The sequence below is a fragment of the Colwellia sp. E2M01 genome, from assembly GCF_018860585.1.
GTDB lineage: Bacteria > Pseudomonadota > Gammaproteobacteria > Enterobacterales > Alteromonadaceae > Colwellia.
This window is the reverse complement of the sequence record NZ_JAHKPR010000071.1, coordinates 1-51,478: the sequence shown is the minus strand read 5'-3', so window position 1 is coordinate 51,478 and position 51,478 is coordinate 1. Positions and strand designations below refer to the sequence as shown.

Sequence of the window (51,478 nt, the reverse complement as noted above, 5' to 3'; positions counted from 1 at the left end):
ATCAACTTGGTATTATTTAATAAGTTTAATGTGACAGGTTTAATGGGATATGAAAACAACATTTACCGCTGATTGGGTTAACTGGATTAATACCAATGTTGAAAACGGACAAGATAAGGATGGTTTATTCAAAATATTGTTAGACGAAGGTTATTCTTTTGATGCCATAGTAAAACAAATGAACTACAAGCCTTCGACTACGTTAGACAAGCTCGTAAACCCATTTGAAGTTGCCAAACAACAAAGAAAAATTCAACAAGTTAGAATCAATCAACACTCAAATAATGGCTTAAAATCAAGCCAACATGCGCCTATTTTTCTGCCAAATGCTAAACGGTTTGTGAGTGATGATTTAGAGCTTTATACCCTTGATAACTTTTTAAACGAAACTGAATGCAACAAGATTATAAAGCTTATTCGGTCAAAGCTACGCCCTTCTGAACTCACCTCAGCTGAAACGGATAAAGCTTACCGAACCAGTAGAACCTGTGACTTAGGCAAGCTCAACGATAAATTTATGGAAACCATAGACCAACGTATTTGCGACATGATTGGTATTGATGAATCCTATTCAGAAGTAGTACAAGGACAATTGTACGATGTAGGACAACAATTTAAAGCACACACCGACTTTTTTGAAGCCCATGAAATTGAACAGTTTGGCGCGCAAATGGGGCAACGTACTTATACCTTTATGATATACCTAAATGATGTTGAAGAAGGTGGTGAAACTGCATTTGTAAATGTTGGTGAGTCGATAAAACCGAAAACGGGTATGGCTGTAATATGGAATAGTTTATATAGCGATGGAAAAACAAACTCTGACAGTATGCATCACGGTATGCCGGTAATTAAAGGTTACAAAGCGGTGATAACTAAATGGTTTAGAACTTATAGTCGCCTGACACCAGCACCAAGTATGATGAGTAAAAGCAAAAATGAATACGTACATAATTTTACTGAAATAGGTTTTAAAAAAAGTAAGTTACCTGAGCCATTATTTGCCAAAATCAGACTGTTTTATCAAGACAACAAGCATACTATTGTTGATGAGCACGTTCCGGGTGATTTTATTTACAATGAAGCGAGTATTAATAAAAAAAATACTAATAAAAATAAGAAAAGTAGCGCCCTAGTGGAGTTAACCGATTCACTGCGTGAAGAAGTACACAATGCAATGAAACCTCTACTCGAGCAATGGACAGGACAAAAACTAGCGCCAACCTATGTATACGGTATAAGAGTGTATTTTGATGGTGCTGTACTTAAAATGCACAGAGATCGCATTGAAACACATATTATCAGTGTGATCCTCAATGTTGATCAAGAGGTTAAACAAGATTGGCCATTAACCATCGAAGATAACTATTACCGTAAACATCACATTATGTTAAAACCCGGTGAAATGATATTTTACGAAGGTGCAAGGTTATCTCATGGTAGACCGACACCATTTAGTGGTTCAAGTTACGCTAATATATTCTGCCACTTTCAACCAGAAAATTAACTCCGCTATAGGTTATTGACCCGTAATAAATAACCTTACCCCACTGTTATAGTTAACTAGCCTTAACTCGGAATAAGCAATATGCCTATTAGGTACATAAAAGCGCCTTGTTAGTCGCTAAACTATCATATATTGCTAAGCATACTATTTTATTAAAATTAAGATTCTTATCGTACTCATTATCCTGAGTTTAGTTTAGTAAACAAAAATTTACTTTTTAATATTGCTAGTCGGTCACCTGAATAAAACTGCTTCAAAAAGCTCAAATTATCTCCCTAAATAAAATATATTTTAACCAAAAAAACATTTATAGATATTTAACATCAAGATTGCAGTTAACTTTAAAAATAAAAATAAAAGAAGATAATAATTAAGAATTACAACAATGAGGTTAATTATTCAGACTTAGTAATACCACTCCAAATATCATCATTAATTGTTTTTTTCTTTTTACGCTTTTTCTTACCTGTGCCTTCAGGTTTTGCCATTGGTTTATTTTCAGCTAATTCTACAGCTAATATTGAATCACTGGCTATTTCGGCAACTTCAAAACCAACCACCTGTTCACGTTCAAGGCGGATTTTGTTCTTTTTCTCGATAACACCAAAGTGATGATAATCTTCATGATCAATAAGTGATATAGCTAAGCCTACTTCGCCAGCACGGCCACTGCGACCAATGCGGTGCATATAATCTAACGGGCTTCTTGGTAAATTAAAGTTAATCACAACGGGTAGCTTTTCAATATCTAAACCACGAGCGGCAATATCAGTAGCAATTAAAATATCAATATCGCCATTTTTAAAGCCATCAAGTACACGACTACGCTCACCCTGCCCTTTATCACCATGAAATACTGCCGCAGTAATACCACGTTTAGCCAGTTTATCAGCCAAGTGTTCACAGTGATGTTTAGCATTAACAAAAATAAGTGCTTGTCGCCATTTATGCTGTTGAATTAAATGCGCAACTACCGCAGTTTTATCACCTTTATTTACCGTAAATACGCGTTGAACTAGCGTACTGGCATCAGCACTTTGCACTTGTATTTCAACGGGGTTGTTAAGCAACTCTTGCGTTAAGGTTTGTACTTGCTCAGGAAAGGTTGCTGAGAATAATAAGGTTTGCTTACTTTTAGGTGTTAATGCTAATAAAGCAGTTAGCTCTTCAGTAAAACCTAAACTTAACATTCGGTCGGCTTCATCAAGTACTAAGGTTTTAACCTTATCTAGTTTAATCGCGTTACTTGACATTAAGTCGAGCAATCGACCTGGTGTTGCCACTAAAATATCGGTACCACCTCGCAAAGCAAGCATTTGTTTATTAACAGAAACACCACCAAATACCGCTTGAATTTTTATATCACCATTAAAATGCACCGCGTACGATTTAATGTTATCAGCAACCTGCTTCGCTAACTCTCTAGTTGGTACTAAAATAAGCCGAGTAACAAAATTACCTTTGCCATTACTATTGGCACTATTATTTGTATTCGTACCTTTAGCGCTGCTCGCTAATGTTTTCTCACTACGTAACTGTTGTAATAAGGGTAAAGCAAAAGTAGCTGTTTTGCCTGAGCCAGTATTAGCGCCAGCAATTAAATCTCGCCCTGTTAACACACTGGGAATAGCTTGTGCTTGAATCAGCGTAGGTTGCTTATATTCAAGCTCAGCTAATCGCGCCAATAAAGGGGTGATTAAACCAAGCTCTGTAAAAGTTGTAGCAGGTGGCGTATTTTTTTCAGGAGAATGTATATCAGCGGTCATTAAGGTATTGGCTCAAACTAAAGTAACTAAGATCATGAATAACTAAATTCATTTTTATCTATTTTAACGTATTTATAGCTAGCTAAGGGAAATAAATTTATACGCCCATGTAAAGCGTTTATTTAGCTCTGTTCAAAATTCAATCTAAGTCGTCACTTCAAGAGAATTTAAGAGAGATTTAATAAAGCTTTAAGCGCATTTCGTCACTAATTTATATGTCTGCGTTATTACAATTTAGACAATACTGTAATGATTCGATGAATTGTCTGCCATAAACTGTTAAGCTTGAATGTCCTTTAAAAAGCTAAGCATTAATGAGTAAATATAGATTTTAAAGGACTAATTTGTACATTTATCAGTCTATTGGAATTATTTGTAATAAAAGCTTATGGCCAACAATACTTTTACCCCTGAATTACTCGAAAAACACTTTACCAGCAATGAATGGAAAAAAGGCGCTAGGATCTTCAATGCCAAAGGCATTAAAACCTGTGCTCTTGACGGTGATACAATTCGAGGCGTGGTATATAGTGAGCGCTCTCGTGCAAAAAGTTATTTAACCCGTTTAGTTATTGATAATAAAACCAATAACCTTTCATGTTACTGCGATTGCTATGTTGGCCGCGATTGTAAACATGGTGCAGCTTTAGCGCAATTTTATATTAATGAACACTTTGATCATAAAAGTATTGCCACTGCCGATAAAGTGATTGATAAATGGTTAAGTAATTTTCAGGCGCAGCCAAGTAGATACCCGACTAATAGCCAACAAAAGTCGTTACTATATTTCTTAAAACCTAATAGCTATAACGAAGACGACTTTTATACTTTATTAATCAAGTCAACACGTCCTAAAAAAAGTGGAGGCTGGAGTAGCACGCTTGGCGGTGAGTACTCTACCAATGCACTAATTAATAGTGCCTATGCCAATAATGACGATGTAGCCGTACTTACCGAACTTATTCGTACGAATCAATTTGGCGATACCGTTAAGTATTACGATTTATTTGAGCGCATTATTAACACCAATCGTTGTTTTTGGCATGCCAATTACAATTTAGATGAGCCATTGAAGCTAGGTGAGCCATTAAAAGCTCAATGGCAATGGATAGCGCTTGATAATCAATTACATACCTTAAAGCTTGTGTTTGACAAACCATCTGACAGTATTCAAATAATTAAAGCCCAACCGCTTTGTTACTACGATGAAGATAATAATAGCTTTGGTAGAATTGATACCAATACGCAATGTGATTTTGAAGCAGACTTACTTAACGCCCCTATTTTTGAAGAAGATAAACTGCCTTGGGTATTGAATAAGTTATCAATGTCGCTAGGTGATGCCGTACAACGTTTACCTAAACCTAAAACGCAATTTTCGCAAGAATTAACAAAGCCTGATGTGTATTTGCATTTTTCTACGCCATCAAAAAGCAATCCTAAAACGGGTTATGTTCACGTTGGCTTTTCTTATCAAGGGAATTTAGTTAACCCTCATAATGAAAATGCAACGATAATCATCTCGACATCAACAGGCAACACTGTCATTGATGAAGAAACCAATGAAGAAGTGGAAGAATTACAAGAGATAAAACTCTATCGTGATTTAGCGTTTGAACAATCAGTTATCAATAAACTATCGGCATTAAACTTTATTGCCCAACCTAAAGCGCAACAGTTTACTTTTACCAATCAAAATTATAAGAGTAAAAATAAAGCACCTAAGTTTTCAATGTTAATGGAAGCACCTTATTACTGGCATCCATTTTTACACCAAGAGTTGCCTAAGTTACAAGCACTTGGCTGGTATATAAGCTTTGCTGATAATTTTTATTATAAAGCATTACCAACCGACAGCGTATTTGACGCCGAAGTGATTGAAACTGATGATCATGACTTTTTCTCGCTTGGTTTAAACTTAACCATCGACGGTAAAAAAATGCCCGCGTTTCCAATACTGCTCAGCGCTATTGAACAACTACCACGATCGGTATTAGTTGACCGTGAAAAAGAAAAGCTAATTTCGCCTGACGCTCCTATTTATGTGGACTTAGATAAAGGCGATTTTGTGGCATTACGCTACCAAAGCGTACAACCGATATTAAAACAATTTATTGAACTCTTTATGCCGAATGCCCTTAACAATGACGGCACCATGGAGTTATCTCGCTTTCAAGGTCACCAAACCTTATCAATGCTTGATGATCAAGGTTTGATTGCCACGGGGACAAGTAAATTACGCGCCTTAGCGGAAAAATTAAAAGACTTTCAACAAGTAGACACCGTTGCGGTACCTGATGGTTTAAACGCCACATTAAGAACTTACCAACAACAAGGCTTAAACTGGCTACAGTTTTTACGTGAATACCAGTTAAACGGTATCTTGGCAGATGACATGGGCTTAGGTAAAACCATTCAAGCGTTGGCGCATTTACTTATTGAAAAACAAGCAGGCCGATTAACCAAGCCAGTATTAATTGTTGCCCCAACCAGTGTTATTTTTAACTGGGCCAATGAGATTGAAAAGTTCACGCCTGAGCTTTCTTATCAAGTATTACACGGTACTAAACGCCATCAAAATTTTGACTGTCTCGACAATAGTGAAACACAAACAGCGCCTAAAGTTAACATCATCATTACCAGCTATGCGTTAATTACTAAAGATTTAGATTTATATCGCGAACAAAAATTTTATTACTTAATTCTCGACGAAGCCCATTATATAAAAAATACTAAAACAAAATTATACCAAGCCTTTTTGTTACTTAAATCCCATCATAAGTTATGTTTAACCGGTACACCGATGGAAAACCATTTAGGTGAATTTTGGGCACAATTTAACTTTTTATTACCTGGCTTTTTAGGTGGGCAGCGTCAATTTACTAAATTGTTTAGAAACCCTATTGAGAAGCATGGTGAATTAGAGCGTAAACAATTATTAAACCAACGTATTAAACCGTTTATTTTGCGTAGAACCAAAGACAAAATAGCAACTGAACTACCGCCTAAAACAGAAATAATTCAAACCTTACGTATTGAAGGCCAACAAGCAGAACTTTATGAGTCTGTGCGTTTAGCGATGGACGGTCGTTTAAAAGACATTATTGCCGACAAAGGTTTAAAACGTAGTCAAATAGAAGTATTAGACGCGCTATTAAAACTAAGACAAGTGTGTAATCACCCTAAGTTATTATCACTTGAGGGCGCTAAAAAAGTTAACCAGTCAGCTAAACTTGATTACTTAATGGAAACACTGCCAGAGCAAATTGAAGAAGGTCGTAAAATACTTATCTTTTCACAATTTACTAGTATGCTTTCTTTAATTGAAGAGGAATTAGTTGCTGCAGAGATTAATTTTGTAAAATTAACTGGCTCTACTACAAATCGACAAGAAATTGTTGATCAGTTTCAAAATGGTGACGTTCCGGTATTTTTAATCAGCTTACGTGCTGGTGGCGTTGGCTTAAACTTAACGGCAGCAGACACGGTTATTCATTTTGATCCTTGGTGGAACCCTGCAGTTGAAAACCAAGCAACTGACCGAGCGTATCGTATTGGCCAAGACAAACCAGTATTTGTCTATAAATATATTATTGAAAACTCAATTGAAGAAAAAATACAGAAAATACAGCAAAACAAAGCCGAGCTAGCAAAAGCATTATTGTCTGAAGAAGTCAGTGATAATAAGTTAAGTTTAACCGATGATATTTTAGATTCGTTATTGGCCCCATTAGGTTAGCCTTAAAGCAATAGTAAAATTAAATAAAAAATCCAATTACGTCTTTACAGACATAATTGGATTTTTACTTATCTAATTATGCTCTAGCTTTTAGCTATGCAAACTAATAATTATGTGCATGCTTTATCTAACGTAACTTAGCAATAACTTAATGAAGTTGGTATAATATAGGGTATTCGTATACCTGCTCATTTCAACGACTTTAGTAATACAATAAAACTGTTTTTAACCTCCTTTCGTTACTTCATCCAACCTAAAATAGGCTACTTGTGTTTTCTGAACTTCTATCTACTTTTAACTTTGCTTTTTCTGTCACTGGTCCTATTTTTACTATGGTGGTATTAGGTGGCATTCTTAGGTATTACCGATTAATTGGTGATGTATTTATTTCACAAGCGTCCATTATTGTCTTTAAAGTATCCTTACCTGTTTTGCTTGGTATGAGTATGGTAAAAACTGACATCGCGACGGTATTTGATCCTGTTATTATCGCCAGCGCTGGGTTAGCAACCTTACTAGTGTTTATCTTATTAACGTTAAGCGCCTCGTTTTTTGTTAAAAATCCGCGTGATAAAGGTGTTTATGTTCAAGGAGCATTTCGTGGTAATTTAGCTATTGTCGGCTTAGCTTTTTGTGCAAATCTGTATGGTACTGAGGGAATTGCTAAGGCTTCTATTTTAATGTCTATTCTTGTGTTGATGTATAATGTGTTATCTATTTATACCCTCACCTCCAGCCTTACCGATAAAAAAGTCAACATCAGGTCTATGCTAATTAGCATAGTTAAAAATCCGCTCATTATTGGTATTGTACTGGGCATTAGTATTAATTTACTGCATATTCCTATTCATCCGGTATTAATGAAAACGGGAGATTATTTAGCTCAGTTAACCTTACCTGTTGCGCTACTTTGTATTGGTGCAAGTTTATCGTTTAACGATATGAAAAGTACTAAAATGGTTGCCTCTGCTTCAGTTATAGCAAAGCTTGTTGTGACCCCTATTATTATCACTGCCATTGGTTATGCTTGTGGCTATTCAAAAATGGAGCTTGGTATTTTATTTTTAATGGCCAGTACACCTACTGCGGCGGCGAGCTTTGTTATGGTGAAAGCGATGAAGGGTAATGAGGTTTTAGCAGCTAATATTATTGTAATGGGTACTGTGGGGTCGTTATTTACGGTAAGTATAGGCTTGGCTTTTCTTAAATCATTTAATTTAATTTAATTAATTGAGTTTAATTGAAGCTTTATTAATTATAACAGATCTCCGTTATAACTGTTCTCCGTTATAACTGTTCTCCGTTACATTAAGCTCAAAAAGGTAACCCAATATACTAAACAATATATGAGTTACCTTTTCAGTCATTTATCTGTGAACTTTTAACCACTTAAGGTTACACAAGCTCTTTAAAAGTAACTGTGTAGCTACCAATACCCGCGTAGCTGATTTCAGTTTTTTTATCAAAATCTACTTCAACAATACCTTTGTAAGAGCCTGTAGTAAATGCTTCGCCTTTTTTGAAAGTAGTACCTCGTTTACTCATAAAGTTAACAGCCCAGTAAACTGGTAATTGCGGTAATGGATTAGGGTGAACACCATCAAGGTTTTGCTCAGTTACTTCACCATTTGCTTCAGTTTGTTTGAACGAAAGTTGAATTCTACTTGCTGCGAAAGCTAAGTCTCTATCAATTTCAGGGCCAATGTATAAGCCTTGATTAAGTAAACAGTCAGCTAAGCGCTCTTCAAAACCAGCAGTACAGTCTTCAGTAAAACGACTTTGCATTAGCTCTAATGCCATATGACAACTGCCAATTGCATCGTTGATTTCAGCTTCAGAGTAATCTTCAGCACGTGCAGGTAAATCTTTATTTAATACAAATGCAATTTCAGGCTCAACGCGCGCTACACCATTATCTTTCATTAATGAACATTGCTCGCCTGATTGAAAAGTATCACCAAAGATTGGCGCCATAACCATTTTGTCTTCAGCTATTGGTAATAAACACTTCCAACCCGCTACACTATCACTACGCAGTTTAATCATTTCTTGATGTACCATTAACGCATCTTCGATGGTAATAGGTCTAATTGCTTCAGGTAAGCTGTCTGCTTTAGTACCTGGTACACGTCGTGCTAAAAACTGTTGTGCTGCTTCATTAAATTTTTGAGTTGTCATAGGTATTAACTTTTATAGTAAATGTACTGGTTATAAGATAAAAACATAAGAAAAATGCATCTTTCCGCGGCTAAATATTACCTCGATAATTAATGCTTTGCTAGTGCAGCTATAGCTTTACCGTAATAATTTAATGAAAAACGAATGAAATGTTAATAAAAATTAATGAAGCGGCATCTACCTTGTTCATTAAAGACAGCCTAATTGCCATTTAGATAAATAAAAGCGGCTACAGACTGAACTCAGTTGTTATTTTTATAGTTTATTTTTTAGTATCAACTGGCTATTTGCTTGATCAATATGAAAGTCAAAGACACTTAAAAAATTCATACCCAGTAAACCATCATTATTTTCACTAATATAAGGGCTCACAACAAAGGTAAAGTCTTTAACTATATACCCTTGTATGGAAAACTCAGCTACCTGATACATACTCGCAATAACTTGCCCGCCAGCTGTATTCAATTGCAATTCTTTAAGAAAAGTAACATCGGTATAACGTTTTACTCCCTCAAAAGCGACTTCTGATAATAATGAAATACTAGCGCCCGTATCTAACATTAACGATACTTGAAAACCACCATCTATATAAGCAGGAACAATAAAGTGCTCACCTTGACGTTCCAATGGAATACTTTCAGGTTTTCTTAATGCAGCTTCAATCTTCGCTAAAAGTGTTTCTGCTTTCACTTTATAATTAGGGTTATTTAAAAAAGGCGCTATAGCATCACGAGCAAATTCAAACTCGCCTAATTGATATTGCGCATTAACAAACAACCATTGTAAATTAAAATCCTCAGGATCTAATATCATTACCTGCTCAACTAAGTCTCTTAACTCTAACCATAAGTTATTTTTGATCAGTAGATCCGCATGTTGCTGAACAAGATCTCTTGCAAAGGTGAGTACGTCATACTTTTGTACTTCAGTAAAAACATGGTATTGCATTTCATAAGCATACCTAATAGCCGGTATTGGTAATTGCTGTTGCCAATACAAGTTTATTTGTTGATATAAAAAATCGATGTCGTCTTGCTGAAAACCTAAATAAGCGCTAATTGAGTTTTCAGCATGGGCAAATGAATCTTCAAGAATTAGCGCTTTGGTTACATCTAACCAAAACTGTTTTATTTCTGTTAATTCAGTGTTTGCGTGAGGATTATTGGCTAAGGTATTTATTAAAGAGCTGGCAATAAAAAAGTCGTTGTCGGTAATTGCCTTTTTAATTTTCATTACCTGTTGTGCAATAAGGTTATCTTCAGCGTTTTTATTGTCTACTTCAGCTTTTTTTACTGTGCTTGTTGCTTCTGCGTTTATCGTATTAATAGTTTCATCAACGACAGTATCTTTAAAAATTAACGGCTGTTTTTTAGGGGGGGATTTTGCTGGAATGCTGACTTTTTGTTGGAATTTTTTTTCAATTGACTCGACATTTAATTGCATAAGCAAATAAACATTAAGTGCTACTGAGCAAAAAAAACAAATAAATAAAAGTGCACGCCACATAATACTTCCCACAATTGCTTATCAACTTTTTAGTAAGGCAAAATTGAATAATATAATATTACTCGTTAACCTACTTAGTTGATGATACCGAAAAACGCATAGTGATGACACTCTTACTTAAAGTTAACAGGTTAACGCTTTAACAAGCCCGTTGTGCTTTCAATTCAAGTGTATTGTGAAATAACCTTGGCTCATCAAGTGCCGTTAACATTTCACCATTAGGTAAGCAATCATCATCAACATAGTCAACAAAATCGCCTTTTGGATCAAAGACTAAAACGTCTAATGCTAAACGGTCTAAACCATATAATCCACGATGGATCATATCCGCGGAAAACACCAATAAATCTCCTGCCGCTAATGGAATTTTTTTGCCTGTGCTAAGGTTATCGCAACTTAGCTTTCCTTGAGTTTCTTGGCGAACAGTAAACTCTTCATTATTGTCCCAACGCTTATGCGTACCTGGTACTAATTCCATGCCCAACTCATCAAAGAGAGGCACACGTAAATGCACCACTTGCGTTTCTTGAATGGCAATTTTTTGATCTTCAATATCATGATCATATTGACAGTCTCTATGCCAAAAATCTTTTAATTTAACGTTAACAGGGTTAAAGAATAACTGTGTATTCATAAAGGCGGGCTTATTAGGGATAACCGTGTCGATAAGCACCATCATTTTAGGGGAGCTAATAAAGTTAAATAACTTGATTCTATCGTCTGACGATAAATACTGACTGCCGGTAATTAATGACGAGTTAAACGCCTCTTCTTTATAAAATACTGCATTGTCTATTTTCCATAGCTCATGAAAAGTTAACACAACCTTCCTTAATGCTGCTATTTCATCGCTATTAAAATAATTTCTGATAACAAAGTAGCCTTGCTCGCTATATTGCTTATTTAGTTTACGTTGATTGATTTTCATGGATTGATTTTGATTACTGCACAGAGTAGGTAATTACGATAAGACGCTTCTCAAATATTTTCAGCGATAGCACCTAAATTACTTATAAGTTTTTAAGTAAAGTGATTATAAATTTAGCGCCGCTGTCACAAGGTACACATTTTATATCCCCCCCTAATTTACGGGCGATATTATAACAAATATGCATACCTAAACCACTACCACCATTATTACGTTTTGTCGTATAAAAAGGGGTGAATATCTCTGCATGTTTATCAATGTCGATCCCAATACCATTATCTTGATAAACAATAGTTACATTATGGTTTTCAACACTTACTTCAAGTCTTATTGAAGCATCTTTATCTAACTTAAAACCATGCAGAATTGAGTTAATAACCAAATTAGTCATAATTTGCGCTAGACCACCTGGGTATGAAGTCATGGTCAGTTTTTCATCACAAATAATCTCTATTTCACAGTTATATTTTTTGTATTGCGGATATAAACTTGCGAGCACTTCATTTAAGTATTCACCAACTAAAAATTCTCGCAGTTCTTCGGACGATTGGTCAACCGCGACAAGTTTAAATTGTCGAATAAGATCATTTGCTCTGATCAAGTTACTATTTATTAACCCCGTTGCTTGATTCAATTTTTCTAAGAATGTATTCATATCACTGCGACTAACTTTATTTGCTTGTACTTTAGCCACAAATATTTCTAATAAATGTTGTGCGGTACTAACAGCTGTAACACTAGTACCTAAAGGTGTGTTAATTTCATGGGCAACACCTGCAACTAAATTACCTAACGCGGCCATTTTTTCTGACTCAACAAGCTGAAACTGCGTTTCTATCAACTGGTTGTTAGTTTGCGCAAGTTCATTATTTTTATCACTTAATGCCTCATAAGATTTCTTTTTATTTTTACTGCTTCGATACAATACAAAAACAATTCCCAGTACTAATAAAATAAAAATAAGGCTAACTATCATAGCCATATACTGTCTTTGTATCGTTGATGACTTATTTACAAGCTCTTTTTGTTGTTGCGCTAAAGCTTCTTTTTGATTAGATAATGCGATTTGTTGCTGTTCAATTTGTGTCTGCTGTTCAACCAAAGTTAATGTATTTGCCGCAATAGAGTTTGATAATTTTTTAATGTTTTTTTCTTTAGCAATAAGCTGATCTTGTTTTTCAACTAAGGCAATATTGTTGTTATTTAATTCTGCGTTATTCTTTTTCAATTCAGCTTGGCTTTTACTAAGCTGTTGTTGGTTTTTAGTCAACTCATCATGACTATTTTTAACCGTAACTAGCAATTGCTCTATTTCATTTTTTAACAAGACTGATTGTTGCTGTCTTGCTTCAATATCTTGTGTTTGCGTTAGTATTTTTTGTTGTAGCACTGCAATTTTATTTTCTTTTTTACTAATATCAGTCGCTAATATTTTTAAGTTTTTTTCTCGCTTATCCAATTGTAGTTTTATATTGTCTAACTTTTTATTCGTTTCATTTAACACTTTAGCAATATCGACTTCAGTACCACCAATAACTAATATTTCTGAAGACAAGACTAGTTTTTCATAAACAATATTATAACGATTCAGCTCAAATGAAATGGAGTTATCATTTGAGTAGACAAAGTTGAGCATTATATTTTGTTTATTAGTAGCATTATCCGAGATAAGTAACGTACTTTTACCGTTAACTAAGCTTTGTAGTTTTGCCAGCGCATTATTATTATCATGACCTACGACAATGACTTGCACATTCTTTTGTGGGGAAATACTGTACTGTCTGACTATCTTTATTTGATTATCACGCACTCTTTTGCCATTGAGTGATGAAAGTTTTTCATAAAAACCATTATCATTTCCCCAGTAACTAATTGTTAAGTGTTGATTATCACCTTCATCAGGCCAAGTAATATAATTAAGGAATTTGTATACCCAAATAACTTTAGGTGAATCGTCTAAACTTGCTGTTTGTGCATAATTAGACACAACAAGCATCATGCTAAAAATGATAATTTTGCAAAGTATTGATGAACGATTAAAGCGCTGAGATAAAATACGACAACTAAAGAACATAAAATGTATTATCCCGAACAATTACTATTTTCATTCTGAACACTTCAATGAGAGAGACCTTAAGTTTTAATCACAATAAGCATATTACTGTTGATGTTGATGTTGATGTTGATGTTAATGTTAAAATTTATAGCGGTATTACAGTATATGCTCATCGAACCTTATTCAGGCTCTGTAAAAATAAATCTCAAAAGATCACACATAACCTAACATAATGGTTACAAAAAAGCCGATAACAGGCAGCTTCAATAACGAAAACATTCCTTATTTAAACATTAGCCCCCCAAGTCAAGCTAATTGCTTAAGGTGCAATGCCTAAAAGTCTAATAGTCTAATAATTTAAGAGTAAATATTAGATTTAAGGTTGATAAGGTAATGAAGATTGATGAAGTGTAATACGCACATTACCATCTTCGCATTCTTTAAACACAAAGCTTTTATTTACAAATATATGGCTGTCGTCATCACCTATAAAGTGTACATTACACTGCACAATAGCTAAGTCACCGTGCAAAATAAAATCCTCTTTACTGTACCAAACCTTTACCCAAGGTTTAAGTTTAAAGCCTTTATCATCGGGGAATTCACTATTCCCACCCACAAAATAAGAAAGAGCTCCTTCTTTTGTTGGTCGAAACGTTTGTTGGCCAAATGTTAAGGTAGGCTTAAACAATACCTTTCCATTGTCGTAATCATAACTTTCAGATAACACTTGAAGAGAAAATGCTTGAACATCGCCTCCTTCGGCATGAACTTGTCCAACTTTTACAACATTGTCACACCAAGTTTGCAAGGCTGCATGTGCCATTTCTTTAGTAAACATAACGTATATATTTCTCCTATTAAGGTGGGATCTTGGGTTCAGCATACAATAAAAAACAAAAAAAACTTAGAACTGATTTTATTTTAAAATAAACAGTAATAACTTTTTATATGATAACAATAATCTTATACAAGATTAATTGTTATCATATAAGCTTTGCTCATCATAATATTATATAAGCACGGCACTAGTAAAATACAATTGTTATGTGCGCAGCCTTGATAAGTTATTGAAGTTCTCAAATAATATTTTGAAGTGGCAAGTAACATTGGTCAAAGTTTTGTCTAAACAGTCCTAATCAAGAGAACTTCTCTTTTCACCTAACGGGACTAGGTAAACCATTAAAACAATTAATATTTATCAATCACTTGCAAAAAATATTATGGTCTGTTGACCTTTCAAGATTACTTTTACAGTAACTTGATTGATCTTCTTTGTATTAAGAGCAAACATGCGATAATGCCGTATAAATTTTAACCTTGAAAGAACAATAGTTCCTAATCAGTCGTTAAATTTTTCAACCATACCTTTTTCTTCATTCGCCAAGTAAACATTACCGCTTTACACATTTCTTCGGAGTAAGCGGTTAATACCACGTAAAATAGTGGCCATTGAAAGTAAAAAGCGGCAATAAAGGTTAATGGCAAACTAACTACCCACATACCAATAGTATCAATAATTAAACAATACTTATTATCGCCGCCAGCGCGAAGTATGCCGATTGAAATCGTCATATTATAAACTTTTAGGCAAGTGCCAAACACGATGAGTGCGAATATTTCAGCAGCCAACTGCAGAGTTAACGTTTCCATAGCTTGAAATGATTTAAAAATAACACCTTCAAAAGAATAAATAATCAAGGCTAAAGCAAAGGTAATTATTGGCCCTCCCATTGAAAACATAACACCGGTTTTCCATGCTTCTTGAAAGTTATCTTTACCTAAGTTTTGACCTACAATAATTGAACAAGCAGCAGAAAAGCCAAAAAAGAAAGCGATTAACATACCCTCTATTGGTGTTAACATGCTCATTACCGCTAGTTCTACAGTTCCTATGCGGCCATAAATTAATTGATAACCAAATGTGCCTAATGACCAAACCCCAAAACTTAACATTAATGGCCAAGTAAGTTGTATAAAGTTAAACCATTTTTGGCGATCATATATTTTACTCAAACATTCTTTATTGGGAAAAACTGGATGCGCTATTTTTTGCAAGCAATAAATTAATATTAATACATGGAATAATCTTGCTAAAGTTGTTGCCCAAGCAGCTCCCACAATCCCCATAGGCTCAATGCCAAGCCCACCATTTATTAACCAGTAATTTAAAATAACATTTAACACAATAGCCAAAACACTAAAAACCATAGGCAATTTAACCTGCCCTGTAGCGCGTAAAGCACCTTCAAAAATAAGAATAACCGCAATAAATAATAAGCTAGGGGCAGTGATCCATAGATAACTTTCACCGAAGCCAATGACGGCAAGATCAGTCGTTGCTAAGTTCACAATAGGTGCTGCATAAAAGAAATTTAAAACAATTACTGGCAATAAAAATAGATAAGCAAAGATTATTGCTAAAACAATCGTGTTTTTTATTTTATTAGCTTGAGATGCACCATAATATTGAGCAGACATAATGCCAACGCCTGTTGCAATACCGGTAAGCATAATCAACACAACAAAGAAAATTCTATTACCTATACCTACCGCGGCAACCGCTTCATTTCCTAGGTGAGATACCATGATAATATCTATCATTCCCAAAAATGTTACTAACACACTTTGTAATGAAATCGGCCAAGCAAGTTTCATCGTCTTTTTTAAAAAATCTATTGTAAACATCGTCATTATCTGTGGAGTTAAGTTAAGAGGTGATTTAAGGTGTTAGTGGGTTATTAAATAACTTCCTAGTTATAAAAATAAGTAGGATAAAAATAAATAGGATAAAAATAAATAGGACACTCGCTTATACAGTGCCTTACTATACCACAAGCTTAATAACCGTTTTCAATAAAGCTTTGAGCGACGTCCTTGTTAATTTTGTTAATTATCTGCATCGCGAAACCACTCCTGCCTTGATTATGAATCACTCAGACTTAGCTTAACGAGCACCTTTAAGTGGAACTGCTCTATATTAAAACTTACCAAAAAATAAAAGATATGGTTCTAGCCTATACCCTAGTTCAGCGATGCGATAGTATATTTAAAGTAGATTTACTAAGTTAAACGTTATTCATAAATTCATTTCAATGGAGAACAGCTAATGACCAAATCGACACAACATTTACAGAGCATGGAAATTAATGGTGATATTTGCCATTACTATAGTTTTGATAATTTAGCTAATAACTATGATCTTTCCCGCTTACCTTTCGCCGCCAAAATCCTCTTAGAAAACTTATTACGTCATGCCGATACTGACTTTGTTCAAGATAAAGATATTGAAATATTAGCCAAATGGGACGTAAAAAATTGGCAAGACACTGAAATAGCTTTTGTCCCTTCTCGCGTTATTTTACAAGATTTTACCGGGGTACCTGCAGTAGTCGATTTAGCGGCGATGCGTGATGCTATTGTAAAAATGGGCGGAACAGCGGATAAAATTAACCCGTTAAATCCCGTAGAGTTGGTGATTGACCATTCTGTTATGGTCGATGTATTTGGCAAAGCTGATGCGATGGAACAAAATACCGCTATTGAATTTCAACGTAACAATGAACGCTACCAGTTTTTACGCTGGGGTCAGCAAAGTTTCAATAACTTTAAAGTAGTACCTCCTGGTCGCGGCATAGTGCACCAAGTCAATCTCGAATATTTAGCTCGCGTTGTATTTAAAAAAGCCGATGAAAATAATCTACTTTATCCAGATACTCTAGTTGGCACAGATTCACATACCACCATGATTAATGGTTTAGGTATTTTAGGTTGGGGAGTTGGCGGCATTGAGGCGGAAGCAGCAATGTTAGGTCAACCAGTCACTATGTTATTACCTGAAATCGTGGGTTTTGAATTAACCGGTAAATTACCTGCTGGCACAACAGCAACTGATTTAGTGTTAACCGTTACCGAACAATTACGCGCCGCAGGTGTAGTCGGTAAATTTGTCGAATTTTTTGGTACCGGTGTAAATGAACTTACCTTAGCCGACAGGGCCACCATTGCCAATATGGCGCCCGAATACGGCGCAACTTGTGGTATTTTCCCAATTGATGAACAAACCATTGACTATATGGAATTAACTGGACGAGATAACGATCATATTGAACGTATCAAAACATATCTTAAAGCCATGAACATGTGGGGAACTGAATCACAACAAAATGCGGTTTATCATAACCGATTATCACTAAAGTTAGATGATGTAGTCCCTTCTATTGCCGGCCCTAAACGTCCACAAGATAGAATTTCATTAAACGCAGCAGGTGCTGCTTACAGTGATTGGTTAACATTACAAAACGGCGTTAAACATGCTGACTCAAGCCAAAAGCCAAACTCGTCTCCAACGTCGACTGAAAGCAGTTTTGAAGGTGAAGGCGGGCAACCTTCGCCAGTATTACCAGCAAGTGAGGGAGACACGGGTGTACCTTGCCAATATAAAGATGAAGACTTTTTATTAAAACACGGCTCTGTGGTAATTGCCGCGATCACAAGTTGTACTAATACCTCGAATCCATCAGTATTAATTGCTGCAGGTTTACTAGCACGAAATGCAAGAAGTCGTGGCTTAAATGTTAAACCTTGGGTTAAAACCAGTTTTGCACCTGGCTCACAAGTTGTCACAGATTATCTGCTTAAGTCAGGTTTAAATACAGACTTAGACGCCCTTGGTTTTCAACTTGTCGGCTACGGTTGTACCACTTGTATTGGTAACTCAGGTCCTTTACCAAACGAAATTAGCAAAGCTATTCATCACGGTGATTTATCAGTTACCTCGGTTTTATCAGGTAATCGTAATTTTGAAGGGCGTATACACCCCGAAATTCAAGCTAACTATCTAGCCTCTCCTCCTCTCGTAGTTGCCTATGCATTAGCGGGTAATATGAAAATAGATATTACAACAGAGCCTTTAGGTGAAGATACTTCAGGAGAATCGGTTTATTTACATGAGATCTGGCCAGATAATGATGAAATTAAACAGGTTATTGAAAGCGTTATCGACAGTTCAATGTTTACCTCTCGCTATGCTGACGTGTATAGCGGCAATAAAGATTGGCAAGCTTTAGATGTAGTAGAAAGCCAGAAGTATGATTGGCCAGATTCGACTTATGTGAAGTTACCACCATTTTTTGAGAATATCAGTACTGAAATCCCCGTCATTAATGACATTAAAAATGCGCGATGTTTATTAAAATTAGGTGATAGTGTTACCACTGATCATATATCGCCTGCAGGCTCAATTGCGCTAGATAGCCCCGCCGCTGAATACTTGCAAGGTGAAGGGGTTGCCCTTAAAGATTTTAATTCGTACGGCTCTAGACGGGGTAACCACGAAGTCATGATGCGTGGCACTTTTGCCAATGTACGTTTACGTAATTTATTAGCGCCAGGCACCGAAGGCTGTTGGACGAGAATGATGCCATCAGGTGAGAAAATGAGTGTATTTGATGCCGCCATGCAATATCAGCAACAAAACATTGCCTCAATTGTATTAGCGGGTAAAGAATACGGTACTGGTAGCTCACGCGACTGGGCGGCAAAAGGCCCTGCTTTATTAGGGGTTAAAGCCGTTATAGCCCAAAGCTATGAGCGTATTCATCGCTCAAACTTAGTTGGCATGGGTATTCTACCTTTACAATTTATGCCAGATGAAAGCGCCGATTCATTAAAATTAACCGGTGAAGAGCAATTTAGCATTCCCGCGATAAATGCCGATCAAAAAACAGCGACTGTCTCTGTTATTGCAAGTGATGGTAGTGAAAAGTCATTTGACGTTATGATCAGAATTGATACACCAAATGAATTTAGCTATTACCAAAATGGCGGTATTTTGCATTATGTACTACGAAATTTAGCCGCGACAAGCTAAATCGATGGTAATCCTCATTTTCAATGGAGATCAGAAGTAGGCACTTTTCTTTGTGTTAAGAAAAAGAATCATAAATGACTAAAAGAAATACAATTAGATCCTCTATTCGTGCTGAAATTATTTTATGCTTACAACCAAACAAAAAAAGGCCGATTCATTGAATCGGCCTTTAAATATCTATTTGTATAAGTTTAGTGGTGCGGTTGGGGGGACTTGAACCCCCACGACCTAAGTCACCAGCCCCTCAAGCTGGCGCGTCTACCAATTCCGCCACAACCGCGCAATACTAAACCTATATACTCTATTTTACTAAACTAACTAACTGAGGTGTTAATTAGGTTTTCTTAAATTCTTATCATCACTCTGAGTAATACTTTAAAATATTACTCAGGTACGCTGCTATTTTCTTCTTTACTAGCAACGTCATCAGCAGCTGGAACATCATTGTTTTGAGCAGCAGGTAAAGTTGCTTCATCAATACTTTCACTTGGAATTGAATCAACGGCTTGCTCAACTGGCACTTCTAAGTTATTCCATTCATCAACAGCTTTAGTACGGTTAGCAGTTAAGTTACCTAAAACTAAACTAATAGCAAAAAATGCTACGGCTAAGTAAGTTGTTGTTGAGGTAAGAAAGTTACCTGAACCGCCTGAGCCAAATACTGTTGCAGAAGAGCCTGCACCAAAAGATGCTCCCATATCTGCGCCTTTACCTTGTTGGATTAATACTAAACCAATAAGGGCTAAAGCAATTATTACGTAGGCGATAATTAATACTTGATACAACATTTCTATTTTCCTTTGGCTGCAGAACAAATAATTTTAAATTGCTCGGCTTGTAAACTAGCACCACCAATAAGACCACCGTCTATATCAGGTTGTGCAAATAATTCTTCACAGTTAGCTGCATTAACGCTGCCACCGTAGAGTAACGATATATTTGCCGCCACTTGATCACATTGTTTAGCGATAAGTTGACGTATAAAATAATGTGTTTCTTGTGCCATAGCACTTGATGCTGGGTTACCTGTACCTATTGCCCAAACTGGCTCATAAGAGATAATAACATCACTAAAATTCTTTATGCCTATTTCATCGATAACAGGTTGGATCTGGGACATTAACACAGATTCAATCTTACCGCTGCTACGTTCTTCTTCAGTTTCACCAATACAGAGTATAGGGCTCAAACCTGCTTTTAATACTGCATGAACTTTACTAGCAACTTGCTCTGAAGTTTCATTATATACACTTCTACGCTCTGAGTGCCCAACAATGACATATTTTATCGATAAGTCATTCAACATATTTGTTGAAACTTCACCCGTATGGGCACCATCGAAAAATTTACTTACCGTTTGCGCTCCAACATGAATAATTTCATTTAAATTAGCAGCTTTTATTTTCTGATTTAATTCAGATAAATAAGGGAAACTTGGGCAAATAATGACTTCTACATTTGATGACTCTAAGTCTTTTAAGCCCAAAAGCATTGAATCAACTAAGGCTAAATCACCGTTCATTTTCCAATTTGCAGCTACAATTACTCTTCTTGTCATTTCCACCTCTGAGCCATGATACTTATATTACAACTTCAGTATTACGACTGCAGTTAACACAAAATAGAGTCATTGCTAAAATGAAGCCGCGAGATAGTAACCAACCTACGCAAAAGATACAAGTATTTAACACAATATCTTTTACTGCTTGTAGTTTTTTTATACTCGCTACCGACTTATTCTTACGTATTTTATAATTACGGCATTAAAGTAGCATTATTCTGCTTTTATCTTAGCTAAAAGGATCTAGTTAGCGTCCTTTTAGCTTATAGCGCTTAACTAGGATCTATTGATATTTCGAGATTACTTTTACAGCAATTTGTTTGATCTTCTTTGGATTAAGAACAGACAAGGTAGAGCATGTGACGTGTAGTTGGCTACACGAATATGCGATAACGCCGTCTAAATTTTAATTCTGAAAGATCAACAGCCCCTAGTATTCGATAAATAACATTACTTAACCAACTTCACTAAATCAGCAATTTTATTCGCCAACAACGTGACTTCATCATCATCAGGGCCTTCAACCATAACACGTATAAGCGGCTCAGTGCCTGATTTGCGTAATAATACTCGACCACGGCCACTTAATGTTTCATTAACTTCATCAACGGCAGCAAGTACAGCTTTATCTTCTAATGGATCGTTTGCACCTTCAAAACGTACATTAACAAGTAACTGTGGCAACATGGTTATGCCTTGACGTAACTCAAACAGTGATTTTTTTTGCTTTGTTACCGCGGTGAGAACATTTAACGCCGCAATAATACCGTCTCCTGTAGAGGTATGATTTAAGTTGATAACATGGCCTGAATTTTCAGCTCCTAATTGCCAACCTTTCTCGCGAAGTAATTCCATAACATAACGATCACCCACATTACTACGAGCAAAGTCTATATTAAGTTTTTTTAAAGCAAGTTCTAACCCCATATTGCTCATTAAGGTGCCAACTACGCCACCCTCTTTACGACCTGACTTAAGATCATTACAGGCGATAATATAAATAATTTCATCACCGTCAATCACATAACCTGTGTGATCAACCATCATGATGCGATCACCGTCACCATCAAGAGCAACACCTAAGTCAGCTTCATGCTCAACTACCGCTTTACTGATAGCTGCCATTGATGTTGCACCACAACCATCATTAATGTTTGTACCATTTGGCGCGGTACCAATTTCAATAACCGTAGCGCCTAGTTCACGAAATACGTTCGGGGCTATGTGATAAGTTGCACCATGGGCGCAATCGACTACTATTTTAAGTCCTTTGAGGGACATTTTACTTGGAAAGTTACTTTTACAAAATTCAATATAACGACCCGCAGCATCGTTAATACGATTTGCTTTACCTAATTTAGCAGACTCAACACACCCCATAGGTTTGTCTAATTCAGACTCAATCGCTAATTCAACTTCGTCAGGTAATTTTTCACCTGACTGAGAGAAGAATTTTATACCATTATCATAAAAAGGATTATGTGATGCACTAATAACAATGCCGGCTTCAGCTCTAAAAGTTTTAGTTAAATACGCAATACCTGGCGTTGGCATTGGGCCTAATAAACCAACATCGATACCTGCCGCTGAAAAGCCTGCTTCAAGTGCAGATTCAAGCATGTAACCTGAAATACGTGTATCTTTACCAATCAGTACTTTTTTGGTGCCTTGAGTTGCGAGTACTTTACCTGCGGCATAGCCTAGCTTCATAACAAAGTTTGGGGTAATTGGGTATTGTCCGACTAAACCACGAATACCATCGGTACCAAAATATTTACGATCTGACATATTATTCCTTAAATTCTTTTCACAATAATATCAATTATCATGTTTATATTTTATATTTTATGAATTAGCTAATACTGATATTTCTGAGTAATAGCTAATACTTTAAGTGCATCAACTGTTTCTTTTACGTCATGCACTCTAATAATTTTAGCTTGCTGCTGTGCCGCTATTATAGCGGTAGTTAAACTCCCTGCAAGACGTTCATCGACTTTACGTTCTAATAAGTTACCTATCATTGATTTTCTCGATGTACCAGAGAGAATAGATAAACCTAAGTCATCAAATTTGTGCAGTTGAGCGAGTAATTGGTAATTTTGCTCTAGTGTTTTGCCAAAACCAAAACCAGGGTCTAAAATAATGCGATTTTGATTAATTCCTGCTTGTTCACATGCTTCAATACGCTCAATAAAAAATTGTTTAATATCGCCGATAAGATCGCTATATTGCGGGTTATTTTGCATGGTGCGCGGCAAACCTTGCATGTGCATTAAACAAACCGGTACATCGCTATTAGCTAAAACGTTTAAACACCCCTCATTTTGCAAAGCACGAACGTCATTAATAATATCAGCACCCTGCTCTATGCTCTGTGCCATAACCGCCGCTTTACTGGTATCTATTGAGACTTTAATATCGTAATTAGTTTTTATTGCTTTAAGTAATGGAATAACACGCGCTAGTTCATCAGCCTCACTGACTTCAACAGCGCCTGGGCGTGTTGATTCACCACCTATATCAATAATATCAACGCCATCATCAATCATTTTTTGAACTTGTTTTAACGCATTATCAAATGATGCAAACTTACCACCATCAGAAAAAGAGTCTGGAGTTATGTTTAAAATTCCCATTACAAGTGGCTGAGTTAAACTGCTAAAATATTTATTGGTGAGAGCCATTTTAAAATCTTTATATAAGTTAAGTTTATTTAGAAAATACACATAAGAAAAAGCCTCGGTACTTATTACTAAATACCGAGGCTTTATTATTCATAACAAGAATTAACTCACTGTATCGCCACTTGGTTTGCTTGTATCAGGCGTTACTTCTTTTACTGGTTCAGCTTTGGCTTCAACAGGAGTTTCTTCTGCAGCTTTACCGTTACTATTATCTGAGTTAGAGCTTGAGCTACCTTTATCATCCCAGCCTGCTGGCGGGCGTACTGGTGTTCTAGCCATTAAATCATCAATTTGTAGTGCGTCAATTGTTTCATATTTCATTAAACAATCTTTCATGGCGTGTAATACGTCCATGTTATCTTTGATTAACTTTTCAGCTCTTTCATAGTTACGGTTAATTACCGCTCTGATCTCTTCATCAATCGATTTCGCTGTTTCATCAGACATGTGTAATGATTTAGCAGAGGTACGACCTAAGAATACTTCACCTTCTTCTTCGGCGAACAACATTGGCCCCATTTTATCAGATAACCCCCATTGGGTTACCATTTTACGGGCAATGTTAGTTGCACGTTCAATATCATTCGAAGCACCCGTTGAGACCTTGTCGCTGCCGTAAATAACATCTTCTGCAATACGACCGCCGTATAAAGACGATATATTACTTTCTAAATGCTGTTTAGAGTGACTAAATCTATCTTGCTCAGGTAAGTACATAGTTACCCCAAGCGCACGACCACGTGGAATAATACTTACTTTATAAACTGGATCATGATCTGGCACTAAACGGCCAACAATTGCATGGCCAGCTTCATGGTAAGCGGTCATTTCTCTTTCAGACTCACTCATCACCATAGTTTTGCGCTCTGAGCCCATCATTATTTTGTCTTTAGCTTCATCAAACTGCTTCATGCTAACTAAGCGAAGTCCGCTACGTGCCGCACATAAAGCGGCTTCGTTTACTAAGTTAGCTAAATCTGCACCTGAAAAGCCTGGTGTACCTCGGGCAATAACTTGTGCTTCAACATCATCACCTAAAGGTACTTTGCGCATGTGCACTTTAAGAATTTGCTCACGACCTTTAATGTCTGGTAAACCTACTGTTACTTGACGGTCAAAACGACCTGGACGAAGTAAAGCAGGGTCTAATACGTCTGGACGGTTAGTTGCAGCAATTACAATAACGCCTTCGTTACCTTCAAAGCCATCCATTTCAACCAACATTTGGTTAAGGGTTTGTTCACGTTCATCGTGTCCGCCGCCCATACCTGCACCACGTTGACGACCTACTGCATCAATTTCATCGATGAAGATAATACAAGGGGCTGATTTTTTAGCTTGTTCAAACATATCACGAACACGCGATGCACCAACACCGACAAACATTTCAACAAAGTCTGAGCCTGAGATGGTAAAGAAAGGTACTTTCGCTTCACCGGCAATAGCTTTAGCTAATAAGGTTTTACCTGTACCGGGTTGACCTACTAATAAAATACCTGATGGAATACGACCACCTAGTTTTTGGAAGCGTGTTGGCTCTTTTAAGTAATCAACTAACTCAGCAACATCTTCTTTCGCTTCATCACAACCAGCAACATCAGCAAACGTTGTTTTAATTTGCTCTTCGGTTAATTGGCGTGCTTTACTTTTACCAAATGACATAGCGCCTTTACCGCCACCGCCTTGCATTTGACGCATAAAGAATATCCATACACCAATAAGTAAGATCATTGGGAACCAAGAAACGAAAATAGTGGTTAAGAAACTCGTTTCTTCAGGTAATTTACCTTCCGCACGCACACCTTGTTTAACAAGGTCGTTAATTAAATCACGATCATAGCCACCAGGGATAACGGTTTTATATGCTTCACCACTACTCTTTTCGCCAGTAATCACGCCATTTCTATCGACACTTGCGTCTCGAATTTGTCCTTGACGTACATCCTTAATAAAGCGGGTGTAATCCATTTGTTGATTATTTGAGCTATTCGGAGTAAAACTCTGAAATACGCTCATTAAAACAACTGCAATAACTAACCATAAAATAAGATTTTTTGCCATATCGCTCAACTTAATGACCTCTTTTGGTATTTAACATTGGGTATTTATATTTATTAACATTATTTATTAACATTATTTATTAACATTATTTATTAACATAAAACTATACTAGTCTATTGTGTCTAATTTACTACAATTCAAGGCTTTGAGCTATCTAACTTTAGTTGTTAGTAATAACTCGTTACAACTTAAATTTTTTCTTTCTAACCTTTATAACCTGTACCGACCAAATATACTTCTCTGGAGCGTGCTCTTGATGACTCTGGTTTACGGGTTTTAACGGTTTTAAAAACAGCACGAGTAGCTTTCATATATTCTTCAAAACCGGCGCCTTGGAATACTTTTACCACAAAGGAGCCATTAGGTTTTAATACTTCGCTACACATGTCTAAAGCTAATTCAACTAAATACATACTACGCGCTGAATCGGCACTTTCATTACCTGTCATGTTCGCTGCCATATCAGACATAACAACATCGATGTTTCTGCCGTTAATTCGATTTAATAACGCATCAAGCACTTCTTCTTCACGAAAGTCACCTTCAAGGAAGTCTACACCAACAATTGAGTCCATTGGCAAAATATCACAAGCAATAACCTTTCCTTTGTCGCCAACCGCTTTTACCGCATACTCAGACCAACCACCTGGCGCAGCACCTAAGTCGACAACTTTCATGCCTGGTTTTATTAATTTATCTTTGTTGTTTATTTCTTCAATTTTAAAAACTGCGCGTGAACGTAGTCCTAATTTTTGTGCTTTTTTTACGTATTCATCTTCAAAGTGTTCGTCTAACCAACGTTGACTACTGGCTTTATGCTTTTTAGTGGCCATATTTTTTCTTACTCAGAATAGCTTTAAGGTGATTTTAGCGAGGGGAATAGTTTAATAGTGAAACACTAATTATAATAATCATTAGCACAAAGTTCATTAAGTATTCGATGTAAACTCGTTAATCCCTGTTAAGGTAAAGCTAAAATACCTTAGCTTGGCGCTGCTCTCAACCCTAATGACTAGCTAATGTTAAATTAACTACATTAGTTGGTTTATGTTTCGCCTATAATTAATATCGAAATTGATATCGAAATAAAATTTATAAACTTAATGAAAATACTATAACTAATTAGTATTACTGATTAGATAAGGGTAAAATAGACCCAATTCAAGGCAACGGGTAACGAAATTTAGTAATGAGCTTAAATAAAAAACAAATTCAACATCTTCGCGGTGTAGCACACTCTTTAAAACCTATCGTTTTATTAGGTAATAATGGCTTAACAGAAGCGGTTGTTGCTGAAATTGACTATGCACTTAATCATCACGAATTAATCAAAGTTAAAATTCCAACTGATGATAAAGAAACGAAAGCATTAATCGTTGAAGCGATTTGTCGTGAAACGAATGCAACTAAAGTACAAGTAATTGGTAAAACATTAATTATTTACCGTGAAAGTGCTGAAAAGAAAATTAGAATTCCTAAAATATAATTTAGAGTTTAGCATCTAAAACCTAGGTTTTAGGTGCTAAAATGAAAAAGCCAAGTGAGTGTCACTTGGCTTTTTTGATCAGCGGTTTCAAAAATATATCTGCAAACAGTTATTAATAATTAACGATTACGCTCAACAATACCCATCATTTTATAGGTTAAAAATGATGCGGCGAAGTCATAGGCATGGAAACCATTAATCGGCGCAAATTCCATAATATCAAAACCAATGATGTTACGTTGTTTAGCGACACTTTCAAATAAACTCAACGTTTGATACCAACTTAAGCCGCCAGGCACTGGCGTACCTGTAGATGGAAATACCGATGGATCCATGCCATCAATATCTAAAGTAAAAAACACATTTTTTGGAAAATCTTCAGGTAATGTTATTTCATTAATGTTATTCGGTACTAAGTCATCAGCATCAATAAAATGTACATTCGCTGCTTTACGTGTTTCAACTTCTTCTTCGCAGAACGCGCGAATACCTAATTGAAATAACGGAATACCCAAATCAACAATGCGTTTCATCACAGAAGCATGACTTAATTTGTCACCTTCATAGGCATCGCGTAAATCGGCGTGTGCATCAATTTGCACAATGCCAATATCATTTACGTTAACTACACCGCTTTCAAGTAAACCTTTGATAACGCCATAAGTTACTGTGTGCTCACCGCCTAACACCACAGGAATTTTAGCAAAGTCACCGGCTATTTTAGTCGCAGCAGCAATGTTCTCAATAACCTGTTCAGGACTAACACTACAATCAACTACCGGATGAGTATAAATACCCTGCTCGCACGGTTTAGATTTACCATCCCACTCTTCTAATTGCCATGAGGCTTTTAATATCGCAGACGGTCCTAAACTAGTACCGCCACCGTATGAAACACTTGCTTCATAAGGTACAGGAATAACGTGGAACAAAGCATCTTCAGGTTTGCCTTGTGCTATTTCAGAGCCAAGAAAAATTGGATATTCGCTGTCGAATTCATCCATGGGTATTCCTTAAAGTTATGTTTTAAATATTAATAAGTAAATTATGACAAACGGTTTTTAAAGTCATCATAACCAAACTCTTTTACAAGTTTTAGTTCATCAGTCTTTGAATTCCACAAGGCTAACGCCGGTAAACCTATACCATTAAAAGTACTTGTTTTTACCATGGTATAATGTGACATATCATCAAACGCTACACGTTGCCCAATAACTAATGGTTTGGCAAAACTGTAATCACCCATTACATCACCTGCTAAACAGGTCATGCCGCCTAGGCGATAAGTGTGTTCAAGTTCATTAGCTTCACCTGAATCTAAAATATGCGCGCGATATGGCATCTCTAATGTATCTGGCATGTGACACGTTGCTGAGGTATCAAGTATTGCTTGTGGTAACGTATTCCAAGTAATATCGAGTACTTCACTGACTAAAACACCACTATGAATAGCAACCGCTTCTCCGGGTTCGATATAAACTTGCACATCATACTTTTGTGCAAAGTTTTTAATTAGGGTGATTAAACCTTCAACATCATAATCATCAGCAGTTATGTGGTGACCACCACCAAAGTTAATCCACTGCATTTGTCCTAAAAGATGACCGAACTTTGCTTCAACAGCGGTAACTGTGCGCGCTAAAGGCTCAAATTTTTGCTCGCAAAGAGTATGAAAGTGTAAGCCTGAAATACCTTCAAGGTTATTTTCATCTAGCTCACTTAGTGGAATACCTAAACGTGAACCTGGCGCACAAGGATCGTAAATAGGGGTTGTCCCTTCTGAATGCTCTGGGTTTATACGTAAACCAAACTTTAACTCCGGGCGCTGTGCTTTAGCTGCTTTTATTTCAGTTTGGAAACGTTGCCATTGTCCGCATGAGTTAAACACTACGTGATCAGCCAAAGATAATATCTCGGTCATTTCGTTAGCTTTATAAGCGGCAGAAAACACATGGGTTTCACCACCATAAGCTTCTTTACCTAATAACAATTCATGTAAACCACTGGCACAAGTACCGCTAAGGTATTTACCTGTTAATCCACCTAACTGCCAAAAAGAAAACGCTTTTAATGCCGCTAACACTTTTGCGCCACTTTGCGTTTGCACGTAATGAAGTTTTTGTAAGTTTTTTTCAATTACCGCTTCATCAACGACAAAACAAGGGGATGGCACGCGGTTTAAATCAAAGTTTAAAAAAGTAATACTCGCTGTCATTTTTATTCACTTTAAACAAAGAACTTTATAGGAGCTATATATAACTTGCCCCATAATGAATTAACCACGAACTAAGTGCTCGTGGTTAATATTATTAATCGTTTACTAACTTCTTACTAAAAAGATCTTAACTAATTACTTATCTAGTGACTCTCTAAATACTCTCTAAAGAAAAGGTATCTAATTCGATAACTTTCCAAGGTAAACCGTGCTTATTCATGTCTTCCATAAATGGGTCTGGGTTAAGTTGCTCCATGTTCCACACGCCTGGTTTCATCCATTTACCTTCTAACATCATTTTAGCGCCAATCATTGCTGGTACGCCTGTGGTGTAAGAAATAGCTTGTGATTCAACTTCCGCATAACATTCTTGATGATCACAAATATTATAAAGGTAAACAATTTTCTCTTTGCCGTCTTTAATACCGCGAACCACACAACCAATACAAGTTTTGCCTTTAGTGCGCGGCCCTAAACTTGCCGGATCAGGCAGTAATTGACGTAAAAATTGAATTGGTACAATTGATTGACCATTAAATTCAACTGGCTCAATGCCTGTCATACCTACATTACCTAAAACTTCTAAATGGTTGAGGTAATTTTGTGAAAAACTCATCCAAAACTGTGCACGTTTTAACGTTGGAAAATGCTTAGTTAATGACTCTAATTCTTCATGGTACATACGGTAAATATCAAAAGTACCTACATTGTCTGGGCAAGTAAATTTAGCTGACTTACTCATAGCATCAGTTGTGACAAACTCACCATCTTCCCAGTGACGACATTCTGCGGTAACTTCGCGAATATTAATTTCTGGGTTAAAGTTAGTTGCAAACGGGTAACCGTGATCGCCGCCGTTGACATCAATAATGTCTAACTCATGAATTTCATCAAAGTAATGCTTCGCAATATACGCAGTAAACATGTTGGTAGCGCCCGGATCAAAACCTGATCCAAGTAATGCCATTAAGCCTGCTTTCTCGAACTTATCTTGATAAGCCCATTGCCAATGATATTCAAACTTAGCGGTATCAAGTGGCTCATAGTTTGCTGTATCTAAATAATGTACACCTGCTTCTAAACACGCGTCCATTATGTGTAAATCTTGATAAGGTAAAGCTACGTTAATCACTAGCTTAGGCTTTTCTTCTTTAAGTAATGCCACCATTTCTGGAACATTGTCCGCATCAACTTGTACGGTACGCATTTTAACGCCAGTTTTCGCTTCAACTTGTTTAGCGATCGCATCACATTTTGCAACCGTACGACTTGCTAATACTACTTCAGAGAACACGCTAGCAACTTGGGCGCATTTATGAGCAACAACGCCGCCAACACCACCAGCACCAACAATCATGACTTTAGTCATTATAAATTCCTTAAAAAAACACTTTCATTAATATTTTTAATAAGCGTTGAGTTTACTTAGCTTATACTTAGCGAATGCTTAAGCATAACTTAACGCTTTGCGTAAATTGGGAAGGTCAAACTTACTTATAAACTTCTTTGTCAAAGTTACTTTTCGAAGTAAGTATACCCACCCAGACTTTCGCTGAAATTTTTCAGCATGGTTTGGCGCTCTGCAACATTAATATGTCCTGATTTCACCGCTTTTTCTGCACGTTGACGAAAACGCTCCGTTAACGCTTTAGGGTAATACTCAACATAACTTAATACGTCTGAAATACTATCCCCTTCCATTTCTTTTACGTAATCATAGCTACCGTCGCTATTTACACGCACACTAACTACGTTGGTATCACCAAATAGGTTATGTAAATCACCTAATGTTTCTTGGTAAGCACCTACTAAAAATGCGCCAAAAAAGTAATCTTCACCTTCTTTTACATCGTGCACTGGTAAAGTTTTACGATGTAAACCATCAACAGTGAAGCTGTCAATTTTACCATCACAATCACAGGTTAAATCAGCTAATATTGCATCACGCGTTGGTACTTCATCTAAACGATGAATTGGCATGATAGGAAATATTTGATCTATTGCCCATGAATCCGGTAATGATTGAAACACACTAAAGTTACCGTAATAAATATCAGCTAAACTTTCTGGTAAATTTTCTAACTCTGTTGATATACGTTTCACTTGCGGTAATAACACCACTATTTTTTGCAATATTGCTAAATAAATATTCTCACCTAACGCTTTGCTACGTAAAGTTTCGCGTCCGCGGCGAAAGTTCTCACGTATTTCATCACGATAATGCGAAGCATCATTAAAACATTCCTGTACGTTTCTAACGGTGATAATATCTAACACCGCATGCATATTTTTAACTAGCTCTGATGCATCATCTTCAAGCTCTTTCGGAATTGGTGCTGGCTCAAAGTGTGTTACATCAAGAATGTTAAATAACAATACCGATGAGTATGCAACAGTTGCTCTGCCCGACTCCGTTAATATTACTGGGTGTTCAATGCCTAATGGGTCAAGCGTTTCAATTATAGCTTCAACAATATCGGCACAATATTCATCAAGATTATAGTTCATACTGTGTGTTGAATTGGTATAAGCACCTTCATAATCAACCGCTAAACCGCCACCTAAATCTAAGTAACCTAACGGCACACCTTCATTACGTAATTCAGAATAATAACGACACGCTTCCAACACGCCGCTGCGAATATTTTGAATATTCGGAATTTGCGAACCCAAATGGCAGTGTAATAATTGTAAACAATCAATCATATCGGCAGCTCTTAACTGATCTACCGCTTCCATAAGTTGCGAGGTTGTTAGACCAAAAATACTGCGATCGCCACTATCACTACTCCAATAACCATCAACCTTTGAAGCCAGTTTTAAACGCACACCGATTAACGGTTTTACATTCATTTTTTTAGACGCGGCAATAATTAATGGAATTTCACTTAAGGTTTCAACCACAAAAAAGCAGTTAATGCCAAGTTGTATCGCATGTAAGCCTAATGAAATGAATTCATCGTCTTTGTAGCCATTACAAACAATACAGGCATCGTTATCCGTTAAACTGGCTAACGCAATAATTAACTCAGCTTTACTCCCTGCTTCAAGGCCGTGATGGTAGCGACTACCAAATTCAGAAATCTCTTCAATAACTTGCGCTTGCTGATTCACCTTAATAGGGAATACACCACGGTAATAATTTTTATAACCACTAGCTTTAATTGCATTACCAAAGGCTTCATTTAATTTTGTTAACCTGTCTTCAATTAGGTTTTCAAAGCGAAGTAATACCGGCATTTCCATACCGCGCTCTTTCATGCCAGAGATAATATCTACTAAAGATACATTAACTTTAGTCTCACTAGTTGCAAGCAAAGATTCAGGTACTTCTACCGCACCTTTCTTTGATGATTTTTTTAGTGGTTTACTTTCTTCTGAAAATGACAAACTACAAACCATTTCGCCCTTTTCATTAACATCAAAATAGCCTGAGCTCCATTCACGAATACCGTAAAGCTCAGCTGCACGATCAATTGACCAATTTTTTGAAGAGATACTTTTCAATTATCTAAGTCCTAGGTTAAAAACGGAATTTACACCGTAATTAAGTTTAATACCAAATCCGCTAAATTATTGTTCACCTGTACTGGTAAAAATAATTAAACCCTGCGTTGCTTTCAATCACAATAGCCAGCTATTGCTCAATCAAGCGCCTTGTCTTTAATAATTCTTCCTTCGTACAACTAGACCACAAACTTATCGGAATTGGTTATACCAAGTCCGCTAAATTATTGTTCACCTGTACTGGTTAAAATAATTAAACCCTGCGTTGCTTTCAATCACAATAGCCAGCTATTGCTCAATCAAGCGCCTTGTCTTTAATAATTTTTCCTTTGTACAGCTAGACCACAAACTTATCGGAATTGGTATAAAAATAACACTGGAAAAATTTTTCGCAATTATGCACTTTTTTTTCAAAATACAAAGAAAAATTTACTAAAAAATTAAAATATTTTACCTGGCAAAATTTGGTTATTACCCGTTTAAAACTTGCTAACAATAACACTAAAAATAGCGCAAAAAAAAAGCACGCTATTTAGCGTGCTTTATTAATGTTAACTTTTAATGAAAATTATATGTGATCTACACTAATAATTTCGTACTCAACTAAACCGCCTGGCGTTTTAATTTCAATTTCACTATCTACTTCTTTACCAATTAAACCGCGAGCAATAGGAGAGTTAACCGAGATACGGTTTTCTTTAATGTTTGCTTCATCGTCACCAACAATTTGGTAAGTAACTTCTTCATCGGTATCAATGTTAAGCAACTTAACCGTAACCCCAAAAATCACTTTACCGCTATTGGTAATTTTAGTGATATCGATAACCTGCGCATTACCTAACTTGCCTTCAATTTCTTGTATACGGCCTTCACAAAAACCTTGTTCTTCACGGGCAGCATGGTATTCAGCATTTTCTTTTAAGTCACCGTGTTCACGCGCTTCAGCAATTGAGGCAACAATTTCAGGGCGTCTAACAGTTTTTAACTGTGTAAGCTCTGCTTTTAATGCTTCAGAGCCTTTTAATGTCATTGGATATTTAGTCATATTTCTCTTCTTATTTGGTTTTATGTACGATAAATAACAAAAAACGAAATCCTTGAGGATTAACAATAGGTTCTTAGATTATTTAATGCGCTTAACAAAAAATGGTTTTTTCAGATGAAAAAACCATTTTAAAAAATTGATATCAGCAGGCTATATAAAATACCTGCTGCTATAGACGATAAATTAACAGCGTTTATGTAACTCTTGAATAGACGTTACCGTATTTCTGTCGTCTGCAGAATGCGCTTGTGCAGCAGCAAAAGCAGCATTTAACGTTGTAGTGTAAGCCACTTTATAACGAAGTGCGCCGCCACGCAATACTTTTGAATCTTCAATAGCTTTACGACCTTCAGTAGTATTGATTATGTAGCTATATTCACCATTCTTAATATTATCAAGAATATGTGGACGACCTTCTTGTACTTTATTTACACGACGAACCGGAATACCCGCTTCACGTAAAATAATTTCAGTACCATGAGTAGCATCTAACTCGTAACCTAGTTCAACCATTTGCTTAGCAAGGTCAACTACACGTGTTTTATCACTGTTACGAACAGAAATTAATGTACGGCCAGATTTAGGAACCGAAACACCCGCACCTAAGTTGGCTTTAGCAAACGCTTCCTCAAACGTATTACCTACACCCATAACTTCACCTGTTGAACGCATTTCTGGGCCAACTAATGGGTCACTACCGTGGAACTTGTTAAAAGGAATTACCACTTCTTTTACTGAGAAGTAATCAGGGATAATTTCTTTTGTTACGCCAAGCTCTTTCAACGTTTTACCTGCCATAACACGCGCACCAACTTTAGCAAGCGGTACTGATGTTGCTTTAGATACGAAAGGCACAGTTCGAGCAGCACGTGGGTTAACTTCGATTAAGTAAACTTCGCCATCTTTAACAGCCATTTGCGTGTTCATTAAGCCAATTACACCTAGCTCGAATGCTAAGTCAGTCACTTGCTTACGCATTACGTCTTGAACTTCTTGGCTTAAGCTGTAAACCGGTAGTGAACAGGCTGAATCACCCGAGTGAACACCCGCTTGTTCAATATGTTGCATAATACCGCCAACAACAACGTCTGTACCGTCACACACTACGTCAATATCTACTTCAATTGCATCATCAAGGAAGTGATCAAGTAATACTGGCGAATCGTTTGAAACACTTACCGCTTCTGTCATGTAACGACGTAAGTCTTCTAAGTCGTACACGATTTCCATTGCGCGACCACCTAATACATAAGAAGGACGTACAACTAATGGGAAACCAATAGCTTCAGCTTTTGCCATTGCTTCATCTAATGAAGTAACTGTTGCGTTTTCAGGTTGTAATAAACCTAAACGGTCAACCGCTTGTTGAAAACGTTCTCTATCTTCTGCGCGGTCAATTGCATCTGGTGAAGTACCGATAATTGGTACACCAGCCGCTTCTAAAGCACGTGCTAATTTAAGTGGTGTTTGACCACCGTATTGAACAATAACGCCTTTTGGCTTTTCAATACGTACAATTTCAAGCACATCTTCAAAGGTGATTGATTCAAAATATAAACGATCAGATGTATCGTAATCGGTAGAAACCGTTTCAGGGTTACAGTTAACCATGATGGTTTCATAGCCATCGTCACGTAATGCTAATGCCGCGTGTACACAACAATAATCAAACTCAATACCTTGACCGATACGGTTTGGCCCGCCACCTAAGATCATGATTTTGTCATTATCTGTAGGGTTAGCTTCACACTCTTCATCGTAAGTTGAATACATGTAAGCTGTGTCTGAGCTAAACTCTGCGGCACAAGTATCTACACGTTTGTATACAGGGAAAATCTGTGCTTTTTCACGTTTTTTACGAATTTCAGACTCGCTAACACCAATAACATCAGCAAGGCGAGAATCAGCAAAACCTTTACGTTTTAATTGACGTAAGTAAGTAGGCGTTAATGACTTCATGCCACCTTCAGCAACTTTCGCTTCTTCTTTAATTAAGTCTTCAATTTGTACTAAGAACCAACGGTCAATTTTAGTCGCGTTAAATACGTCTTCAATAGTTAAACCTAGACGAAAAGCATCGGCAACATACCAGATTCTGTCAGCGCCAGCTTCTTGCAGCTCGTGCATGATTTTAGTCTTAGCGCCTTTTTTAGTTACATCAACAATTGGGTCAAAACCATTTACGCCAACTTCTAAGCCGCGTAATGCTTTTTGCATTGATTCTTGTTGGTTACGGCCAATAGCCATTACTTCACCAACAGATTTCATTTGCGTCGTTAATCTGTCTTCTGCGCCAGCAAATTTTTCGAAGTTGAAACGTGGGATCTTAGTCACAACGTAATCGATTGTTGGCTCAAATGATGCTGGTGTTTTACCGCCAGTAATATCATTTGTTAATTCATCAAGGGTATAACCTACCGCAAGTTTTGCTGCGATTTTAGCAATAGGGAAACCTGTTGCTTTAGAAGCTAATGCTGATGAACGTGATACACGTGGGTTCATTTCAATAATAACCATACGGCCAGTATTTGGACAAATACCAAACTGTACGTTTGAACCACCTGTTTCAACACCAATTTCACGTAATACCGCTAAAGAAGCGTTACGCATGATTTGGTATTCTTTGTCTGTTAGCGTTTGCGCTGGTGCAACAGTAATTGAGTCACCTGTATGAATACCCATTGGGTCGAAGTTTTCAATCGAACAGATAATGATACAGTTATCATTTTTGTCGCGAACCACTTCCATTTCATACTCTTTCCAACCAATTAATGATTCATCAATCAATAATTCTGAGGTTGGTGATAGGTCTAAACCACGAGTACAAATTTCATCGAACTCTTCCATGTTATAAGCAATACCACCACCGGTGCCACCCATAGTAAAAGAAGGTCGAATAATACATGGGAAACCAATACGAGTAGACGTATCGTGCGCTTCTTGAATGGTATGTACAATTTCTGCACGAGGACACTCAAGACCAATGTTTTTCATTGCTTGGTCGAAACGTTCACGGTTTTCTGCTTTATCAATTGCATCAGCAGTCGCGCCAATCATTTCAACGTTAAATTCTTTTAATACGCCTTTGGCTTCTAGTTCAAGTGCACAGTTTAATGCAGTTTGACCACCCATTGTCGGCAATACCGCACAAGGACGTTCTTTTTCAATGATTTTACGCACAACTTCCCAATGAATAGGTTCAATGTAAGTTGCATCAGCCATCTCTGGGTCTGTCATTATGGTTGCAGGGTTAGAGTTAACTAAAATAACTCGGTAACCTTCTTCACGTAATGCTTTACATGCTTGCGCACCAGAATAATCAAACTCACAGGCTTGGCCAATTACGATTGGTCCTGCGCCTAAGATCAAGATACTTTTTAAATCAGTTCTTTTTGCCATGGTTCTCTATCTCTCTTGTCTTGTGAGTCTATTTACTTTCTTTAAATACTTTAATTAAATCAATAAAATGATCAAATAACGGCGCTGCATCGTGCGGACCAGGACTTGCTTCAGGGTGACCTTGGAAGCTAAATGCTGGTTTGTCGGTACGATGTATACCTTGTAATGAATCGTCAAATAATGATTTATGAGTAACTTCTAAGTGACTTGGTAAGTTTGCTTCATCAACAGCAAAACCATGGTTTTGTGAAGTGATCATAACTACGTCGCGTGCAAAGTCTTTCACTGGATGGTTAGCACCGTGATGACCAAATTTCATTTTCACTGTGCTTGCGCCACTTGCTAGGCCAAGTAATTGATGACCTAAACAAATACCAAACACTGGAATGTCTGTTTCTAAGAAACTTTTAATTGCTTCAATAGCATACGTACATGGCTCTGGATCACCAGGGCCATTTGATAAGAATATTCCGTCAGGGTTCATTGCAAGTACTTCGCTTGCTGGCGTTTGTGCAGGAACTACCGTTAACTTACAACCACGGTCTACTAACATACGCAAAATGTTAGCTTTAGCACCAAAATCATAAGCTACTACGTGAAATTCTAGATTATCAGGTTTAATGAAACCTTTACCAAGTTCCCAGCTACCATCAGTCCACTGGTATTGCTCTTTAGTTGAAACAACCTTGGCTAAATCCATACCTTTAAGACCTGGAAATGCTTTTGCTTGGGTAAGCGCTTCAGCAGTTTGTGTTTCGTCGTTCACATCATCAAGCGTTAAGATACAGCCGTTTTGCGCACCTTTTTCACGCAAAATGCGTGTTAATTTGCGGGTATCGATATCGGCAATACCTAAAATATTATTAGCGATTAAGTAATCGCTTAAATTTTGTTCATTACGGAAGTTACTAGCAAGTAATGGCAAATCACGAATAACAAGACCTTTAGCAACAATTCTGTTAGATTCTTTATCTTCGCTATTAGTGCCTGTGTTACCAATGTGCGGGTAAGTCAGGGTAATAATTTGCTCTGCATATGATGGATCGGTAAGAATTTCTTGATAACCTGTCATTGAGGTATTAAATACCACCTCACCAACAGCCGATCCTTGTGCACCAATTGCGGTGCCTTTAAAAACAGTGCCGTCTTCAAGCACTAAAATAGCAGATGTAGCCAATGTAACCTCCAAAGAAGAAATAAACGTAAACGCGCATAAAACAGCAATTGCTCCTTGCATTTGCCTTGTTCTGTACTTCCTGTACATTAAAGTCTGAATTTAGAAATTAAATTTAGGCGCTAAACTTAACGTTAAATCCTAAAATTCAAACATATTGAAAGTGTCAAAAACCACTTTTCAGCTAAATTTTTGACAAAATCCACTTATTTTACGCTTGTAGCGTTCTTTCGTCTAGTAATAAAACATAAAAACACTGTCTTTTCTGGCTTTTCCTGAGTTTTACTCGTCAAAGCACTAAAAAGACAACTTATCTATTAAACTTCACGCTGATTAAACATCATGAAATTAATATTAATCTTTTAATCCAAGTACGTCTTGCATGTCATAAAAACCTGCATCGGCATCTTTTAACCAAAATGCTGCACGCATAGCACCAAGCGCAAAAGTCATGCGTGAGCTTGCTTTATGGGTAATTTCCAAGCGCTCACCGATATCAGCAAAAAAAGCGGTGTGTTCACCAACAATATCGCCTGCGCGGACGGTTGCAAAACCTATGGTTTCTTTGTCGCGTTCACCAGTAATACCTTCGCGACCGTAAACCGCAACCTTGTTTAAATCACGACCTAAAGTATCCGCAATTACCTGCCCCATTTTAACTGCAGTACCTGATGGCGCATCTTTTTTGAATCGGTGATGTGCTTCAAAAATTTCTACATCAGTATAGTCGCCAATTGCTTTTGCGGTAATTTGTAATAGCTTAAACATTAAATTAACACCAACACTGGTATTAGGCGCTAAAATAACAGGCATTGTTTTTCCTGCTTTTTCAATTACTTGCACTTGTTCATCAGTAAAGCCGGTTGTACCAATCACTAATGATTTATTATTAGCATTACACCAACTAATGTTTTCTAACGTGGTTTCTATTGAAGTAAAATCAATAAATACATCAGCGGCAACTAATTGAGATAACTCTGTTGAAGTTTTAAGGCCAATAGCACCAATACCTGCTAATTCACCTAAATCAAAATCAACAAAAGATGAGCTACTACGTACGCTACCACCAACTAATTCAATACTTTCATGTTCATGCGCGGCTTGGATCAAATTACGCCCCATACGGCCGCTACACCCTAAAATAGCTACTTTTACTTTCATTGTGTTCTCTATATATTTTTATCTATTACTTAATATGCATTACTTTAAACAATGTTTTATTTTACCAGCTAAATGATTCATTGAGACTCAACGAGCACTCTAAGTCATGGGAAGTAACATTAACTATCTTTAGGTTTTCACCTATATCTAGCACATGATAAATAGCTGCAAAGTCGGCAAAAACATCACCTTTATCATCAATAAAGTCCCACTCAATACAAACTAAACAAAGTGTGTCTGACATCACAGTATAAGACGATTTATTGGCGTGTATACTGCTAACATTGCCATCTTTAAGCTGAGAAAAAATAGTTGTAAACTCTTCCTGGCAATCATCATCACTGCTCAGTAAGGTAATTTGTTCTGGCGTATTCAATGTGCATGGTAAATGATAACAACGGCTAACTTTATCAATATCATATTCAGAAAAAGCTTCTTGGTAACACTTAAATAGGTGTTGTAATTTTAGCTCAATTGACATGGTAGTTATTTCCTTACAGGGTTATACAAGCAACAAATGCACTTAATTTATATGATTAAATAAAACTTACGTAGCTATTTAATCAAGTAATTAGTTTTCACTTAAAAAAAAGCCCTCATTGAGGGCTTAATCAGTATTCTTTCTTTATTACTTAATGCTTAATAATTCAACATCAAAAACTAACGTAGCGTAAGGAGGAATAGCACCTTGTGAGCCACGTTCGCCGTAAGCTAAAGAATAAGGGATAGTTAACTTCCACTTACTACCTTCAGTCATTAATTGTAATGCTTCAGTCCAACCAGCGATAACGCCGTTAACTGGGAACTCAGCCGGTTGACCACGTTGAACAGAGCTATCAAATACATCGCCATTTGCGAAAGTACCGTGATAATGAACAGATACAGTGCTGTCTGCTGCTGGTTTTTCACCATCACCAGTAGTGATTACTTCGTATTGTAAACCTGATTCGGTAACAGTTACTTCTTCACGTTTAGCGTTTTCAGCTAAAAAGGCTTCGCCTTCAGCTGCCGCTTCTTTTGCTGCTGCTTGCTCTAGCTCTTGTAATTTTTGAGAAATAACAGAAAATGCTGCGTTTAGATCTTCATCTGAAACTTGGCTAGCTGCATCAACAAGAGCGTCTGCAATACCTGCTTGCACAGCAGTAACATCAAACTCTTTAAAAGGGTTGTTGCGTAATTGGTCACCTAATTGACGACCTACACCATAGCTAACGCGTTGTTCAATAGTATCAAAACTCATTTGTATATAAACTCCAGACCTGTGGTCTATTTTTAGATTAATTTTAGTCTTGCTAAGAGTAAAACAAGCACTCATCACTAACATTTAATAAACAGCTAATAAGAGTAACAACGTAAAATAATCTAAGGTTAAAAAATTAACGCGATTCTAGCATAAAATCACTAATGTGAACAACTTCAAATTATGATCAGCACTGTGACGTTTTTGATAATTTTTTACTATAAAATTTATCAATCAAATAAAAGTAACAAAAAAAAGCGAATCACTTAAAGTAACTCGCTTTTGTTTTTAACGTTAACTCTATTTAACAGTTATTAAAATGTAAACTAGTGATGTTGTGTTAGCATTTTATCAAAGGTTTGTTCAATATCTTCACCAACTTCTGGCGACAGCTTGCTCACAACATAAATAGCTAATGAACAAATAATAAAGCCAGGTACAATTGAATACATTATGCTCCCTAACGTTTGACCATTAATAGTAATTGGTGCATAGGTCCAAATAATAACGGTTGCAGCACCACTTATCATACCAACTAAAGCGCCATTTCTAGTCATCCCTTTCCAATATAAAGCACCTAAAACAACAGGACCAAAAGCAGCACCAAAACCAGCCCATGCATTACTAACCAAACTCAAAATGCTACTATTACGATCATATGCTAAGTATATAGCTACTAAAGCCACAATAAAGACAGATATTCTACCTACAAGTACCAATTGTTTTTCAGTTGCATCACGATGTAAAAAGGCTTTGTAAAAGTCTTCTGTTAGTGAACTTGAAGTTACCAATAACTGTGAAGATATTGTACTCATTATTGCCGCTAATATTGCTGCTAATAAAAAACCTGCAATAAGCGGATTGAACAATAATTGTGATAACACGATAAAAATGGTCTCGGCATCACCTAACTTTGTTCCTGTTTTAGCGACATAAGCAATACCAGCTAAACCTGTAGTCATGGCTCCTATAATAGCAATAACCATCCAACTCATACCAATACGACGGGCTTTAGGCATATCATTTACACTTCTTATTGCCATAAAACGAACAATAATATGAGGCTGACCAAAGTAACCTAACCCCCACGACATTGCTGAAATAATACCAATAGCGCCAACACCACTAAATATATCTAAAAGATCAGGGTTTATTGTCTCAATAGTATTATGCATTTCACTAATACCACCAACTTCATTAATTGCCACAATAGGTACCAATACCAAAGCAACAAACATAATACAGCCCTGTACAAAGTCAGTTAAGCTGACCGCTAAAAAACCACCAAACAAGGTGTAAGCAACAACAACACTGGCTGTAACATATAAGCCGACCTCATAATTTAAACCAAATGAGCTTTCAAATAACTTACCACCAGCAACAACGCCACTTGAAGTATATAAAGTAAAAAATATAACAATGACAACAGATGAAACTATTCTTAATAAACGTGATTTATCATTAAATCTATTTTCGAAAAAATCAGGCAAAGTTATCGAGTCATTAGCAACTTCGGTATAGGTTCTTAATCTAGGAGCAACAAATAAGTAATTTAAAAAAGCACCGATAACCAAGCCAATAGCAATCCACAAACTACTCACGCCACTAATATACATAGCGCCAGGCAAGCCCATTAACATCCAGCCGCTCATGTCTGACGCACCAGCAGAAAGCGCGGCTACACTCGGAGTTAAACTGCGCCCTCCAAGCATATAACCTGAAATATCACTGGTTGACTTTTTAAACGCGTATAAGCCAATAAGGAGCATTACAATAAAATAGAGTGTTAAGGAGATGAGAGTACCAATAGCCAAAATAGTTACCTTTGTTATTAATTATTAGATTTAACATACTGATAACGTATCAAAGTTAGTAGCATAATGAAACCTTAGTACTCAACGAGCTTGTACTCTTCATTATTACTTGACGATTACTTAACTATTAATAGTTCGATTAACAGACAAGCGCTATGTTTAAACATTGAGCAATATAGAGGTAATTTAATTAATGCTAAACAAATAATGTTTAAAACAATGCAAAAAAAACAATGCAAAAAAAACAGCTATACCATATATTAAAGTATAATTAACTTTAAAACTGAGCTAGTTACCTATATTTATGAACTTTTATGCTGCAAGACAACCTATTTTAGATAAAAGCAAAAACCTGTTTGCTTATGAATTACTTTTCCGTGACGGCATAGATAATGTGTTTCCAGATATTGATGGCGATGAAGCAACGAGTAAGATGATCGAAGCGAGTCAATTCAATATGGGTATATCTGAATTTACCGGCAACAAACCTGCTTTTATTAACTTCACCCTTGAGACATTAATTCAAGGCTACCCTGAAATGCTTGCGCCTGAAGAGCTTGTTGTAGAAATTCTTGAAACGATAAAACCAGGTAAAAAGCTATTATCTTTGTGTAAAGACTTACACAGTAAAGGCTATGTTTTAGCATTAGACGACTACGAGCATCAAAGTGTTTGGCTACATTTTTTCCCTTATGTAAAGATCATTAAAATTGATATACAAATAAGTAACCTAGAAGAGATTAAAAAAGTATTAACTGCAGTAAAAGATTACCCCCATATTAAAATGCTTGCTGAAAAAGTAGAAACTTATGAAGAGTATGATCAAATGCTACAATTAGGTTTTGATTATTTCCAAGGCTATTTTTTCGCTAAACCTGAAATGATGAAAGCAAAGAGCTTAAACCCATCTCAAATAGCCATGGCAGAATTACTGTATGAAACCTCTAAAACAGAGTTAGACTTAAACAACATTACCAGTGTTTTTGAGCGCGATGTTTCACTATCTTATAAACTATTACGTTATGCCAACTCAGCGATATTTAAGCGCCGCAGTGAAGTATCAACCATCAAACAAGCCTTGGTTATCCTTGGGTTTGGTGAGTTAAAACGCTTTATTGGTTTAATGTTTGCCGTCACTGCAAATCCAGATAAGCCTTCAGAGTTAATTAATTTAGCTATGACTAGAGCTAAGTTTTGTGAATTGGTGGCTGAAGATATTCGTTCGCAACTAGATGTTTCCATTGCTTTTTTAACAGGCTTATTATCGATGATTGATGCGATATTAGATGAGGAGATGGCAATTATATTAGAGAAATTACCATTATCTAGTAATATTAAAGAGCCTTTATTGACGAAAAAAGGTGTTATGGCCGCATTAATCAAGCTCGTTGAACTTATTGAGCAAGCTGAATGGGATAAAACGGCAACGGTCATGGAAAAATTAAAACTAGATAAAGATAAAGTGGTAGAACATTATAATGAAGCGCTTGCTTGGGCTGATGAACAAACTCAAGCCCTAGGTTAGTAGTACCTAAACACTTTAACTAGTACTAAAAGCAGTAGAGTAAAGCTAGTTTACAACGCTTTACACAACCATTGTTAATGGCTTTTTTCTTATCAATAATGTTTACTTGTATAGCTTACGCACTAAAAGTCAATTACTTAGGTAATTGACTTTTTTATAAGCAGTGATTTATCACTAAAGAGTAAATACCGTTAAATAATATTCTATTTTACAAATAAACAAGTATCTCACTCGTTACCAAAGTAATCTAATTAATATGACTGAAATAAACACGGCATCAAAGCGCTCTAAAAAACACTTATTCTCATTACTGCCTTTTGCGCTTTTTTTGGGGTTATTTCTCGGTACAGGTATCATCTTAACCTTACAAGGTGTTGATTTTGCTTTTTATCAATTGCCCGCTAGCATTGCTATAATTCCTGCTATTATTTTATCAATTATCATCGGAAAGTTATTAACAAAAACAACCGTAGATAAACAAATAGAGCAATTTATTCGTGGCGCAGGCCATAACAACATCACCACTATGTGCGTTATTTATTTACTCGCTGGTGCTTTTGCTGTTGTCGCTAAATCAACAGGTAGTGTTGATGCCAGTGTACAGTTAGGTTTGGCCATATTTCCTGATTATTTATTATTACCAGGTTTATTTTTAGTTGCCGCTTTTCTTTCTACGGCAATGGGTTCATCAATGGGAACAATCGCTGCTATCTCCCCTGTTGCGCTTGGCTTTATTGACTCAGCAAGTTTAGATGCTGCACTGGTTGCAGGCTGCTTGATCTCAGGAGCTATTTTTGGCGATAACTTATCAATTATCTCTGATACTACTATTGCCGCTACGCGTAGCCAAGGTGCAGAAATGAAAGATAAATTTAAAGTTAACTTTAAGTTTGCGATACCTGCAGCAGTGATATGCTTAATACTATTTACGCTGCTAGGAAGTGAGGTGAATAATACTGTTAACAGTGAAGCGGCTATTAGCGGTTTAATTCCCTATGTAGTTATTTTGGTATTAGCTCTGATTGGCGTTAATGTATTTGTTGTTTTAATATTCGGTATTATTTTAGCTGCAACGATTGGGATGTTAAATAATAACTATCAATTATCTGAGTGGTTAACAGATATCACTGCCGGTTTTTCTAATATGCAAGATATCTTTATATTATCTCTGTTTATTGGTGGATTAAGCGAACTAGTTCGACAACAAGGTGGCTTGGCTGCACTCACTCGCTTTATAGAAAACATAGCTAGAAAACTAATACCTAACAACGATAAACGAGCCGCAGGTTTAGGTGTGGCAGGACTTGCCTTTATTGTTAACTTTTTTACCGCCAATAATACGGTTTCAATTATTGTCAGCGGTGATACAGCAAAGAACATCGCGGAAAAAGGTGAATTATCTCCTGCTGAGTCCGCAAGTTTACTTGATATCTTTTCTTGTATTAACCAAGGGCTTCTGCCCTACGGCGCTCAAATACTTCTACTAGGTGCGAGCTTACAAGTATCACCACTTGCTATTGCTAGCTATGCTTTTTATCCTATGGTGTTATTTTTTGTTGCCAGTTATGCCTTTTGGCATTTAACTAAAAAGCAGGCAATTTAACCTTACCGCTATAACTTCCTACTATTATTTAGCCTTATTATAAAGTTAGCTACAATAAAAAAAGAGTAAATAAACTTATCGTCTATTTACTCTTTTTAAAAGACTCTCGCTGATCAAACTAAAACGTAATACCATGCTCCTTTAATAGCACCACTAGAGCATCTTCTGTTAAAACTTCAATGCCTAAATCTTGTGCTTTCGTTAATTTTGAACCGGCTTTGTCGCCAGCAACAACATAATGAGTGTTTTTTGAAACACTGCCAGACACCTTAGCACCTAAAGACTGTAAAGCGGTTTTAGCTTCCGCTCTTCCCATTTGTGTTAATGTGCCTGTTAAAACGAAAGTTTGATCCGTTAGTGGTTGTTCATCTGCAGACTTTACTTCAATATCAGGCCAATTCATAATTTCTCTCAAGTCAGAAACTACCGCAAGGTTATGCTCTTCTTTAAAGAAGTTAATAATGTTTTTAGCAACAATTCCTCCTATATCAGAGACCTTTTGTAAACTTTCCAATGAAGCGGTTTGAATCGATTCTAATGTACAAAAATGATTAGCTAAATTAGCCGCAGTTGCCTCACCAACTTCACGAATACCTAACCCGTATATAAACTTAGGTAAGGTTGTATTTTTAGCAGCTTCAAGACCTGCGATTAAATTGGTCGCCGATTTCTTGCCCATTCGCTCCATTGTACTAACTTGAATTTCGGTGAGTCTAAACAAATCTGCAGGAGTACTAATCAATTTTTCATCGACTAATTGCTCAACCAGTTTATCGCCTAAACCGTCTATATCATGAGCTTTTCGAGAGGAAAAGTGTTTAATTGCTTCTTTTCTTTGCGCCGCGCAAAACAAGCCTGCGGTGCAGCGTAAAACGGCCTCACCCTCGGGTTTAGCAACCGCCGAATCACAAACCGGACATCTAGTTGGAAATACAATATCAACAGCGTTATCAGGTCGTTTATCAATAACTACACTGACTATTTGTGGAATAACATCTCCAGCACGACGGATAACAACCGTGTCGTTGATTTTTAACCCTAAACGGTTTATTTCATCTTGATTGTGTAATGTTGCATTCGATACGGTTACGCCACCAACAAAAATAGGCTTTAACCGTGCTACCGGTGTAATTGCCCCTGTACGACCTACTTGAAACTCAACATCATCAACCGTAGTTAACTCTTCTTCTGCAGGAAACTTATAAGCAATCGCCCAACGTGGCGCTCGAGCAACAAAACCTAAACGTTTTTGCAAGGCAATATCATCAACCTTTAATACCGTACCGTCAATTTCATAACTTAAACCGCTACGTTTTGTTAGAATATCTTGATAAAAAGCATCACAGGCTTGTTCCGTTTCTAGCAAACGCACTTCTGGACACATAGGTAAACCTAATGCCTTAATTTGGCAAAGTCTTGCGTGGTGTGAATTAGCAAAAAACAATTCTGTTAAATCTATACTTTCGCTTTTATCTTGAATATCTGTAACATCAACACCTTCACTCGATGTAGTATTTCCAACAAAACCTAAACTGTACGCGTAAAAAGCTAAGTTTCGTTTTGCGGTAATCTTTGAGTCAAGTTGTCGTAAACTTCCTGCGGCGGCATTACGCGGATTAGCAAAACCTTTTTCACCACGCTTTTTAGCTAACTCATTTAAGGCGTTAAAGCTTGCCTTAGGCATAAACACCTCACCACGCACTTCAACAATAGCCGGAAAATCTTTGCCTAACGTACCTCGTAACTTTAATGGAATAGATTTAATGGTGCGTATATTAGTCGTGATATTTTCACCAACACTGCCATCACCTCTCGTTGCGGCTTGTACAAGTTGCCCATTTTCATAGCGCAAACTTACCGCTAAACCGTCTAATTTAGGCTCTGCACAAAACACTAATGCCTGTGTGTTATTTAATCTGTCTTTTACACGCTTAACAAAACTATGAAAGTCTTCTAATGAGAAAACATTATCCAGTGAGAGCATTGGCAATTGATGAGTCACTTGAGTAAAGGCTTTTAACGCTTGCCCACCAACTTTCTGACTAGGTGAGTCAAGTGTTTTAAGCGCGGGGTTTTCAGCCTCTAACTTAATCAATGCCTGCATTAATCTATCGTATTCAACATCAGGTACGCTTGGTTGATCAAGCACATAATACTCATGGTTATATTGATTAAGTTGTTGTTGTATTTGACTAATTTGTTCTTGGGGATTTAACATAATAATTATTCACTAAAGTTTTATTATTGTGACTTACGCCACTGCAACAAAGCGTGCTGCAATAGCGAAAATAAATAGCGAGTGTAAACGTAGAAAAACGGACAATAGCCCGTTTTTATATTTAGTCGTACTACCAGAAGTCTATCACTGTATCGACAACAGCTTTCTCATGAGAATAAATGTCAATTAAGTGCGAGCTAATATTTATTCCGCTCGGGCAATACGGCTCAAGCGAGCAAATTCTCGTATTTTACTAACGTAATGCTGCTCTGTTTGTTTGGTCATAACATTACGTTTATCATCAAGAAGTTGACCATTAAATTCTTGTGCAAGCTGTTTAGCAGCTTTAAGCATTTGTTCAAATACAGCAAAAGGATCGCCAGCATTTGGTAATGTCATAAATAAGCTAACGCCTTGTGTAGCAAATGTTTCCATATTGTCTAAATCAAAAGAGCCGGGATTCATAATATTAGCTAAGCTAAAAGTTACCTTACCGTTACCAGCATTATCTTGATGGCGATGGAAAATATTCATTTCACCATACTTTAAACCCAAAGTGAGTAGGCTTGGTAATAAAGCAGCACCTAACATTTGCTGATTTTGAGGCATGACCACAGATAAAATAATAACCTGTGGCTCTAATTGCTCTTTAGACGTTTGTTCTTTTGGTGCTTTTTCTTTAGGTGTTTTTTCTTTAGGTGTTAATGGTTTAATCGGTTTTACATTAGGCTGATTATCAAAATCTATTTCCATTTGATCGCGCTTTAATTCAGCTTTAGTAGGCGCCCTATTGCTTGTTGAACGGTTAACGGGAGCACGTTCAGGCTTTGCTCTAGAAACGGGTTGTTCATAAACTGGTTCAATATTAGCTGGCGCTTTTTTCACTGGTTTTGCGACCGGATCAGCCGGCTTTTCTGTTGTTACAGCTTGATTAGGTGTTAGCGCATCACCTAATTCATCTTTAGTAAATTGGCTGTGGCTATTACTCTCAGTAGAGGGTTCTAGTGTTTCATGTTGACCTGCTTCGGGCTTATTATTTATGGGCTGTGACAAAGTATCAGCAACGGTGTTTAACTCGTCTTTAAACCAATCACTTTCAACAGCATTATCTAAGGCTGTATTCGACATGTTATTTGGCGCTTGTGAGCGTTCAGTCTCTAATTGTGTTTCATTAAGATTTATTTCACCGGTATTAGCAAGAATGTCACGCTGTTGAAATCTCTGACTTTGCCCTAATTGATGCCTTCCCGTGTTATAACCTGAGAAATTAGTTTTGTTAACTTTTCTATTGCCATAAGCTGGCATATTTTCATTCTTACTGATTTTAACTTGGCTTACACCATCTTGATCAAAACCTTTTTGATCAAAATCTCTTGTAACAGGCTCTACTTTATTCTTCGATGTTTTTAATTTATAAGGATTTTTTTGCTTTCTAATTGTCCACAATCCATGAATAAAAATTGCAGTAATGACAATAGCACTAAGTATAATTAAGACGTTTCTAAAGTTATCTTCCATTTTCGAGCCTATCTACTCTTTTGATTACAATTGTTCACGCGATTATTGTCGCTATATATTAGCAAGAAACTTTATCAGAAATTTACGCCATTTGTAACAAGTTAATGCTGTAAATGTACGAAAGAAGCTTTTATACTCACTTGATGAATATCAGTCACTTAGGATTATTTTAATCACATGCCATCGACACCTATTCCCCCCCAAAAAAAAATTATTATAGATAATGGTGCAAGCTATTTTTTTAAAGGTTTTAGCTTAATAAGACAAAAAGGTATTCGCCGATTTGTTTTTATTCCTTTATTTATCAATATATTACTATTTAGTTATGCATTTTATTATGTTTACTTAGAGTTAAGTACTCATATTGACAGCCTTATGTCTTGGTTACCGAGCTGGCTTAATTGGTTAAGCGTTGTTTTATGGCCCTTAGCCGTGTTAACGGTTTTAGTGGTATTTTCTTTTTTGTTCAGTACCGTCGCCAACTGGTTAGCAGCGCCATTTAATGGATTATTATCTGAGAAGATGGAGTCTATTTTACATGGTCAACCTGTACCTACTGGTGATATGCTCGATATAGTGAAAGATGTCCCAAGAACATTACATAGAGAATGGCAAAAGCTGGTTTATTACATACCTAGAGCTCTCGGCTTTTTTATTATATTATGGGTTTTACCTGTTTTCGGACAAATTATTTGGTTTTTATTTGTATCATGGATGATGGCCATTCAATATAAAGATTACCCTTTTGATAATCATAAAATTCCATTCACACAAATGAAGCAATTGTTAAAACAAAACCAAAGCCTTAGTTATAGTTTTGGGATAACTGTTGCGGTGTTTTCTATGATCCCAATAGTAAATTTATTAGTAATGCCTGTAGCTATTTGTGGTGCGACTGCATTATGGGTTGATTACTATGAAGACATGGTTCGCTCAGAAAGTTTAGAGCAAGCCTAGTTTCTCTCTATAACTGTGTAGTTATAGATATATAGTTATAGAGTTTTTTTTGCTATTTATGTTGCGGTTATCGCGTTAGTACTAAAAATCATATATATTTAAAAGATATATAAAAATAAATTCGAATGGAAGTAATAAAAATGAAAGTAAAACAAGCTATTAAGCATTTGACCTTACTTAGTATATTAACCGTTGCTGTTTCAGGTTGTACATCAACTCCCGAGCCTAAGCCACAACCTGTTGTGGAAGAAAAAGTGCTTGAAGAGCCTGTAGTTATTGAAGAAGAAGTAGCGGTTAACGTGGTAAGAAAAAATGGCGTTATTGATATTCCAGCGATGGCAGACGCGACAATATTTGCAGAATATAGCGATAATTTACCTGCTGTTTTAAATTACTTTACTAACGCAAGTAAAGATGAAGTAATCGACTTTTACCAAGAAGCCTTTGGTGAGCCGTATAATCAAGAAGTAAAACTTGAACGTTTAACACTTAAGTACCAACAAGCTGAAGAGTTAATGCGCGTGGTTATTTCACAACAAGATAATAAACGCCAAGTTGATGTAATTGTTGAAAGTAATAGCAACAAGTAAAAAAGTAAGTTAATAGTTATAAGCTGGGTTATTTAGGGTCTGTTGTAAGTAAATTTAACGATATAAAGTAGAGGAAATAGCTGCTAGAGAATGATTTATTAACTCGATATCAGGTTACTTACTAGAAAAAAGGGTTCAATGTGAAAACATTGAACCCTTTTTTCT

The 51,478-nt window shown here is 36.5% G+C and carries 35 protein-coding genes and 1 tRNA gene; 9 read left to right on the top strand and 27 right to left on the bottom strand.

Features of this window, described 5'->3' with window-relative positions; all coding sequences use genetic code 11:
• Positions 1-49: 49 nt before the first annotated feature.
• Entirely contained in the window at positions 50-1,507 is a 1,458-nt protein-coding gene (locus tag KO502_RS13945; protein ID WP_216023175.1) for a 2OG-Fe(II) oxygenase, read from the top strand.
• A gap of 395 nt (positions 1,508-1,902) precedes the next feature.
• Here KO502_RS13945 and KO502_RS13940 read toward each other — a convergent pair whose 3' ends face one another.
• Positions 1,903-3,273: a DEAD/DEAH box helicase gene (locus tag KO502_RS13940; protein WP_216023174.1), complete on the bottom strand. Its 1,371-nt coding sequence runs from the start codon at positions 3,271-3,273 to the stop codon at positions 1,903-1,905.
• Positions 3,274-3,661: 388 nt separating this feature from the next.
• On the opposite strand from KO502_RS13940, the gene KO502_RS13935 reads away from it, so the two are divergent.
• Both KO502_RS13935 and KO502_RS17345 read left to right on the top strand, forming a co-directional pair.
• Complete coding sequence (locus KO502_RS13935; protein ID WP_216023173.1) at positions 3,662-7,012, top strand: DEAD/DEAH box helicase; 3,351 nt, start codon at positions 3,662-3,664, stop codon at positions 7,010-7,012.
• A 269-nt stretch (positions 7,013-7,281) separates the two neighbouring features.
• Positions 7,282-8,238 carry an AEC family transporter gene (locus tag KO502_RS17345; protein ID WP_216023172.1) on the top strand — a complete coding sequence of 319 codons (957 nt, stop codon included), beginning with the start codon at positions 7,282-7,284 and terminating at the stop codon, positions 8,236-8,238.
• A gap of 169 nt (positions 8,239-8,407) precedes the next feature.
• On the opposite strand, the gene KO502_RS13925 is transcribed toward KO502_RS17345, so the two are convergent.
• The 6 genes from KO502_RS13925 to KO502_RS13900 all read right to left on the bottom strand — a co-directional run bounded on the left by KO502_RS13925 (position 8,408) and on the right by KO502_RS13900 (position 16,368).
• Positions 8,408-9,190: a hydratase gene (locus KO502_RS13925; RefSeq protein WP_216023171.1), complete on the bottom strand. Its 783-nt coding sequence runs from the start codon at positions 9,188-9,190 to the stop codon at positions 8,408-8,410.
• A gap of 255 nt (positions 9,191-9,445) precedes the next feature.
• Complete coding sequence (locus KO502_RS13920) at positions 9,446-10,696, bottom strand: retropepsin-like aspartic protease (RefSeq protein WP_216023170.1); 1,251 nt, start codon at positions 10,694-10,696, stop codon at positions 9,446-9,448.
• A 139-nt stretch (positions 10,697-10,835) separates the two neighbouring features.
• Complete coding sequence (locus tag KO502_RS13915) at positions 10,836-11,624, bottom strand: phytanoyl-CoA dioxygenase family protein (RefSeq protein ID WP_216023169.1); 789 nt, start codon at positions 11,622-11,624, stop codon at positions 10,836-10,838.
• Between the two features lie 82 nt (positions 11,625-11,706).
• Positions 11,707-13,611, bottom strand: a complete 1,905-nt coding sequence (locus tag KO502_RS13910) for a YfiR/HmsC family protein (RefSeq protein ID WP_216023168.1) — start codon at positions 13,609-13,611, stop codon at positions 11,707-11,709.
• 445 nt (positions 13,612-14,056) lie between these two features.
• Positions 14,057-14,521 carry a hypothetical protein gene (locus KO502_RS13905; protein WP_216023167.1) on the bottom strand — a complete coding sequence of 155 codons (465 nt, stop codon included), beginning with the start codon at positions 14,519-14,521 and terminating at the stop codon, positions 14,057-14,059.
• Between the two features lie 497 nt (positions 14,522-15,018).
• Positions 15,019-16,368 (bottom strand): MATE family efflux transporter, encoded by a 1,350-nt coding sequence (locus tag KO502_RS13900; protein ID WP_252730773.1) that lies wholly within the window; start codon positions 16,366-16,368, stop codon positions 15,019-15,021.
• Between the two features lie 421 nt (positions 16,369-16,789).
• Here KO502_RS13900 and acnA point away from each other — a divergent pair, with 421 nt between their 5' ends.
• Positions 16,790-19,552: an aconitate hydratase AcnA gene (gene acnA / locus KO502_RS13895; RefSeq protein WP_216023165.1), complete on the top strand. Its 2,763-nt coding sequence runs from the start codon at positions 16,790-16,792 to the stop codon at positions 19,550-19,552.
• 195 nt (positions 19,553-19,747) lie between these two features.
• On the opposite strand, the gene KO502_RS13890 is transcribed toward acnA, so the two are convergent.
• The 7 genes from KO502_RS13890 to rlmE form a co-directional block, all read right to left on the bottom strand.
• Positions 19,748-19,832 (bottom strand) — tRNA-Leu (locus KO502_RS13890).
• A gap of 103 nt (positions 19,833-19,935) precedes the next feature.
• A complete protein-coding gene (gene secG / locus KO502_RS13885; RefSeq protein WP_216023164.1) occupies positions 19,936-20,340 on the bottom strand; it encodes a preprotein translocase subunit SecG in 405 nt (134 codons plus the stop codon).
• A gap of 2 nt (positions 20,341-20,342) precedes the next feature.
• Positions 20,343-21,110, bottom strand: coding sequence for a triose-phosphate isomerase (tpiA, locus tag KO502_RS13880; RefSeq protein WP_216023163.1), 768 nt, complete (start codon positions 21,108-21,110; stop codon positions 20,343-20,345).
• Between the two features lie 453 nt (positions 21,111-21,563).
• On the bottom strand, positions 21,564-22,901 hold the full coding sequence (gene glmM, locus KO502_RS13875; protein WP_216023162.1) for a phosphoglucosamine mutase: 1,338 nt from the start codon (positions 22,899-22,901) through the stop codon (positions 21,564-21,566).
• A gap of 68 nt (positions 22,902-22,969) precedes the next feature.
• Complete coding sequence (folP, locus tag KO502_RS13870; RefSeq protein WP_216023161.1) at positions 22,970-23,800, bottom strand: dihydropteroate synthase; 831 nt, start codon at positions 23,798-23,800, stop codon at positions 22,970-22,972.
• Between the two features lie 102 nt (positions 23,801-23,902).
• A complete protein-coding gene (gene ftsH / locus KO502_RS13865; protein ID WP_252730772.1) occupies positions 23,903-25,870 on the bottom strand; it encodes an ATP-dependent zinc metalloprotease FtsH in 1,968 nt (655 codons plus the stop codon).
• Positions 25,871-26,064: 194 nt separating this feature from the next.
• Positions 26,065-26,694 carry a 23S rRNA (uridine(2552)-2'-O)-methyltransferase RlmE gene (gene rlmE, locus KO502_RS13860; protein ID WP_216023159.1) on the bottom strand — a complete coding sequence of 210 codons (630 nt, stop codon included), beginning with the start codon at positions 26,692-26,694 and terminating at the stop codon, positions 26,065-26,067.
• 356 nt (positions 26,695-27,050) lie between these two features.
• Here rlmE and yhbY point away from each other — a divergent pair, with 356 nt between their 5' ends.
• Positions 27,051-27,347: a ribosome assembly RNA-binding protein YhbY gene (gene yhbY / locus KO502_RS13855; RefSeq protein ID WP_216023158.1), complete on the top strand. Its 297-nt coding sequence runs from the start codon at positions 27,051-27,053 to the stop codon at positions 27,345-27,347.
• A gap of 119 nt (positions 27,348-27,466) precedes the next feature.
• Here the strand turns inward: yhbY and speB are convergent, their stop codons facing one another.
• From speB to putP, 11 genes are all read right to left on the bottom strand, one after another.
• The gene (gene speB, locus KO502_RS13850) at positions 27,467-28,351 is read right to left on the bottom strand and encodes an agmatinase (protein ID WP_216023157.1); all 885 of its coding nucleotides are present in this window, start codon (positions 28,349-28,351) and stop codon (positions 27,467-27,469) included.
• A gap of 41 nt (positions 28,352-28,392) precedes the next feature.
• Positions 28,393-29,562 (bottom strand): carboxynorspermidine decarboxylase, encoded by a 1,170-nt coding sequence (gene nspC, locus KO502_RS13845; RefSeq protein ID WP_216023156.1) that lies wholly within the window; start codon positions 29,560-29,562, stop codon positions 28,393-28,395.
• A 154-nt stretch (positions 29,563-29,716) separates the two neighbouring features.
• Positions 29,717-30,931 (bottom strand): saccharopine dehydrogenase family protein, encoded by a 1,215-nt coding sequence (locus KO502_RS13840; RefSeq protein ID WP_216023155.1) that lies wholly within the window; start codon positions 30,929-30,931, stop codon positions 29,717-29,719.
• Between the two features lie 146 nt (positions 30,932-31,077).
• Positions 31,078-33,069, bottom strand: a complete 1,992-nt coding sequence (gene speA, locus KO502_RS13835) for a biosynthetic arginine decarboxylase (RefSeq protein WP_216023154.1) — start codon at positions 33,067-33,069, stop codon at positions 31,078-31,080.
• A gap of 568 nt (positions 33,070-33,637) precedes the next feature.
• Positions 33,638-34,114 carry a transcription elongation factor GreA gene (gene greA, locus KO502_RS13830; RefSeq protein WP_216023153.1) on the bottom strand — a complete coding sequence of 159 codons (477 nt, stop codon included), beginning with the start codon at positions 34,112-34,114 and terminating at the stop codon, positions 33,638-33,640.
• A gap of 183 nt (positions 34,115-34,297) precedes the next feature.
• Entirely contained in the window at positions 34,298-37,513 is a 3,216-nt protein-coding gene (gene carB, locus KO502_RS13825; protein WP_216023152.1) for a carbamoyl-phosphate synthase large subunit, read from the bottom strand.
• A gap of 28 nt (positions 37,514-37,541) precedes the next feature.
• Positions 37,542-38,690 carry a glutamine-hydrolyzing carbamoyl-phosphate synthase small subunit gene (carA, locus tag KO502_RS13820; RefSeq protein WP_216023151.1) on the bottom strand — a complete coding sequence of 383 codons (1,149 nt, stop codon included), beginning with the start codon at positions 38,688-38,690 and terminating at the stop codon, positions 37,542-37,544.
• A 351-nt stretch (positions 38,691-39,041) separates the two neighbouring features.
• The gene (gene dapB, locus KO502_RS13815) at positions 39,042-39,848 is read right to left on the bottom strand and encodes a 4-hydroxy-tetrahydrodipicolinate reductase (protein WP_216023150.1); all 807 of its coding nucleotides are present in this window, start codon (positions 39,846-39,848) and stop codon (positions 39,042-39,044) included.
• A gap of 61 nt (positions 39,849-39,909) precedes the next feature.
• On the bottom strand, positions 39,910-40,329 hold the full coding sequence (locus KO502_RS13810; RefSeq protein WP_216023149.1) for a hypothetical protein: 420 nt from the start codon (positions 40,327-40,329) through the stop codon (positions 39,910-39,912).
• 147 nt (positions 40,330-40,476) lie between these two features.
• Positions 40,477-41,094 carry an FKBP-type peptidyl-prolyl cis-trans isomerase gene (locus KO502_RS13805; protein WP_354668333.1) on the bottom strand — a complete coding sequence of 206 codons (618 nt, stop codon included), beginning with the start codon at positions 41,092-41,094 and terminating at the stop codon, positions 40,477-40,479.
• A gap of 320 nt (positions 41,095-41,414) precedes the next feature.
• Positions 41,415-42,902 carry a sodium/proline symporter PutP gene (putP, locus tag KO502_RS13800; protein WP_216023147.1) on the bottom strand — a complete coding sequence of 496 codons (1,488 nt, stop codon included), beginning with the start codon at positions 42,900-42,902 and terminating at the stop codon, positions 41,415-41,417.
• 304 nt (positions 42,903-43,206) lie between these two features.
• Here putP and KO502_RS13795 point away from each other — a divergent pair, with 304 nt between their 5' ends.
• The gene (locus tag KO502_RS13795; RefSeq protein ID WP_216023146.1) at positions 43,207-44,427 is read left to right on the top strand and encodes an HDOD domain-containing protein; all 1,221 of its coding nucleotides are present in this window, start codon (positions 43,207-43,209) and stop codon (positions 44,425-44,427) included.
• A gap of 256 nt (positions 44,428-44,683) precedes the next feature.
• The gene (locus KO502_RS13790) at positions 44,684-46,030 is read left to right on the top strand and encodes a Na+/H+ antiporter NhaC family protein (RefSeq protein WP_216023145.1); all 1,347 of its coding nucleotides are present in this window, start codon (positions 44,684-44,686) and stop codon (positions 46,028-46,030) included.
• A 118-nt stretch (positions 46,031-46,148) separates the two neighbouring features.
• On the opposite strand, the gene ligA is transcribed toward KO502_RS13790, so the two are convergent.
• The gene (gene ligA, locus KO502_RS13785) at positions 46,149-48,248 is read right to left on the bottom strand and encodes an NAD-dependent DNA ligase LigA (RefSeq protein WP_216023144.1); all 2,100 of its coding nucleotides are present in this window, start codon (positions 48,246-48,248) and stop codon (positions 46,149-46,151) included.
• Positions 48,249-48,452: 204 nt separating this feature from the next.
• Positions 48,453-49,766, bottom strand: a complete 1,314-nt coding sequence (zipA, locus tag KO502_RS13780) for a cell division protein ZipA (protein WP_216023143.1) — start codon at positions 49,764-49,766, stop codon at positions 48,453-48,455.
• Between the two features lie 177 nt (positions 49,767-49,943).
• Between zipA and cysZ the strand changes: the two genes are divergently transcribed.
• A complete protein-coding gene (cysZ, locus tag KO502_RS13775; protein ID WP_216023142.1) occupies positions 49,944-50,723 on the top strand; it encodes a sulfate transporter CysZ in 780 nt (259 codons plus the stop codon).
• Between the two features lie 140 nt (positions 50,724-50,863).
• Entirely contained in the window at positions 50,864-51,313 is a 450-nt protein-coding gene (locus tag KO502_RS13770) for a hypothetical protein (protein ID WP_216023141.1), read from the top strand.
• The last annotated feature ends 165 nt before the right edge of the window (positions 51,314-51,478 follow it).

Excerpts from the sequence above, each read along its gene's own strand:
- tpiA (WP_216023163.1), bottom strand. The coding sequence starts at position 21,110 with ATGACAAGAAGAGTAATTGTAGCTGCAAATTGGAAAATGAACGGTGAT.
- KO502_RS13925 (WP_216023171.1), bottom strand. The coding sequence starts at position 9,190 with ATGACAACTCAAAAATTTAATGAAGCAGCACAACAGTTTTTAGCACGA.
- zipA (WP_216023143.1), bottom strand. The coding sequence starts at position 49,766 with ATGGAAGATAACTTTAGAAACGTCTTAATTATACTTAGTGCTATTGTC.
- secG (WP_216023164.1), bottom strand. The coding sequence starts at position 20,340 with ATGTTGTATCAAGTATTAATTATCGCCTACGTAATAATTGCTTTAGCC.
- KO502_RS13840 (WP_216023155.1), bottom strand. The coding sequence starts at position 30,931 with ATGACTAAAGTCATGATTGTTGGTGCTGGTGGTGTTGGCGGCGTTGTT.
- cysZ (WP_216023142.1), top strand. The coding sequence starts at position 49,944 with ATGCCATCGACACCTATTCCCCCCCAAAAAAAAATTATTATAGATAAT.
- KO502_RS13795 (WP_216023146.1), top strand. The coding sequence starts at position 43,207 with ATGAACTTTTATGCTGCAAGACAACCTATTTTAGATAAAAGCAAAAAC.
- greA (WP_216023153.1), bottom strand. The coding sequence starts at position 34,114 with ATGACTAAATATCCAATGACATTAAAAGGCTCTGAAGCATTAAAAGCA.
- KO502_RS13935 (WP_216023173.1), top strand. The coding sequence starts at position 3,662 with ATGGCCAACAATACTTTTACCCCTGAATTACTCGAAAAACACTTTACC.
- KO502_RS13770 (WP_216023141.1), top strand. The coding sequence starts at position 50,864 with ATGAAAGTAAAACAAGCTATTAAGCATTTGACCTTACTTAGTATATTA.
- yhbY (WP_216023158.1), top strand. The coding sequence starts at position 27,051 with ATGAGCTTAAATAAAAAACAAATTCAACATCTTCGCGGTGTAGCACAC.
- KO502_RS13920 (WP_216023170.1), bottom strand. The coding sequence starts at position 10,696 with ATGTGGCGTGCACTTTTATTTATTTGTTTTTTTTGCTCAGTAGCACTT.
- KO502_RS13940 (WP_216023174.1), bottom strand. The coding sequence starts at position 3,273 with ATGACCGCTGATATACATTCTCCTGAAAAAAATACGCCACCTGCTACA.
- carB (WP_216023152.1), bottom strand. The coding sequence starts at position 37,513 with ATGGCAAAAAGAACTGATTTAAAAAGTATCTTGATCTTAGGCGCAGGA.
- dapB (WP_216023150.1), bottom strand. The coding sequence starts at position 39,848 with ATGAAAGTAAAAGTAGCTATTTTAGGGTGTAGCGGCCGTATGGGGCGT.
- KO502_RS13790 (WP_216023145.1), top strand. The coding sequence starts at position 44,684 with ATGACTGAAATAAACACGGCATCAAAGCGCTCTAAAAAACACTTATTC.
- KO502_RS13810 (WP_216023149.1), bottom strand. The coding sequence starts at position 40,329 with ATGTCAATTGAGCTAAAATTACAACACCTATTTAAGTGTTACCAAGAA.
- folP (WP_216023161.1), bottom strand. The coding sequence starts at position 23,800 with ATGGCTCTCACCAATAAATATTTTAGCAGTTTAACTCAGCCACTTGTA.
- KO502_RS13905 (WP_216023167.1), bottom strand. The coding sequence starts at position 14,521 with ATGTTTACTAAAGAAATGGCACATGCAGCCTTGCAAACTTGGTGTGAC.
- KO502_RS13900 (WP_252730773.1), bottom strand. The coding sequence starts at position 16,368 with ATGTTTACAATAGATTTTTTAAAAAAGACGATGAAACTTGCTTGGCCG.
- ligA (WP_216023144.1), bottom strand. The coding sequence starts at position 48,248 with ATGTTAAATCCCCAAGAACAAATTAGTCAAATACAACAACAACTTAAT.
- rlmE (WP_216023159.1), bottom strand. The coding sequence starts at position 26,694 with ATGGCCACTAAAAAGCATAAAGCCAGTAGTCAACGTTGGTTAGACGAA.
- acnA (WP_216023165.1), top strand. The coding sequence starts at position 16,790 with ATGACCAAATCGACACAACATTTACAGAGCATGGAAATTAATGGTGAT.
- nspC (WP_216023156.1), bottom strand. The coding sequence starts at position 29,562 with ATGACAGCGAGTATTACTTTTTTAAACTTTGATTTAAACCGCGTGCCA.
- KO502_RS13915 (WP_216023169.1), bottom strand. The coding sequence starts at position 11,624 with ATGAAAATCAATCAACGTAAACTAAATAAGCAATATAGCGAGCAAGGC.
- KO502_RS13945 (WP_216023175.1), top strand. The coding sequence starts at position 50 with ATGAAAACAACATTTACCGCTGATTGGGTTAACTGGATTAATACCAAT.
- speB (WP_216023157.1), bottom strand. The coding sequence starts at position 28,351 with ATGGATGAATTCGACAGCGAATATCCAATTTTTCTTGGCTCTGAAATA.
- glmM (WP_216023162.1), bottom strand. The coding sequence starts at position 22,901 with ATGTCAGATCGTAAATATTTTGGTACCGATGGTATTCGTGGTTTAGTC.